The organism is Serratia sp. B501, from assembly GCF_051172315.1.
Lineage (GTDB): Bacteria > Pseudomonadota > Gammaproteobacteria > Enterobacterales > Enterobacteriaceae > Serratia > Serratia ureilytica.
The window spans coordinates 115,197-172,867 of sequence record NZ_JBPIZB010000009.1 but is presented as its reverse complement, the minus strand read 5'-3'; the positions used below and the strand labels follow the sequence as shown (position 1 = coordinate 172,867).

At 60.9% G+C, this 57,671-nt stretch carries 50 protein-coding genes (1 of these 50 only partly in view); 23 read left to right on the top strand and 27 right to left on the bottom strand.

Features of this window, described 5'->3' with window-relative positions; translation table 11 throughout:
- From aroK to pilM, 6 genes are all read right to left on the bottom strand, one after another.
- Positions 1-174, bottom strand: partial view of a shikimate kinase AroK gene (aroK, locus tag ACSBQV_RS22115; protein WP_004391482.1) — the 5' portion only. 348 nt of this gene lie to the left of the window's left edge; the window shows 174 of its 522 coding nt (coding positions 1-174); the start codon lies at positions 172-174; its stop codon lies beyond the left edge, outside the window.
- Positions 175-523: 349 nt separating this feature from the next.
- Positions 524-1,768 carry a DNA uptake porin HofQ gene (gene hofQ / locus ACSBQV_RS22110; RefSeq protein WP_099784981.1) on the bottom strand — a complete coding sequence of 415 codons (1,245 nt, stop codon included), beginning with the start codon at positions 1,766-1,768 and terminating at the stop codon, positions 524-526.
- Entirely contained in the window at positions 1,765-2,124 is a 360-nt protein-coding gene (locus tag ACSBQV_RS22105; protein ID WP_099784979.1) for a HofP DNA utilization family protein, read from the bottom strand. The genes hofQ and ACSBQV_RS22105 overlap by 4 nt, the downstream gene beginning before the upstream one ends.
- Positions 2,117-2,611, bottom strand: a complete 495-nt coding sequence (locus tag ACSBQV_RS22100; RefSeq protein WP_099784977.1) for a hypothetical protein — start codon at positions 2,609-2,611, stop codon at positions 2,117-2,119. The genes ACSBQV_RS22105 and ACSBQV_RS22100 overlap by 8 nt, the downstream gene beginning before the upstream one ends.
- A complete protein-coding gene (locus ACSBQV_RS22095; RefSeq protein ID WP_072626820.1) occupies positions 2,604-3,143 on the bottom strand; it encodes a PilN domain-containing protein in 540 nt (179 codons plus the stop codon). Before ACSBQV_RS22095 ends, ACSBQV_RS22100 begins: the two co-directional genes overlap by 8 nt.
- Entirely contained in the window at positions 3,143-3,976 is an 834-nt protein-coding gene (gene pilM, locus ACSBQV_RS22090) for a type IV pilus biogenesis protein PilM (RefSeq protein ID WP_033651740.1), read from the bottom strand. Before pilM ends, ACSBQV_RS22095 begins: the two co-directional genes overlap by 1 nt.
- A gap of 121 nt (positions 3,977-4,097) precedes the next feature.
- Here pilM and mrcA point away from each other — a divergent pair, with 121 nt between their 5' ends.
- Positions 4,098-6,656 (top strand): peptidoglycan glycosyltransferase/peptidoglycan DD-transpeptidase MrcA, encoded by a 2,559-nt coding sequence (gene mrcA, locus ACSBQV_RS22085; protein ID WP_033645280.1) that lies wholly within the window; start codon positions 4,098-4,100, stop codon positions 6,654-6,656.
- Between the two features lie 51 nt (positions 6,657-6,707).
- Here the strand turns inward: mrcA and nudE are convergent, their stop codons facing one another.
- Positions 6,708-7,262 (bottom strand): ADP compounds hydrolase NudE, encoded by a 555-nt coding sequence (nudE, locus tag ACSBQV_RS22080; RefSeq protein ID WP_033645281.1) that lies wholly within the window; start codon positions 7,260-7,262, stop codon positions 6,708-6,710.
- 445 nt (positions 7,263-7,707) lie between these two features.
- On the opposite strand from nudE, the gene ACSBQV_RS22075 reads away from it, so the two are divergent.
- The 7 genes from ACSBQV_RS22075 to ACSBQV_RS22045 all read left to right on the top strand — a co-directional run bounded on the left by ACSBQV_RS22075 (position 7,708) and on the right by ACSBQV_RS22045 (position 14,610).
- Positions 7,708-9,843: an intracellular growth attenuator family protein gene (locus ACSBQV_RS22075; protein ID WP_042785500.1), complete on the top strand. Its 2,136-nt coding sequence runs from the start codon at positions 7,708-7,710 to the stop codon at positions 9,841-9,843.
- A gap of 98 nt (positions 9,844-9,941) precedes the next feature.
- Positions 9,942-10,622, top strand: coding sequence for a GMP/IMP nucleotidase (gene yrfG, locus ACSBQV_RS22070; protein ID WP_025304546.1), 681 nt, complete (start codon positions 9,942-9,944; stop codon positions 10,620-10,622).
- The gene (gene hslR, locus ACSBQV_RS22065) at positions 10,619-11,026 is read left to right on the top strand and encodes a ribosome-associated heat shock protein Hsp15 (protein ID WP_099784975.1); all 408 of its coding nucleotides are present in this window, start codon (positions 10,619-10,621) and stop codon (positions 11,024-11,026) included. The genes yrfG and hslR overlap by 4 nt, the downstream gene beginning before the upstream one ends.
- Before the next feature lie 25 nt (positions 11,027-11,051).
- Complete coding sequence (hslO, locus tag ACSBQV_RS22060; RefSeq protein WP_099784973.1) at positions 11,052-11,930, top strand: Hsp33 family molecular chaperone HslO; 879 nt, start codon at positions 11,052-11,054, stop codon at positions 11,928-11,930.
- 194 nt (positions 11,931-12,124) lie between these two features.
- Entirely contained in the window at positions 12,125-13,744 is a 1,620-nt protein-coding gene (gene pckA / locus ACSBQV_RS22055) for a phosphoenolpyruvate carboxykinase (ATP) (RefSeq protein WP_099784971.1), read from the top strand.
- 126 nt (positions 13,745-13,870) lie between these two features.
- On the top strand, positions 13,871-14,134 hold the full coding sequence (locus ACSBQV_RS22050; RefSeq protein ID WP_004930730.1) for a FitA-like ribbon-helix-helix domain-containing protein: 264 nt from the start codon (positions 13,871-13,873) through the stop codon (positions 14,132-14,134).
- Entirely contained in the window at positions 14,131-14,610 is a 480-nt protein-coding gene (locus ACSBQV_RS22045) for a type II toxin-antitoxin system VapC family toxin (protein ID WP_016930378.1), read from the top strand. Before ACSBQV_RS22050 ends, ACSBQV_RS22045 begins: the two co-directional genes overlap by 4 nt.
- A 32-nt stretch (positions 14,611-14,642) precedes the next feature.
- On the opposite strand, the gene envZ is transcribed toward ACSBQV_RS22045, so the two are convergent.
- The 4 genes from envZ to cbpA all read right to left on the bottom strand — a co-directional run bounded on the left by envZ (position 14,643) and on the right by cbpA (position 18,259).
- Complete coding sequence (gene envZ, locus ACSBQV_RS22040; RefSeq protein WP_033645286.1) at positions 14,643-16,013, bottom strand: two-component system sensor histidine kinase EnvZ; 1,371 nt, start codon at positions 16,011-16,013, stop codon at positions 14,643-14,645.
- The gene (ompR, locus tag ACSBQV_RS22035) at positions 16,010-16,729 is read right to left on the bottom strand and encodes an osmolarity response regulator transcription factor OmpR (protein ID WP_004709363.1); all 720 of its coding nucleotides are present in this window, start codon (positions 16,727-16,729) and stop codon (positions 16,010-16,012) included. Before ompR ends, envZ begins: the two co-directional genes overlap by 4 nt.
- A 256-nt stretch (positions 16,730-16,985) precedes the next feature.
- Positions 16,986-17,291 (bottom strand): chaperone modulator CbpM, encoded by a 306-nt coding sequence (locus tag ACSBQV_RS22030; RefSeq protein WP_004930739.1) that lies wholly within the window; start codon positions 17,289-17,291, stop codon positions 16,986-16,988.
- A gap of 5 nt (positions 17,292-17,296) precedes the next feature.
- Entirely contained in the window at positions 17,297-18,259 is a 963-nt protein-coding gene (gene cbpA, locus ACSBQV_RS22025; RefSeq protein ID WP_033645288.1) for a curved DNA-binding protein, read from the bottom strand.
- A gap of 230 nt (positions 18,260-18,489) precedes the next feature.
- Between cbpA and greB the strand changes: the two genes are divergently transcribed.
- The 6 genes from greB (at position 18,490) to ACSBQV_RS21995 (ending at position 24,907) form a co-directional block, all read left to right on the top strand.
- Positions 18,490-18,963, top strand: coding sequence for a transcription elongation factor GreB (gene greB, locus ACSBQV_RS22020; RefSeq protein ID WP_033645289.1), 474 nt, complete (start codon positions 18,490-18,492; stop codon positions 18,961-18,963).
- A 157-nt stretch (positions 18,964-19,120) separates the two neighbouring features.
- Complete coding sequence (locus tag ACSBQV_RS22015; RefSeq protein WP_099784967.1) at positions 19,121-21,451, top strand: Tex family protein; 2,331 nt, start codon at positions 19,121-19,123, stop codon at positions 21,449-21,451.
- Positions 21,452-21,748: 297 nt separating this feature from the next.
- Positions 21,749-22,051, top strand: a complete 303-nt coding sequence (locus tag ACSBQV_RS22010; RefSeq protein ID WP_143557061.1) for a hypothetical protein — start codon at positions 21,749-21,751, stop codon at positions 22,049-22,051.
- Positions 22,052-22,055: 4 nt separating this feature from the next.
- On the top strand, positions 22,056-22,280 hold the full coding sequence (gene feoA, locus ACSBQV_RS22005) for a ferrous iron transporter A (protein WP_033645291.1): 225 nt from the start codon (positions 22,056-22,058) through the stop codon (positions 22,278-22,280).
- A 72-nt stretch (positions 22,281-22,352) separates the two neighbouring features.
- Complete coding sequence (gene feoB, locus ACSBQV_RS22000; RefSeq protein ID WP_099784965.1) at positions 22,353-24,668, top strand: Fe(2+) transporter permease subunit FeoB; 2,316 nt, start codon at positions 22,353-22,355, stop codon at positions 24,666-24,668.
- Positions 24,668-24,907, top strand: a complete 240-nt coding sequence (locus tag ACSBQV_RS21995) for a FeoC-like transcriptional regulator (protein WP_099784963.1) — start codon at positions 24,668-24,670, stop codon at positions 24,905-24,907. The genes feoB and ACSBQV_RS21995 overlap by 1 nt, the downstream gene beginning before the upstream one ends.
- A gap of 43 nt (positions 24,908-24,950) precedes the next feature.
- Here ACSBQV_RS21995 and ACSBQV_RS21990 read toward each other — a convergent pair whose 3' ends face one another.
- Together ACSBQV_RS21990 and bioH are read right to left on the bottom strand one after the other, a co-directional pair.
- Positions 24,951-25,235 (bottom strand): YdgH/BhsA/McbA-like domain containing protein, encoded by a 285-nt coding sequence (locus ACSBQV_RS21990; protein ID WP_033651745.1) that lies wholly within the window; start codon positions 25,233-25,235, stop codon positions 24,951-24,953.
- A gap of 270 nt (positions 25,236-25,505) precedes the next feature.
- Entirely contained in the window at positions 25,506-26,276 is a 771-nt protein-coding gene (gene bioH, locus ACSBQV_RS21985; RefSeq protein WP_042785508.1) for a pimeloyl-ACP methyl ester esterase BioH, read from the bottom strand.
- Between the two features lie 40 nt (positions 26,277-26,316).
- On the opposite strand from bioH, the gene gntX reads away from it, so the two are divergent.
- Positions 26,317-27,000, top strand: a complete 684-nt coding sequence (gene gntX / locus ACSBQV_RS21980) for a DNA utilization protein GntX (RefSeq protein WP_099784961.1) — start codon at positions 26,317-26,319, stop codon at positions 26,998-27,000.
- Between the two features lie 58 nt (positions 27,001-27,058).
- On the top strand, positions 27,059-27,634 hold the full coding sequence (gene nfuA / locus ACSBQV_RS21975) for a Fe-S biogenesis protein NfuA (RefSeq protein ID WP_004930777.1): 576 nt from the start codon (positions 27,059-27,061) through the stop codon (positions 27,632-27,634).
- Positions 27,635-27,818: 184 nt separating this feature from the next.
- Here the strand turns inward: nfuA and malQ are convergent, their stop codons facing one another.
- Both malQ and malP read right to left on the bottom strand, forming a co-directional pair.
- Entirely contained in the window at positions 27,819-29,912 is a 2,094-nt protein-coding gene (gene malQ / locus ACSBQV_RS21970) for a 4-alpha-glucanotransferase (protein ID WP_099817853.1), read from the bottom strand.
- 9 nt (positions 29,913-29,921) lie between these two features.
- Positions 29,922-32,327 carry a maltodextrin phosphorylase gene (gene malP / locus ACSBQV_RS21965; RefSeq protein WP_099784957.1) on the bottom strand — a complete coding sequence of 802 codons (2,406 nt, stop codon included), beginning with the start codon at positions 32,325-32,327 and terminating at the stop codon, positions 29,922-29,924.
- A gap of 460 nt (positions 32,328-32,787) precedes the next feature.
- Here malP and malT point away from each other — a divergent pair, with 460 nt between their 5' ends.
- On the top strand, positions 32,788-35,502 hold the full coding sequence (gene malT, locus ACSBQV_RS21960; RefSeq protein ID WP_099784955.1) for an HTH-type transcriptional regulator MalT: 2,715 nt from the start codon (positions 32,788-32,790) through the stop codon (positions 35,500-35,502).
- A gap of 3 nt (positions 35,503-35,505) precedes the next feature.
- Here the strand turns inward: malT and ACSBQV_RS21955 are convergent, their stop codons facing one another.
- From ACSBQV_RS21955 to ulaA, 6 genes are read right to left on the bottom strand one after another with little or no spacing between them, the layout of a single operon-like run.
- Entirely contained in the window at positions 35,506-36,195 is a 690-nt protein-coding gene (locus ACSBQV_RS21955) for an L-ribulose-5-phosphate 4-epimerase (protein ID WP_415640563.1), read from the bottom strand.
- Position 36,196: 1 nt separating this feature from the next.
- Entirely contained in the window at positions 36,197-37,051 is an 855-nt protein-coding gene (locus ACSBQV_RS21950) for an L-ribulose-5-phosphate 3-epimerase (RefSeq protein WP_099784953.1), read from the bottom strand.
- Positions 37,052-37,060: 9 nt separating this feature from the next.
- Entirely contained in the window at positions 37,061-37,717 is a 657-nt protein-coding gene (locus tag ACSBQV_RS21945; RefSeq protein ID WP_033645299.1) for a 3-keto-L-gulonate-6-phosphate decarboxylase UlaD, read from the bottom strand.
- Between the two features lie 12 nt (positions 37,718-37,729).
- Positions 37,730-38,200, bottom strand: coding sequence for a PTS ascorbate transporter subunit IIA (ulaC, locus tag ACSBQV_RS21940; protein ID WP_099784951.1), 471 nt, complete (start codon positions 38,198-38,200; stop codon positions 37,730-37,732).
- A gap of 10 nt (positions 38,201-38,210) precedes the next feature.
- Positions 38,211-38,519 carry a PTS ascorbate transporter subunit IIB gene (gene ulaB, locus ACSBQV_RS21935; RefSeq protein ID WP_033645301.1) on the bottom strand — a complete coding sequence of 103 codons (309 nt, stop codon included), beginning with the start codon at positions 38,517-38,519 and terminating at the stop codon, positions 38,211-38,213.
- A 14-nt stretch (positions 38,520-38,533) separates the two neighbouring features.
- A complete protein-coding gene (gene ulaA, locus ACSBQV_RS21930; protein WP_033645302.1) occupies positions 38,534-39,931 on the bottom strand; it encodes a PTS ascorbate transporter subunit IIC in 1,398 nt (465 codons plus the stop codon).
- 354 nt (positions 39,932-40,285) lie between these two features.
- Between ulaA and ulaG the strand changes: the two genes are divergently transcribed.
- The 6 genes from ulaG to glpD all read left to right on the top strand — a co-directional run bounded on the left by ulaG (position 40,286) and on the right by glpD (position 46,200).
- Complete coding sequence (ulaG, locus tag ACSBQV_RS21925) at positions 40,286-41,350, top strand: L-ascorbate 6-phosphate lactonase (RefSeq protein WP_033645303.1); 1,065 nt, start codon at positions 40,286-40,288, stop codon at positions 41,348-41,350.
- A 111-nt stretch (positions 41,351-41,461) separates the two neighbouring features.
- Positions 41,462-42,217 carry an HTH-type transcriptional regulator UlaR gene (gene ulaR / locus ACSBQV_RS21920; RefSeq protein ID WP_099784949.1) on the top strand — a complete coding sequence of 252 codons (756 nt, stop codon included), beginning with the start codon at positions 41,462-41,464 and terminating at the stop codon, positions 42,215-42,217.
- Positions 42,218-42,301: 84 nt separating this feature from the next.
- Positions 42,302-42,628 carry a thiosulfate sulfurtransferase GlpE gene (gene glpE, locus ACSBQV_RS21915; protein WP_004930790.1) on the top strand — a complete coding sequence of 109 codons (327 nt, stop codon included), beginning with the start codon at positions 42,302-42,304 and terminating at the stop codon, positions 42,626-42,628.
- Positions 42,629-42,799: 171 nt separating this feature from the next.
- Positions 42,800-43,636, top strand: coding sequence for a rhomboid family intramembrane serine protease GlpG (gene glpG, locus ACSBQV_RS21910; RefSeq protein ID WP_033651754.1), 837 nt, complete (start codon positions 42,800-42,802; stop codon positions 43,634-43,636).
- A gap of 50 nt (positions 43,637-43,686) precedes the next feature.
- On the top strand, positions 43,687-44,445 hold the full coding sequence (locus ACSBQV_RS21905; protein WP_197778302.1) for a DeoR/GlpR family transcriptional regulator: 759 nt from the start codon (positions 43,687-43,689) through the stop codon (positions 44,443-44,445).
- 246 nt (positions 44,446-44,691) lie between these two features.
- Entirely contained in the window at positions 44,692-46,200 is a 1,509-nt protein-coding gene (glpD, locus tag ACSBQV_RS21900; protein ID WP_004930801.1) for a glycerol-3-phosphate dehydrogenase, read from the top strand.
- Between the two features lie 59 nt (positions 46,201-46,259).
- Here glpD and glgP read toward each other — a convergent pair whose 3' ends face one another.
- The 6 genes from glgP to asd form a co-directional block, all read right to left on the bottom strand.
- Positions 46,260-48,707: a glycogen phosphorylase gene (gene glgP, locus ACSBQV_RS21895; RefSeq protein ID WP_099784945.1), complete on the bottom strand. Its 2,448-nt coding sequence runs from the start codon at positions 48,705-48,707 to the stop codon at positions 46,260-46,262.
- Positions 48,708-48,847: 140 nt separating this feature from the next.
- Positions 48,848-50,278 carry a glycogen synthase GlgA gene (gene glgA / locus ACSBQV_RS21890; RefSeq protein WP_033645308.1) on the bottom strand — a complete coding sequence of 477 codons (1,431 nt, stop codon included), beginning with the start codon at positions 50,276-50,278 and terminating at the stop codon, positions 48,848-48,850.
- A gap of 135 nt (positions 50,279-50,413) precedes the next feature.
- Positions 50,414-51,691, bottom strand: a complete 1,278-nt coding sequence (gene glgC, locus ACSBQV_RS21885) for a glucose-1-phosphate adenylyltransferase (RefSeq protein ID WP_004930810.1) — start codon at positions 51,689-51,691, stop codon at positions 50,414-50,416.
- 15 nt (positions 51,692-51,706) lie between these two features.
- Positions 51,707-53,689 carry a glycogen debranching protein GlgX gene (glgX, locus tag ACSBQV_RS21880; protein ID WP_099784943.1) on the bottom strand — a complete coding sequence of 661 codons (1,983 nt, stop codon included), beginning with the start codon at positions 53,687-53,689 and terminating at the stop codon, positions 51,707-51,709.
- Positions 53,686-55,872, bottom strand: coding sequence for a 1,4-alpha-glucan branching enzyme (gene glgB / locus ACSBQV_RS21875; RefSeq protein WP_099784941.1), 2,187 nt, complete (start codon positions 55,870-55,872; stop codon positions 53,686-53,688). Before glgB ends, glgX begins: the two co-directional genes overlap by 4 nt.
- Positions 55,873-56,315: 443 nt before the next feature.
- Positions 56,316-57,419, bottom strand: coding sequence for an aspartate-semialdehyde dehydrogenase (asd, locus tag ACSBQV_RS21870; protein ID WP_016930397.1), 1,104 nt, complete (start codon positions 57,417-57,419; stop codon positions 56,316-56,318).
- Between the last annotated feature and the right edge of the window lie 252 nt (positions 57,420-57,671).

Genomic DNA, 57,671 nt, shown 5'->3' with positions numbered 1-57,671 from the left:
ACCTTCTTCCCCTTCCACGTCGAATACCCAGCCCACGTCAGCTCCGGTACGTCGCTCAATTTCTTGATCGGAGTCGAAGAACTCCATATTGAGTTGCTGAGCTAACTGACGGCCAATAGTGCTTTTGCCGGCACCCATAGGCCCAACCAGAAAGATATTGCGTTTCTCTGCCATGTTTTTCGGTATTACTAAGACAATTCGTTAATGTTAACCCGCCCCGCCAATCAAATCAGCGGCGGGACCTAAACTGAAACCTCATGAGCGATAGTGCGAGATCAGACGAAAAATTATCTCAACACTCTTGGTAGTTTGGCAACCGAATAAATCGCAATCCACGCCGCGGGAGGGAAACCATATGTTTTTAACGGCGTCTTGGCGCTAACAAAAAACCTCGGTGCTCAATTCGGTAACCCTTGTAAGCTAAATCGGCCGCAGCGTCAAACGCAGATCCCCCCAAGGGGATAAAAAAGTGTATCTGCTCATCAACTTTAGGCGATTTGCCGCCCGGCCGACAGGCCGCCGCTTATCCCTTAATCAGGGTCGGCGTAATAAAGATCACCAGCTCGCGTTTTTTCTGTTGTGCGCCGCTCTGCCGGAACAAGCCCCCCAGCAGCGGCGCATCCCCCAGTCCCGGCACCTTGTCCGCCGTCTTGCCGCGATGCCGTTGAAAAATGCCGCCGAGCACCAGGGTTTCGCCGTTTTTCACCGTGATCTGCGTCTTAATCTCCTGTTTATCGATGGTCAACGCCTCTCCGGCCCCTCGGCTGATGGCGCGCCCCGGCATATTTTGGCTGATCTGCAGCGTCAGCGTGATGCGCCCGTCCGGCAACACCTTCGGCGTCACCTCCATGCCCAGCACCGCCTCTTTAAACTCGATGGCGGTCGCACCGCTGGCGCCGCTGGACACTTCATAAGGGATCTCCGTCCCTTGCTTGATGCTGGCGGTTTGCAGATGCGCCGTCAGGAGACGCGGGCTGGCGATGATCTCCACCTGATTTTCCTGCTCCAGCGCCGTGAGCTCCAGGCTCAGCAAACGCCCGCTGATGCGCGCCAGATGGAAACCGGCGTTCACCGCGCTGCGCTCCAACGGCAGGTTAACGCCGATATTGCCCGGCCGCAGCGGCCGCGCCGGCCTGTCGTCGGGCGCCAATCCCCAACGCACGCCGAGCTCACGCAGGCTTTCGCTGTTGATGGTCACGATATGCGCCGCCAGTTGCACCTGTGCCAGCGGCGCATCCATTTCCGTTATCCGCTTTTTCAACTGCGCCACAATCGGCGCGGTGTCGCGCAGCAGCAGCGTATTGGTCCGTTTATCCGCCAACACGCTGCCACGCTCGCTCAGCAACGCGCCACGTTGGGCGTTGAGGCTTTCGGCAATTTCCGCCGCATCGCCGTTTTGCACGGTCATCGTCAGGCTGTGCAAGGGTTGCCGCTGCGCTAGCGCCTCTTGCTGCTGTCTTTTTTCCCGCGCATCCGGCTCCGGGGAGATCAGCATCACGTTACCCTCCCGCGTCATCGTCAGTTTGCCCATACGCAGGGTCAGCGCCAGCGCCTGGGGCCAGGGCACATCCTCCAGCCGCAGCGTCAGGCTGCCGCTCACGCCCGGCGCGGCGATCAGGTTCATCTGCCGATAATCCGCCAAGGCCTGCAGGATGACCGTGATCGGCGCATCCTGAAACTCCAATGAGATTATCTGTTTATCCTGAGCCTGCGCGGCGCCGAGCGCCAAACACCCTAGCGCCAAGCCCAGTCCAGCGCGTCCTTTCATGATTTGTCATCCTTGTCGTCGATCATTAGCGATATGTCGTCGCGGCTCGCCGGGCACTCCGGTTCGGCCGTCAGCGCCTTCAACGTCAGGCTGCGCGCCTGCACCTGCGTCACCTGCCAGCGCTCGGCAAGCACCCGTTGTTGCGGCCGCAGGCGCAACCATTGCCCCGCCGGCGTCACCACCCAGCCATAGCGCTGCGTCGGTTGCCCGATGACGCCTTTCAGTCGCCAGTCCGCCGGGGATGTCTCTGTCTGGGCGCAAGCAGGCATCGGAGGCGGCGCAAACGGGTCGCGCGGTTCGGCGCATAAGGCCCACGGCCATAGCAGCCACCACCAACGGCCGGATCTTCTACTCATCGGCCAGCTCCTCGGCGGCATCCTGTAAAACCAACCGCGCCGTCATGCCCTGCGGCGGCGTCTCCACGCTCAATTGTTCGAGACGCAAATCGGCGGGCAGCGCCTCCAGCAGCGCCAACAAACCGGGGTAGTCAATGCGCAAGCTCAGCGTCTGCCGAGGTGGTTTTTCCTGCCGCTGCCAGCGCAACAAGGCGCCCCCCGCCCGTTGCAGCCCGTTCGTCAGATCGCCGGTGGCGGCCGGAGCGAGCGACGTCGGCGGCATCAGGGCGACCGGCGCCTCGTCCAGTTGGCGCTGCGCCACGGCGATCTGTTGCAGCAGGCGCTGTTGCCGCTCTGTCGCACTTTCCCGCTGACGCCATTCGTCTTGCAGCATCCAGCCCCCACCCAACAACGCCAACGTGCCGATGCCCAGCCATTGCGCGGCCAGCAATCGCCGGCCCGACAGGCCCAGCAAGAAGCGCAGACCAGATGGCAAACGGTTATCCATCACGCCCCCATTGCGCTACCAGATGAAAGGCGTACAGGCCGTCGTCGCGTTGCGCCACCTCCGCCAAACGCAGCCGCGGTAACGCGGGCATCCCCGCCAGCCGCCGTTCGAACTGCGAAATGGCGGCAGGAGAACGGCTCAATCCACGCAGCCGCAGGCCGTTCGCCGCATCGCTGTCCAACGCCGTGAGCCACAGCGGTGGGGGGAGGCAGGAGGAGAGTTGCTGTAGCAGTTGCAAATAACGCCGGTTATGTTGGGCATTGCGCGCCTGCCGTTCAGCGAGGGCGCTGTATCGCGCCCGTTGCGCCCGCTCTTGCTGCTGCTGACGGACGAGCAGCGTCACTGCCGCCAGCTCTTCTTCCAACAGCGCCAGCCGCTCCTGACGCTGCGCCTGTTGATGACGCAGTTGGCCGGCGACGAGGAACAGCGCCAGCAACAGCACCGTTATCTGCAACAGCAACACGCCCAGCCAGAAGCAGCCGCGCCGCCGGTCGCGACGTTGCCGCCAGGGCAAAAAGTTGACCTGGTACATCAGCGGTCCTCCTCGCGCAGCGCCAGACCGCCGGCCAACGCGAACGCTGAGGGATGCACGGGCAACGGCGGACGCAGCTGCGTGAAGGCGCTGAGCGGCGACCAGGAAAGGCAACCGACGGGCAAGGCTCCTGCCAGCACGCTGCCGGCATAGACCGGTCGATCATCGTCCGCCGGCATCTGGGCTTGCAGCGCCCGCAGCGCCTGCGCGTCATCGTCGCCCGGCGTCAGCCCGAACGCGAACGCGCCGTCGGCCGGCGCCACCCACAGCCATTCTCGCTCGAGACGATGCATCAGCCCCGCGGTGTGCGGCACGCCCGCCGCCGTCGCCATCATCCGCAGCGCGCAGGGCGTAATATCGACCGCTTGCGGATGCAGGCCCGCCTGGCGCAGACAGTGCAGCCACTGCTGTAGCTCCTGCCGCCGCGCGGCGGTCAACAGCAGCGCCGCCCCCTCCGCCGGCGCAGCGCGATAGTCGAGCGCCAGCGTCTGGCCGTCGAGTGGGAACTGCTTTACGCCGTGACCAACGATATAGTCGCTGCGTTCCGGCTCGCGCAGCCGCGCGTCCGGCTGCGCCATGCACTGTTGCAACACCCGCTGCGCCGGCAGGGCAATGCGTAAGGAAATATGTCGCGGCAGTTGGACACGCCATTGCCGCAGCGCCCGGATCAGGGCTTCGGAAGGTGCCAGGCAGCCGTCGCGTAAAACCGCCTGCGGCAGCGTCTGTTGCCACCAGTGACGCAGTTGCCAGCCGTTGCGGCGGCGTTGGACCGCCAGCGCCCGCACGCAGTCGATTTGTATATCCAGCCCCACCTGCCATGCTTGAGGGAACATGTTTCACAAGCCTCCATAACATCCGATGATAAAAGAACATATCCATGTCGCAGGCTTGCCTTTATACTACCGCGCGGTTGTTTATAAACTGCCCAAATGACTTAGAAATGGGAAATCTCAGGTGAAGTTCGTAAAGTATTTACTAATCCTTGCAGTATGTTGCATCGTGCTGGGAGCAGCCTCGATTTTCGGCTTGTACAAATATGTCGAGCCGCAGCTGCCCGACGTCGCAACGCTGAAAGACGTGCGGCTGCAGATACCGATGCAGGTTTACAGCGCCGATGGCGAACTGATCGCCCAGTACGGCGAGAAGCGCCGCATTCCGCTGAAGTTGGATCAAATTCCGCCGGTGATGGTGCACGCATTTATCGCCACCGAAGACAGCCGCTTCTATGATCACCACGGTGTCGATCCGGTCGGCATCTTCCGCGCGGCCTCCATCGCGTTGGTCTCCGGCCACGCTTCCCAGGGGGCCAGCACCATTACCCAACAGCTGGCGCGTAACTTCTTCTTAAGCCCGGAACGCACCCTGATGCGTAAAATCAAGGAAGCCTTCCTGGCGGTACGCATCGAGCAGATGCTGACCAAAGATGAAATCCTTGAGCTGTATCTGAACAAGATCTACCTGGGTTACCGCGCTTACGGCGTGGGCGCCGCCGCGCAGGTCTATTTCGGCAAGGATGTCAGCCAGCTCACCCTGAGCGAGATGGCGACCATCGCCGGCCTGCCGAAAGCGCCGTCCACCTTCAACCCGCTCTATTCGCACGATCGCGCCGTTGCCCGTCGCAACGTAGTGCTGTCGCGCATGCTGGACGAACACTACATCACGCAGGCGCAGTACGATCAGGCGCGTTCTGAAGATTTGGTCGCCAACTACCATGCGCCGGAAATCAGCTTCTCCGCCCCGTATCTCTCCGAGATGGTGCGTCAGGAGATGATCAAGCGCTACGGTGAAAACGCCTATACCGACGGTTATAAGGTTTACACCACCGTGACCAAACGGCTGCAGCTGGCGGCGCAGGAATCGGTGCGCAATAACGTGTTGGCCTATGACATGCGCCACGGCTATCGCGGCCCGTCAAACGTGCTGTGGAAAGTCGGCGAAGCGGCCTGGGATCGCAAACAGATTGTCGACTCGCTGAAAAACCTGCCGAACTACGGCCCGCTGGCGCCGGCGGTCATCACCGCCGCCAACCCGCAGGAAGCGACGGCGATGCTGGCCGACGGCAGCAGCATTGCCCTGCCGATGGCCACCATGCGCTGGGCGCGGCCATACCGTTCAGACACTCAGCAAGGCCCAACGCCGAAACGCGTCACCGACGTGGTGCAGCCAGGCCAGCAGGTCTGGGTGCGTAAAGTGAACGAGGCCTGGTGGCTGTCGCAGGTGCCGGACGTCAACTCGGCGCTGGTTTCCATCAACCCGAATGACGGCGCGGTGAAAGCGCTGGTCGGCGGCTTCGATTTCAACCAGAGCAAGTTCAACCGCGTCACGCAGGCCCTGCGTCAGGTGGGCTCGAACATCAAACCGTTCCTGTATACCGCCGCGATGGATAAAGGCCTGACGCTGGCCACCATCCTGAACGACTTGCCGATCACCCGTTGGGATGCCGGCGCCGGCACCGACTGGCGGCCGAAGAACTCGCCGCCGACCTACGATGGCCCGATTCGTCTGCGTCAAGGGCTGGGGCAGTCGAAGAACGTGGTGATGGTGCGCGCGATGCGTGCGATGGGCGTCGACTACGCGGCGGAATATCTGCAGCGCTTCGGCTTCCCGGCACAGAACATCGTGCATACCGAATCGCTGGCGCTGGGCTCCGCTTCCTTCACCCCGATGCAACTGGTGCGCGGTTACGCGGTGCTGGCGAACGGCGGTTATCTGGTCGATCCGTACTTCATCACCAAAATTGAAGACGACAACGGCAATACGGTGTTCGAAGCCAAACCTAAAGTGGTTTGCAGCAGTTGCAACCTGCCGGTGATCTACGGTGATACTCACCGTTCGGCCGTGCTGTCCGATGACAACATCGAAAACGTCGCCACCTCGCAGGAAGGCAGCAACAGCACGGTGCCGATGCCGCAGCTGGAGCAGGTAACCCCGGCTCAGGTGCAGCAGGACGGCGACCAACAGTATGCGCCGCACGTGATCAGCACGCCGCTGGCCTTCCTGATCCACGACGCGCTGAACAGCAACATCTTCGGTGAACCGGGTTGGATGGGCACCGCCTGGCGCGCCGGGCGCGATCTGAAACGTCATGATATCGGCGGCAAAACCGGTACCACCAACAGTTCCAAAGACGCCTGGTTCTCCGGCTATGGCCCGGATACCGTGACGTCGGTGTGGATCGGCTTCGACGATCACCGCCGCGATCTGGGCCGTTCGACGGTGTCCGGCGCCATCCCGGATCAGATTTCCGGCGGCGAAGGCGGTGCCAAGAGCGCCCAGCCGGCGTGGGACGACTTCATGAAGATCGCGCTGGAAGGCATTCCGGAGCAGAAAGTCACGCCGCCGCCGGGCATCATCAGCGTCACCATCGACAAGAGCAGCGGCAAGCTCTCTGGCGGCGGCGGCGGCAGCCGTTCCGAGTACTTTATCGAAGGAACGCAGCCGACGGACTACCCATCGCGCGATACCGGCACCACGCTGACCGATCCGGGCGGCGAAAGCCACGAGCTGTTCTGATCGAAAAGGGCCAGAGAAATCTGGCCCTTTTTTTATGCGGCGCGAAGCGTCTCAGCGCGAAGCGCGCAGAAACGCCTCGGAGAGGAACAGCGCGCTGACGTTGCGCGCCTCACGGAAATCCGGTTCCGCCAGCAGCGCCATCATGTTGGCGATCGGCCAGCGCACCTGCGGCAGGGGTTCCGGTTCGTCCCCCTCCAGGCTCTGCGGATAGAGATCGTGTGCCAGCACGATATTCATTTTGCTGGAAAAGTAGGATGGCGCCATCGTCAGCTTGCTGAGGAAATCAAAGCGTCTGGCGCCGAATCCCACCTCCTCCATCAGCTCGCGGTTGGCCGCCTCCAGCACCCCCTCGCCGGGATCGATCAACCCTTTCGGGAAGCCGAGCTCATAGGATTCAGTGCCCACCGCATATTCGCGGATCAGCAGCAGGTCATCGCCAATCACCGGCACAATCATCACCGCTTCGCGATCCGAAGGCCGCATGCGCTCATACACCCGCCGCACACCGTTGCTGAATTCCAAATCGACCGACTCGACGTTGAACAAACGCGAACGCGCGACCGTTTCCACTTTCAGAATTTTAGGTTTTTGCAGGTGTTTATCCATGATTGCCTCAAAGAGGTTGCCCAGGCGCGGACAGGGCAACCGAAAAAATGATTGGCGTAACGCACGGCTCGTTGGCGCTCAAACGCTGACCAAATTCGATCTTGATCACATTGTGCGTTAAGGGCAAGCTCGGCCGCAACGCGCATGAACAGTAATTTACTTTCTTTTAACAAGCGTCGCCAGCCGCGGGCGATTTTCTGCACTGATTCAGCAAACAGCGCGCATGAAAATAGGATAATGCCGATATCGACGGCAGGGGCCGGTTGCTAGTATCACGCAGGCAAGAATCAGTGATAAAATGACCTTGCTTCATGAAGGAATGAGATCCAAAGCGAAAATCTGTTTGTTCCCTCATTAGTTCTGGGTGCCTCCTGGCGGTTTACTCCGTATAATATTCAGCTTTTCATCAGGTTGGCGAAATTCACGGGTGTGAGATGGGGATTGCATGAGCACAATAGTGTTGATATTGGCCTTAGTGCTTGTCTGCCTGATTGCCGCCGGCCTGTACCTGTGGTTCAAGGCCCGCCACCCGACGGCGCTGGCGCGCACGCTGCCGTTTATCAAACCCGCCCACCGCAAGCTGACCGACGAAGAACGCGCGGCGGTCGAGTTCTACCTTAATCAACAAAACAAGCTGAGCAACAAACTGTTGCCCGGCGGCGGCGCTACGCTGCCCGCAGCCAAACTGGCGCTCACCCCGCAAAGCGATAACGTTTATCCCGTGACGCACGCCATCACCCGTTACGGGCTGGCCAGCGACGATCCCAATAAATGGCGCTATTACCTCGATGCCGAAGAGGTACATCTGCCGCCATTTTGGGAACCCTACATCACCGCCGATAACCATGTGGAAGTGATCCGAACCCAGACGCTGCCTCTGGTGATTTCGCTCAATGGGCACTCGCTGAAAGATCATATCCACGACCGGCCGCAGCCGCCGGTCGTGACCGCCGCGCCGACCAAAAACGCCTCCATCCGCAAGGAAGAGAGCGAGCATGTCGAGCTGGTGAACATTCGCAAGGAAACGCCGGAAGAGCATGCGCTGAACCGGCCGAACGGCATCCGTGAAGCCGTCATCATCTCCGCCGCGCTGCTGCTGCTGTTCTTCAGCCTGATCAGCCCGGTGTTGGTGATCCCCTGGATGATTTTCGTGGCGGTGCTGATGATCGCCTGGGGAGGGTGGAACCTGTTCCGCCGCCCGGCGTCGCGCGAGTTGAAAGAGATCCACTGCCTGCGCGGCACGCCAAAGCGCTGGGGCCTGTTCGGCGAATCCGGCCAGGGGCAGATCAGCAATATTTCGCTCGGCATTATCGATCTGATCTATCCGCCGCACTGGCAACCGTACCTGACGCAGGATCTGGGCAAAACCACCGATGTGGACGTCTATCTCAACCGTCAGGTGGTGCGGCAGGGGCGCTTCCTGTCGCTGCATGACGAAGTGAAGAATTTCCCGTTGCAGCAGTGGGGCCGCAATGCGGTGCTGGTCGCCAGCTCGGCGCTGGTTCTGCTGCTGCTGCTGATCTATATCCCGCTCAACCTGCCGTTGACCCTCAGCATGGCCTGGCTGCAAGGCGCGCAAAAAGTGGAAGTGACCAGCGTACAGGCGCTGGAGGCCACGCCGCTGCGCATCGGCGACACGCTGAAAGTGCGCGGCAGCGGCATGTGCTATGTCCCGCCGCCGGCCAACGGCGGCGGCGCCGTCAATTTTGCGCCGTTCGACTGCTCCGGCATCTATTGGAACACCGCCGCCCCGCTGCCGCAGCCGGAATCGGAAGTCATAGACAAAGCGACAGCCCTGCTGGCGACGGTCAGCGGTCAGCTGCATCCGAGCGGCGCCGATCAGAAGGTCAACCCGCAGCTGGCCAGCGCCATCGAGAAATCCGGCATGATCCTGCTGGACGATTTCTCCGATATCGTGCTGAAAACGCAGGATCTGTGCCAGACGGAAAACGACTGTGTACGGCTGAAAAACGCGCTGGTTAACCTGGGCAACGCGAAAAACTGGAGCAGCCTGGTGAAACGCGCCAAATCCGGCGCGCTGCAAGGCGTCAACGTCCTGCTTCGTCCGGTCAGCGCCGAATCGCTGGAAAGCCTGACCAAAGTGGCCACCTCGTCGTTCATCTTCAATGAGACGCGACTGGCCGCCGCTGCGCTCAACAGCCCGCCGCCAGGCGGTTTCCTGATCCGCAGCGACGAAGGCCGCCAGTGGGTCAGTCACCCCCAGCCGCAGACGCCGCAAAGCGAATACAACGCGCTCGACCAGTGGAATGAGCTGCAGCGCCAGTCCAACCTGCTGCTGCATACCCCATTCCAGGCGCAGGGCGTGATCACCAGCCTCAGCGTTGACGCCAACGGCACTCGCCACGTAGCGTTGCACAGCGAACCGGACATGATCACCCTGTGGCGCTATCTCGGCACCAGCCTGTTGTTGCTGGCCGTAGTGGTCAGCCTGGGTTATAACGCCTGGCGGCTGGTGCAGCGTCGGCGCATCAATCAGCACCGCGTCGCCGATATCCAGCGTTACTACGACAGCTGCTTCAACCCGCAGCTCAATCCGATGTCGATGCGGCCGATGGCCTGAACCTGACGCCGGGGCTTCGGCCCTGTCATCCGCTTATGCTACGCTAACGCTATTATTCTCATCTGCGGACTGCCCGTCGGTCCGCCCGTGGAGTTTTTATGGTTCCCGAGTTTGATTGGCCGCAGATCGATACCGTGCTGCTGGACATGGACGGCACATTGCTGGATCTGGAGTTCGACAGCCACTTTTGGCTCAGCCTGGTGCCGCAGGCGCTGAGCGAAAGGCGCGCCATTCCGTTCGACGAAGCCCGCCACATCATCGAGCGGGAATACCAGGCGGTGCAGCACACCATGAACTGGTATTGCTTCGATTACTGGAGCGAGCGGCTGGATCTGGACATTTACCGCATGACCAGCGAAGTGGGCAGCCGCGCCCGGCTGCGCGAAGACACCGAGCCTTTTTTACGGGCGCTGCGCGACGCCGGCCTGCAAACCATTTTGCTGACCAACGCCCATCCGCACAGCCTGGCGGTGAAAATCGAGCATACCGGCCTCGATCGGCACCTTGATTTATTGTTTTCCACCCACACATTTGGTTATCCGAAAGAAGATCAGCGTCTGTGGCAGGCAGTGCAACAGCACACCGGATTCAACCCGCAGCGCACGCTGTTTGTCGACGACGGCGAGCCGATCCTCGACGCGGCGCGCACTTTCGGCATTCGTTACTGCCTGGGCGTGCAAAACCCGGACTCCAGCACGGCGGAGAAAAGCTTCCAGCGCCATCCGTCGATGCGCGACTACCGCCTGCTGATACCGGCGCTGGCCAAGGGGGAAGCATGAAGGAAAAAGCGACGCGCGACGACGCGGTCCGACTGGATAAGTGGCTGTGGGCCGCACGCTTCTACAAGACCCGCGCGCTGGCGCGCGAAATGATCGACGGCGGCAAGGTGCATTACAACGGCCAGCGCGGCAAGCCGAGCAAGATTGTCGAGCTCAACGCCGAGCTCAAACTGCGGCAGGGCAACGAAGAACGTACGGTGATCGTGCTGGCGCTGACCGGCCAACGCCGCGGCGCCAACGAGGCGCAGCAAATGTATCAGGAAACCGAAGCCAGCATCGCCAACCGCGAAAAAATGGCGCTGGCGCGCAAGATGAACGCGTTGACCATGCCGCATCCGGACCGACGTCCGGACAAAAAGGAGCGGCGCGACCTGATGAAATTTAAATTTGGTGAGCAGGAATAACCCCTCACCGCAATGAGAGAAGATTATGTCCAACCATGACCAATTGCACCGTTACCTGTTTGAAAACTACGCGGTGCGCGGCGAGCTGGTTACCGTCAGCGAAACCTATCAGCAGATCCTGAACAACCACGACTACCCGGCGCCGGTGCAAAAACTGCTGGGCGAGCTGCTGGTCGCCACCAGTCTGCTGACCGCAACCCTGAAGTTCGACGGCGACATCACCGTTCAGCTGCAAGGCGACGGCCCGCTGAAACTGGCGGTGATCAACGGCAACAACCGCCAGGAGATGCGCGGCGTTGCGCGCACCCAGGCGCCTATCGCCGACGACAGCACCCTGCATCAGATGATCGGCAACGGCGTCATGGTCATCACCATTTCCCCAACGGAAGGCGAACGCTATCAGGGCGTGGTCGGTCTGGAAGGGGAAACGCTGGCCGAATGCCTGGAAGCTTACTTCCGCCAGTCTGAACAGTTGCCGACCCGCCTGTTCATCCGCACCGGCGAAGCGGAAAGCAATGCCGCGGCGGCCGGCATGCTGCTGCAGGTGCTGCCGGCGCAAGACGGCAACCTCGATGATTTCGATCACCTGGTGCAACTGACCAACACGGTCAAAAGCGAAGAGCTGTTCGGCCTGCCGGCCAACGAGGTGCTGTACCGTCTGTATCATCAGGAAGAAGTCACCCTGTATGAACCGCAGGACGTGCAATTCCGTTGTACCTGTTCACGCCAGCGTTGCGCCGACGCGCTGCTGACGCTGCCGACCGACGAAGTGGCGGACATGCTGGAGCAGGACGGCAATATCGACATGCACTGCGACTACTGCGGCAGCCACTATGTCTTTGACCCGGTTGATGTTGCCGCGTTGTATGCGGGCAACGCCGGCGAAAGCGACCGGTTGCACTAAGTCACACCCTCTCGGCGGGCGCGCCCGGCGCCCGCCAAGCCCCGCCGTTTGCACGTTTGCTTTTTTCCGTGTGCTATCTCTCAGATCGTAACGAAATACCGCCTAAAACGTTAAATATTTGATACCCATCGCGGTTACGCACCGCTAGATCCCTACAATTGCCGCCAGAAATTCTGTGACCAAGGAGTAGTAACATGCGCGTTAAAGGTATAACCCCTCAGGATCTGGCCGCTTACGGCATTCACGACGTCAGCGAAATCGTTCACAACCCGAGCTATGAACTGCTGTTTAAGGAAGAAACAGACCCATCTCTGGAAGGTTTTGAGCGTGGGGTAGTCACCAAGCTGGGTGCCGTCTCCGTCGATACCGGCATCTTCACCGGCCGTTCGCCGAAAGACAAATACATCGTCCGCGACGACATCACCCGCGATACCGTGTGGTGGGCCGATCAGGGCAAAGGCAAAAACGACAACAAACCTCTCAGCCCGGAAGTCTGGGCCGATCTGAAACACCTGGTCACCGAGCAACTGTCCGGCAAGCGCCTGTTCGTGGTGGATACCTTCTGCGGCGCCAACGCCGACTCGCGCCTGAAAGTGCGTTTCATCACCGAGGTGGCCTGGCAGGCGCACTTCGTGAAAAACATGTTCATCCGCCCGAGCGACGAAGAGCTGGCTCACTTCGAGCCGGACTTCGTGGTGATGAACGGCGCCAAATGCACCAACCCGAACTGGCAGCAGCAAGGCCTGAACTCGGAGAACTTCGTCGCCTTCAACCTGACCGAGCGCATGCAGCTGATCGGCGGCACCTGGTACGGCGGCGAAATGAAGAAAGGCATGTTCTCGATGATGAACTACCTGCTGCCGCTGAAAGGCATCGCCTCGATGCACTGCTCGGCCAACGTGGGCGAGAAAGGCGACGTGGCGGTGTTCTTCGGCCTGTCCGGCACCGGCAAGACCACCCTCTCCACCGATCCGAAGCGTCAGCTGATCGGCGATGACGAGCACGGCTGGGACGACGACGGCGTGTTCAACTTCGAAGGCGGTTGCTACGCCAAGACCATCAAGCTGTCTGAAGAAGCCGAGCCGGACATCTACCACGCCATCAAACGCGATGCGCTGCTGGAAAACGTCACCGTGTTGGCCGACGGCAGCATCGACTTCAACGACGGTTCGAAAACCGAGAATACCCGCGTTTCTTACCCAATCTACCATATCCAGAACATCGTCAAGCCGGTGTCCAAGGCGGGTCACGCCACCAAGGTGATCTTCCTGACCGCCGACGCCTTCGGCGTGCTGCCGCCGGTATCGCGCCTGACCGCCAACCAGACTCAGTACCACTTCCTGTCCGGCTTCACCGCCAAGCTGGCAGGCACCGAGCGCGGCGTGACCGAGCCGACGCCAACCTTCTCCGCCTGCTTCGGTGCCGCATTCCTGTCGCTGCACCCGACGCAGTACGCCGAAGTGCTGGTGAAACGCATGCAGGCCGCCGGCGCCCAGGCTTACCTGGTCAACACCGGCTGGAACGGCACCGGCAAACGCATCTCGATCAAAGATACGCGCGGCATCATCGACGCCATCCTGAGCGGTGAAATCGACAAGGCGGAAACCGTTACCCTGCCTATCTTCGATCTGGCGATGCCGACCGCGCTGCCTGGCGTGAACCCGGAGATCCTCGATCCACGCAACACCTACGCCAGCCTCGAGCAGTGGCAGGAAAAAGCGCAGGATCTGGCCGAGCGCTTCATCACCAACTTCGACAAATACACCGACACGCCTGCGGGCGCCGCGCTGGTCAGCGCCGGCCCGAAGCTGTAATTCGGTAGCGTTACCTCTTCAGCTAAGGCGCGGATCCCGCGCCTTTTTTTATTTCAATTGATTGCTTTTTAATCGGCAAGACGAGAAAATAAGTCAATGCAATCATTGATAGCAAAGGAGGTTTCAATGGCTACTATCACCGTCAGAAATCTGGACGACGAAATCAAAGAGCTGCTGCGTATCTCAGCGGCGAAAAACGGCCATTCCATGGAAGAGGAAGCGCGCATGATCCTGAAACAGGCGCTGGTGAAAAAGCCGCCGCGCTATGGATTGGGTACCTGGATGCATCAGCACTTCGCCGAATTCGGCGGCGTTGAGCTGGAGATCCCACCGCGTGACGCCGTGCCGCCACGCATCGTCACCTTTGATGATGAAGATGACAACGCATGATCATTATCGACACCAACGTCATTTCAGAAACGCTGCGTCCCAGCCCGTACTACAACGTCATTAACTGGTTAAATGAAAAGGACAATGACGAGCTCTATCTCAGCGCCATTGTCCTCGCCGAACTGTTCAGCGGCGTGGCCTGCATGCCTGACGGCAAACGCCAGCGGGATCTCAAGCTGAAATTGGCGGACGCCATTGAATTGAAGTTCGAGGGGCAGATATTGCCGTTTGATGGGCTGTGCGCGATGCAATACGCGGAATTGACGGCAAGGAATCGGCTGTTGGGTAAAGCGATGAGCGTGCCCGATACCCAAATCGCCGCCACCTGCCTGCATTACGGCGCCGCCCTGGCCACCCGCAATACCAAAGACTTCCTCCACTGCGGCATCGAATTAATCGATCCGTGGCAGGCGCCGACCGGCCGCCGGTTGCATGAGGATGCGGCGGAATACTACGTGATGAGCAGAAAGTCCTGACGGGGCCGCAGCGGCGCGGCCCACATCAGAGGTCAGGCGGTTTCCCTGGCCGTTTGATGGCCGTTGGTCGACTCTTTTTTCTCCATCGGCAACGGAATATAAGCGCGGATCAATAGCCCGCCGCGCTCGCTGGTGCCGATATCCAGTTCGCCGTCATGCGCGTCGATAATACGCTGCACGATCGCCAGCCCCAGGCCAGTGCCGCTGGTGCTGCGCGCGCTGTCACCGCGTACGAACGGCTGCAGCAGGTGCTTCAACTCGTCCGGCTTGATGCCCGGGCCGTCATCTTCCACCTGGAACCAGCCGCGCTGCAGCTCACGGCCGCTGCTGACCTTGATCCAGCCGTTGCCGTAACGCGCCGCGTTCACCACCATATTCACCGCCGCCCGTTTAATCGACAGCGGATGCACGTTCATCATCAGCTCGCCCGGCGACAGCGCGGTTTCAATCACCCGCTCATAGCCGCTCTCGGCCGCGACCACTTCGCCTAAAATGGCGTTCAGATCGCTGCTTTCGGTCGGCATTTCCTGCCCGGTGCGCAGATAATCGATGAACTGCTCGATGATGGCGTTGCACTCTTCGATGTCTTTATTGATCGACTCGGCCAGATAGCCGTCTTCGGCGCTCATCATCTCCGTCGCCAGGCGGATGCGCGTCAACGGCGTGCGCAGGTCGTGGCTGACTCCGGCCATCAGCAAAGTGCGGTCATCCGCCAGCTGTTTGACGCCCGACGCCATCTGATTGAATGCGCGAGTCACCGACCGCACTTCGGAAGCGCCATACTCGCGCAGCGGCGGCGGAATAATGCCCTTGCCCACCTGCAGCGCCGCATGTTCCAGCTCCACCAGCGGGCGGTTTTGAATACGAATAAACAGCCAGGCGCCGCCGATCGCGAGCAGCATAATCGCCAGCGTATAGCGGAACAGCGGCGAGAAATCGCCCTGGTGGATTTCCGTCAGCGGCACGCGCACCCAGATATCGGGCTGCAGCCAGGTTTTCAGCCACACCACCGGGGAGTTCTTGTTCACCTCCACCCGCACATCGGTCGGCCCGCCGAGCTGCTGCGCCATCTGCTGGCTGAGGAACTGGTAGTGTTGCGCCCAGCGCAGGCCGCTCTCCTCCGCCGCCGAGTTGGTGTAGAGAGAGATGCCCAGTTCGCGGTAGATCTCACGGCGGAACGCCGGCGGCACCTCCAGCAGCGTGCCGTCCTCCAGCTGCAGCCGATCGGTCATCAGCATACGCACTTCGTAGGCCAATACCTTGTTGAACTGCTGCAGGCTGGGCAGGATGGCGAAGTTCAGCACCACCAGATAGGTCGTCACCAGGCTGACGAACAGCAAGGTGACGATCAACAACAGGGTTCGGGCAAACGAGCTACGCGGTGAAAAGCGCAATCGCCTCATGCCTTACTGCCGTCCGGGACGAAGACGTAGCCGAGACCCCACACGGTCTGGATATAACGCGGATGCGCCGGATCTTCTTCAACCATACGGCGCAGACGAGAGATCTGCACGTCGATGGAGCGTTCCATGGCGCTGTATTCGCGGCCACGCGCCAGGTTCATCAGCTTATCGCGCGACAGCGGTTCACGCGGGTGGCTGACCAGCGCCTTCAGTACCGCGAACTCGCCGCTGGTCAACGGCATCGGCTCGTCTTCGCGGAACATCTCACGGGTGCCGAGGTTCAGTTTGAATTTGCCGAAAGCGATCACCGCTTCTTCCTGCGAAGGCGCGCCCGGCAGTTCGTTCGCCTGACGGCGCAGCACCGCGCGGATACGAGCCAACAGCTCACGCGGGTTGAACGGTTTAGGAATGTAGTCGTCGGCGCCGATTTCCAGGCCCACGATGCGATCGACCTCTTCGCCTTTCGCGGTGACCATAATGATCGGCATCGGGTTGCTCTGGCTGCGCAGGCGGCGGCAGATGGACAGGCCGTCTTCGCCCGGCAACATCAGATCGAGCACCATCAAATGGAAGGATTCACGAGTCAGCAAGCGATCCATTTGCTCAGCGTTGGCAACGCTGCGAACCTGGAAGCCCTGCTCGGTTAAATAACGTTCTAAAAGCGCGCGCAGGCGCATGTCATCATCGACAACCAGGATCTTATGATTCTCTTGCATGGTATTACTCCCAAAGGCTTTATTGCCTGACTCGAATATTGTTAGAAAACCTTGCCATTTGAGACAGCGTTTAATGGTATGTATTCTAGACGAAATTGTTACAAAGCTTATTCTTTTCCCCATTTATCAACAATTTTCAGTGAATGTCGACGGGGGTTCGTCAAAATTTCGCCCTTTATCGGCGCAATGTGGGGCGACGGCCCAATTTTGTGCAATTTCGCCACCGGGAAGCGCCCGGTGGCGTTCAGCTGTCGGGTCAGGAAGTTTGCAGGAAACGCGCCAGCTGCCTGCGCAGCTGCCGGTTCTCTTGCTGTAGCGCATCAACCCGGTCGAGCAGCGTCAGCGCCATGGCGATCCCCGGCCAGTCCAGATCCAGCTCCGCCCGCAGCCTGCGTGCGCGCTGCAGATGGCTCAGCGCCGGATAATCAAACTCCCAGCGTGGCTGCGCCGGCTCCAGCGGCACGATAACGCCCAGGCCGACGATCTCGACCAGCTCGTCCTCTGAAATCTCCACCCTCTGACACAATTCCACCACGGTGAAAGTGATCTCTTTTTTCATCATCTGCTTTACTCCCATTCCGCGCGCGGGTTGAACGCCGCCTGTTCAGCCAGTTCCCGCCACAGGGCGCTGGCCTTCTCGTTCGGCTTCGGCGGCATCACCACCTTGAGAATAACGTACAGGTCACCGGGCTCTTTCTTGCCCGCCAGCCCTTTGCCTTTGACCCGCAGCCGTTTGCCGCTCTGGCTGCCGGCCGGCACGGTCAGCGCGATTTTGCCGGTCAGCGTCGGCACCTCAATGCTGGCGCCGAGCGCCGCTTCCCACGGAGCGAGCGGCGCCACGATGCTCAGGTTGTGGCCGTCTATCTCAAACAGCGGGTGCGGCGCGAGGCGGATAACCAGATACAGGTCGCCGTTCTGGCCGCCGCCCACGCCGGCAACGCCCTGCCCCTTGAGGCGAATGCGCTCGCCGTCGCCCACGCCGGCCGGAATTTTCACGTTCAGCGTCTTGCTGGCTTCGCTTACCTGCCGCCCCAGTTCGTCATACACCGGCAGCTTGTAGGAAATCTCGCGGCTTTGACCATGCAGCGTTTCCTCGAGGAACAGCGGCACCTCCATCTCCAGATCCTGGCCGCGGAAGCCATGCCCGCCATGCGAGTGCGAAGCGGAACGGTGCCCGCCCGCCGCCCGCCCGCCGAACATGCTCTCGAAGAAGTCGGAGAAGTCTTGCGCGTCGGCGCCGCCACCGTGCCATGAGGCGCTCTGCTGATAGCCGCCGTGATCGCCGCGCGCCTGGCGGCCAAAGTTGGGATCGTTGCGATGCAGCCGGATCTGATCGTACTCGGCGCGGCGCTCGTCGTCCTTCAGTACCTCATAGGCTTCGGCCAGTTCCTTGAACTTGCTCTCAGCGTCGTCTTCGGTGCTCACGTCAGGGTGATATTTACGCGCCAGCCGGCGGTAGGCCGTTTTGATGGTTTTCAGATCGGCGTTGGGCTCAACGCCCATCGTGGCGTAGTAATCTTTAAATTCCATGCGGTAATACCTTCAATGTGTTGGGTTGTGCGCCAAAATTCCTTGTCTCTCTCGCCAGATATCCTCCTTTCGTCACATTCTTTTTCCGCTATCGCTAAGCATACTCCCGATTGTTAAAAGCTGCGCAAACTGAATAAAAACCGTGCGACAAGGCGCAGGCCCGCGCGCCATTTTTAAAGCCCTCCGCATTCACGTACACTGTGGCGGTGGCCCCATAAAGATAAATCACGATGAGAACTCAACTGATAACCCGTGAAGGGTATGACAAGCTCAAACAAGAGCTGGATTACCTCTGGCGCGAAGAACGCCCCGAGGTGACCAAGAAAGTGACCTGGGCCGCCAGCCTGGGCGACAGAAGCGAAAACGCCGATTACCAATACAACAAGAAGCGGCTGCGCGAGATCGATCGCCGCGTCCGCTATCTGACCAAATGCCTGGAGCAGTTGAAGATCGTCGATTACTCCCCGCAGCAGGAAGGCAAAGTGTTCTTCGGGGCCTGGGTGGAGGTGGAGAATGACGACGGCGAGATCAAACGTTTTCGCATCGTCGGCTACGACGAGATTTTCGGCCGCAAGGATTACATCTCCATCGATGCGCCGATGGCGCGCGCCCTGCTGAAAAAAGAGGTCGGGGACGTCGCCACCGTCAATACCCCGCTGGGCGAGGCGCAGTGGTACGTTAACGAGATAAACTACCCGAAGTAAGCTTTCAGCTTTTTCCGAACCGCCGCCAACGCCGCCGCCTGAGCTGTTCTCCACGCCGCGGCCGCGCGGCGGCGGCCCGCTCCGCTGGCATTTTCCGCGATCAATCCGTATAACTGTCCCCTGTTTATTCACCGTTCTCAATACAGATACCAGACCTATGAATGACCCACTGAGCCGCATTATTGCAACAGAACTGCAGGCCCGGCCGGAGCAAGTCGACTCCGCCATCCGTCTGCTGGATGAAGGTAATACCGTGCCCTTTATTGCACGCTATCGTAAGGAAGTCACCGGGGGCCTGGACGACACCCAACTGCGCCAGCTGGAAACCCGCCTGGGTTATCTGCGTGAACTGGAAGATCGTCGTCAGACCATCCTGAAGTCGATCGATGAACAGGGCAAACTGACCGAACAACTGGCGGGGGCGATCAACGCCACGCTGAGCAAGACCGAACTCGAAGACCTCTACCTGCCGTACAAACCCAAGCGCCGCACCCGTGGCCAGATCGCCATCGAAGCCGGTCTGGAACCGCTGGCGGACACGCTGTGGCAGGATCCGCAACAGCAGCCGGAACAGCTGGCTGAACGCTACGTCGACGCCGAGAAGGGCGTGGCGGACGTGAAAGCCGCCCTCGACGGCGCGCGCTATATCCTGATGGAGCGCTTCGCCGAAGACGCCGCGCTGCTGGCCAAGGTGCGCGACTACCTGTGGAAAAACGCCCATCTGGTCTCCAAAGTGGTCGAGGGCAAGGAAGACGAAGGCGCCAAGTTCCGCGACTATTTCGATCACCACGAACCGATTTCCCAGGTGCCTTCGCACCGCGCGCTGGCGATGTTCCGCGGCCGCAACGAAGGCGTGCTGCAGCTGGCGCTGAACGCCGATCCGCAGTTTGAGGAAGCGCCGCGCGAAAGCCAGGCGGAGCTGATCATCATCAATCACCTCAATCTGCGCCTGAACAACGCTCCGGCCGACGCCTGGCGCAAGGCGGTGGTCAACTGGACCTGGCGCATCAAGGTGTTGCTGCACCTGGAAACCGAACTGATGGGCACGGTGCGCGAACGCGCGGAGGATGAAGCGATCAACGTCTTCGCCCGCAACATGCATGATCTGTTGATGGCCGCGCCGGCCGGCATGCGTGCCACCATGGGCCTCGATCCGGGCCTGCGCACCGGGGTGAAAGTCGCCGTGGTCGACGCGACCGGCAAACTGGTGGCCACCGACACCGTCTATCCGCACACCGGGCAAGCGGCCAAAGCCGCCGCCATCGTCGCGGCGCTGTGCATCAAACACAACGTGGAGCTGGTGGCGATCGGCAACGGCACCGCTTCGCGTGAAACCGAGCGTTTCTATCTCGACCTGCAAAAGCAGTTCAGCGACGTCCGGGCGCAAAAAGTGATCGTCAGCGAAGCGGGCGCGTCGGTGTACTCCGCGTCCGAACTGGCGGCGCAGGAGTTCCCGGATCTCGACGTGTCGCTGCGCGGCGCGGTGTCCATCGCCCGTCGTCTGCAGGATCCGCTGGCGGAGCTGGTGAAGATCGACCCGAAATCCATCGGCGTCGGCCAGTATCAGCACGACGTCAGCCAGAGCCAGCTGGCGAAAAAGCTGGACTCGGTGGTGGAAGACTGCGTGAACGCCGTCGGCGTCGATCTGAACACCGCTTCGGTGCCGTTGCTGACCCGCGTGGCCGGCCTGACGTGCATGATGGCGCAGAATATCGTCAACTGGCGCGACGAGAACGGCCGCTTCAGCAACCGTGAACAGTTGCTGAAAGTCAGCCGTCTGGGGCCGAAAGCGTTCGAACAGTGCGCCGGCTTCCTGCGCATCAACCACGGCGACAACCCGCTGGATGCCTCTACCGTCCACCCGGAAGCCTACCCGGTGGTGCAGCGCATTCTGGCCGCCACCGAGCAGGCGCTGCAGGATCTGATGGGCAACGCCTCGGCGGTACGCAGCCTGAAAGCGGTCGATTTCACCGACGACAAGTTCGGCGTGCCGACGGTCACCGACATCCTGAAAGAGCTGGAGAAGCCGGGCCGCGACCCGCGTCCTGAGTTCAAAACCGCCACCTTTGCCGAAGGCGTAGAAACCCTCAACGATCTGCAGCCGGGCATGATCCTGGAAGGGTCGGTGACCAACGTCACCAACTTCGGCGCCTTCGTGGATATCGGCGTGCATCAGGATGGCCTGGTGCACATCTCCTCGCTGGCGGACAAGTTCGTCGAAGATCCGCACACCGTGGTGAAGGCCGGCGACATCGTCAAAGTGAAGGTGATGGAAGTCGATCTGCAACGCAAACGCATCGCGCTGAGCATGCGTCTGGATGAGCAACCGGGCGAAGGCTCGCCGCGCCGCGGCGGCAACGCGCCGGCACAGCGCGACAACGCCAACCGTTCGGCGCCCGCCAACAAGGCTAAACCGCGCAATGCGGCGCCGGCCGGCAACAGCGCCATGGGCGACGCGCTGGCGGCGGCTTTCGGCAAGAAACGCTAAGTCAGACCAACAGGGCGGAGCCTGCTCCGCCCTTTCCAATGAAGAAAACTTGCGGCATTTTTGACCCGCCTCAATAAACCATCATCTTTTTATTTCCCGTTCTTGTGTGACCGTCCTCCCATTATTCAGCCAGCAAAAATCCCTTCTGCAGCCGTTTATTAACAACTCCGTTAACACGTATTTTTCATTTTGCGAATTGTGAGCGAAACACAAATGGTTACCGCTCGCATTACGGCGGAATAATGTTATTGAATTGCCTTTCACCAGAAATAAAAAAGGAAAAAACGCCATCGCCATTTGCAAACGAGAAACCCTGGCTACAAATACGTAACTGATTTAACTCGCCATTCTCATTTGCCGCTGCGTAAAAGCGGTGGTAAAACGGGGATTATCAAGGGGGCCAGCCAAAAAGCGGCCGCCGCCAAAATAATTGGTTACAATACCCTTACTTTTTGTATTGAACGCGATAATGATAATTACTATTATTTTCGCTCACTTTATTGCATGACCTTATGGATGAATACCGCCGACGGCGTGGCATTTTCGCCGGCAACGTCCAATTATCATCAGCCCGATGCTCATCGGCACCCGGAAGGTTAATGACATGCAGCTTCAACCTAAACGCACATATAAGATTGTCGGCTTTTCCAGCGAGATTGCGCCGGCCTACCGCCAAAAATTGTTATCGCTCGGCATGCTGCCCGGCTCTTCGTTCGACGTGGTGCGCGTCGCGCCGCTGGGCGATCCGATAGAAATTAAAACCCGCCGCGTCAGCCTGGTGCTGCGCAGGAAGGATTTGGCGCTGCTGCAGCTCGACGGCCAGCCCTGAGCCGGCGCGTCCTCCGTTTGCCGGTGCGCCTTTGCGCCGGCGCTGTTCTCCTTGAAGACGACACGCAGAACTATGAAAAAACTCACCATCGGCTTAATCGGCAACCCGAACTCCGGCAAAACCACGCTGTTCAACCAACTGACCGGCGCGCGCCAGCGGGTCGGCAACTGGGCGGGCGTGACGGTCGAACGCAAGGAAGGCCATTTCACCACCCCGCAGTCCGACGTGCGGCTGGTCGATTTGCCCGGCACCTACTCCCTGACCACCATTTCGGAGCAGACGTCGCTCGATGAGCAGATCGCCTGCCACTACATTTTGAGCGGCGACGCCGATCTGCTGATCAACGTGGTGGATGCCTCCAACCTGGAACGCAACCTCTACCTGACGCTGCAGCTGCTGGAGCTGGGCATTCCCTGCATCGTGGCGCTCAACATGCTCGACATCGCCAAAAGCCAGCATATCGATATCGACGTCGCCGCTCTGTCGGCGCGCCTCGGTTGCCCGGTAGTGCCGATGGTCTCCACCCGCGCCGATGGCATCGGCGTGCTGAAACAAATGATCGACAATCATCGCATCAACGAACAGCAGGCGCTGGTGAACTACCCGCCGCTGCTGCTGAAAGAGGTCGCCACGCTGAGCGACGCCATGCCGCAAACGCTGCCGGCGGCGCAGCGCCGCTGGCTGGCGTTGCAGATGCTGGAGGGCGACATCTACAGCCATCGTCTGGCCGGCCCCGCCGTGGCGCGGCTGCCAGCGGCCATTCAGGCGCTGCAACAGCAGCAGCAGGAGGACCCGGCGCTGGTGATCGCCGACGCGCGCTACCAGTCCATCGCCGCCCTGTGCGACGCGGTCAGCAACTCGCAGCAGGCGATGCCCAACCGCCTGACCGACATGCTGGATAAAGTGATCCTCAACCGCTGGCTGGGCGTACCGATCTTCCTGCTGGTGATGTACCTGATGTTCCTGCTGGCGATCAATATCGGCGGCGCGCTGCAGCCGATCTTCGATATCGGCTCGGCGGCGATCTTCATTCAGGGCATTCAGTGGCTCGGTTACACCCTGCACTTCCCCGACTGGCTGACCGTCTTCCTGGCGCAGGGCGTCGGCGGCGGCATCAACACCGTGCTACCGCTGGTGCCGCAGATCGGCATGATGTACCTGTTCCTGTCGTTCCTGGAAGACTCCGGCTACATGGCGCGCGCGGCGTTCGTGATGGATCGCCTGATGCAGGCGCTCGGGCTGCCGGGCAAATCCTTCGTGCCGCTGATCGTCGGCTTCGGCTGCAACGTGCCGTCCATCATGGGCGCCCGTACGCTGGACGCCCAGCGCGAACGCCTGATCACCATCATGATGGCGCCGTTCATGTCCTGCGGCGCCCGTCTGGCGATCTTCGCGGTGTTCGCCGCCGCGTTCTTCGGCCAGGACGGCGCCGGCGTGGTGTTCTCGCTGTATATGCTCGGCATCGCGGTGGCGATCCTGACCGGCCTGGTGCTGAAATACACCCTCATGCGCGGCGAAGCCTCGCCGTTCGTCATGGAGCTGCCGGTCTACCACGTGCCGCACCTGAAAAGCCTGTTGCTGCAAACCTGGCAGCGGCTGAAAGGCTTCGTGTTGCGCGCCGGCAAGGTGATCGTGGTCGCCAGCATGTTCATCGGCGGCCTGAACAGCTTCTCGTTCAGCGGCAAGACGGTCGACAACATCAACGACTCCGCGCTGGCCTCGGTCTCCAAGGTGCTGACGCCGCTGCTGCAGCCGATGGGCGTCCACAGCGATAACTGGCAGGCCACCGTCGGGCTGGTGACCGGCGCGATGGCGAAAGAAGTGGTGGTCGGCACGCTGAACACGCTGTATACCGCCGAGCACATCAACAAAGAGGCGTTCGACGCCGCCAACTTCAACCTGCTCGACGAGCTGGGCGGGGCGCTGCAGGAAACCTGGGACGGGCTGAAAAACACCTTCAGCCTGAGCGTGCTCTCCAACCCGATCGAAGCCAGCAAGGGCGACGGCGAGATGGGCGTCGGTTCGATGGGCGTGATGAGCAGCAAATTCGGCTCCGGCATTTCCGCCTACAGCTACCTGATCTTCGTGTTGCTGTACGTGCCTTGCGTCTCGGTGATGGGCGCTATCGCCCGTGAATCAAGCCGCGGCTGGATGACCTTCTCAATCCTGTGGGGGCTGAACGTCGCCTACTCGCTGGCGACGCTGTTCTATCAGGTGGCCACCTTCAACCAACATCCGCAGTACAGTCTGACGGCGATTCTGGCGGTGGTGCTGGTAAACCTGCTGGTGCTGTTTGGCCTGCGCCGGGCGCGCAGCCGCGTCACGGTTCGCCTGGGCAACGCCACGCCGGCGGCCTGCTGTCAGGGCGCCAAAGGGAGCTGCCACTGATGGCCGGGCTGCTGCAGGTGCGCGATGCGTTGGCGCTGCGCGGCAGCGCCCAGGCGCAGCAGCTCAGCCAATCGCTGGCGACGCCGCTGCCGCTGGTGCAGGCGATGCTGGACCGTTTGACGGCGATGGGGAAAGTGGAACGCATCGAACAGGATGACGGCGCCTGTCTGAGCGGCGGCTGCAAAAGCTGCCCGCAGGGCCAGGGGTGCAGCACGGTGTTCTACCGGATGAAGGCCTGACGATCAGGGGCGCCGCTGCGGGCGCCCCTTTGCCGTTCAAGGCTTATTGCTTGTCTTTGTAAACTTCGGCGATGGCGCTGAATTTACCGTGCTCACGGCCCGCCAGGATCACGTAGTATTGACCGCCCTTTTCGTCCGCCAGTTTGGACAGCTCTTCCTTGGCATCCATCGGCGACGTGGTCTGCGCCGTGGTGGTCACGGTGCCGATCTTCTCGTATTTACCCGGATTCTTATCCAGATCTTCCTTGGTCAGCAGGGTTGCCGCCATGGAGCCGAAAGACACCGAACCCAGCACTGCCGCTGCAATAATCATCTTCAATGATTTCATGACACTAACCTCTCAATGGATAATTTATCTGTTATGAAAGCCGTCCAGGATCCATGCGTAGTACTGCAGGCTGCCGCGACATCCTCAGGCCTCGTTGCTTTCCCTGACGGGGCCTGTTTCCCAGAGACGAAACGCCAAAATGAAAATCGCCGCACGCGGTCTTTTCATTTTGCAGCCAACGCATTGACTCACTAAGTATTGAACAGCTTTGTCTTTTATCCACCCGGCAGCGTTTTTTTTCGCGCTCTATCGTGCGTTTTCACGCTGCATTCAATGTGCTGCAATAAACGCTTCGATCATCGTCACAAATTCATCGGGATGAGAGATAAACGGCGCATGGGCGGCTTTAGCCACGATCTGCGACGTGGAGTTCGGCCAGGCGGCGTCGAGCAGCTCGGCGACCTTGCGCGGCACCAGCCCGTCCAGATAGCCGTAGATCCGCAGCAGCGGCAGATTCAACTCCGCCAGCGGCGCGCGCAGATCGGCGGTGCGCAGGATCTCCAACCCGCCGTTCAGTACTTCGACGCTCGGCGTCGGTTGGTTGAGCACCACCGCTTTCAGCTGGCGCGCATCCTGACGCGCGCTCTCGGTGCCCAGCGTCTGCAGCGCCAGAAAACGCTCGACGGTGCGCTGGAAATCCAGGCTTAGCTGGTGCTGGAAACCGCTCAGCACGTCCGGACGGATCCCCGGCCACTCATCGCGGGCGGCAAAGCACGGCGAGGAGGCTACGGTGATAAGCCCGCTGACCCGCTGCGGCTGCATCAGCGCCGCCTGGCTGGCCACCAGCCCGCCGAGCGACCAGCCGAGCCACCAGGCCTGCGGCGGGGCGGCCGCCAGCACGATTTCCGTCATCTGCGCCAGCGACAGGGCGCCGAACCCCTGGCTACGGCCGTACCCCGGCAGATCGACCAGGTGCAGGCGAAAATGCGGCGTCAGCCGCGCCTGAATGCAACTCCACACTTCGGCGTTCAATCCCCAGCCGTGCAGCAGCACAAGATCGCGTTCACCTTCACCTATTGTTTGCCAGTACAGCGCTGTCATTGGTTATTGTCCTTTCATGCTTACCCGTCTCGGAGACACTATGCTATCAATCCGCAGCCGCTGTTGGCTATGCCGACAGCCATTGAGCCTGATGCGTCATGGCCTCTGCAGCTGCTGCCTGCGTCACCTGCCGGCCAGACCGCCGTGTTGCCCGCGCTGCGGGCTGCCCGCCGGGGAGACGCGCACGCCCTGCGGCCGCTGCCTGCAACGGCCACCGCCCTGGCAACGGCTGGTGTTCGTCGGCGACTACGTGACGCCGCTCAGCGGCTTGGTAAAAAGGTTCAAGTTCCACCGCGCACCCGAGCTGGCGCCGGCGCTGGCGCGCCTGATGCTGTTGCGCTGGCTGCAGGCGCGCAGAGAGCAGTATCTGAACAGACCCGACCTGATTTTGGCGGTACCCTTGCATGCAACACGCTGCTGGCGCCGTGGCTATAACCAGAGCGATCTGCTGGCCCGGCCGCTGGCGCACTGGCTGGGCTGCGCCTACCGGCCCGCCGCCTTGCGCCGGGTGCGCAAAACCGCTCTGCAACAGCGGCTGAGCGCCTCTGCCCGCAGACGCAATCTGCAGCGCGCGTTCGCCTGTACCGTGCCGGTCGCCGGCCGGCATATCGCCCTGGTGGATGACGTGGTGACCACCGGCAGCACCGTCTCGGAGATCGCGGCGCTGCTGCGGCGGCAAGGCGCCGCCTCGGTGCAGATATGGTGCGTTTGCCGCACGTTGTAGTGCCACGGCAATGGGCGTATTATAACCGACTATAGAAGTCAACTATTGAGCTAATGCTATGATCCGTATAACAGATGCTGCACAGGAACACTTTGCCAAACTGCTGGCAAATCAAGAAGAAGGCACCCAAATCCGCGTATTCGTGATCAACCCGGGCACGCCGACGGCCGAATGCGGTGTCTCTTATTGCCCGCCGGACGCGGTAGAAGCGACGGATACCGAACTGAAGTTCGACAAACTGTCCGCCTATGTCGATGAACTGAGCGCGCCGTATCTGGAAGACGCCGAAATCGACTTCGTGACCGACCAGTTGGGTTCTCAGCTGACGCTGAAGGCGCCGAACGCCAAGATGCGCAAGGTCGATGACGACGCGCCGCTGATGGAACGCGTGGAATACGTGCTGCAGTCGCAGATCAACCCACAGCTGGCGGGCCACGGCGGACGCGTAACGCTGATGGAGATCACCGACGACAACATGGCTATTCTGCAGTTCGGCGGCGGTTGCAACGGCTGTTCGATGGTCGACGTCACGCTGAAAGAAGGCATCGAGAAAGAGCTGCTGCAGAAGTTCCCGGAGCTGAAGGGCGTGCGTGATTTGACCGAGCACCAGCGCGGCGAGCACTCCTACTACTGATACCCTTCTTACTTGAAGTTGCAGCGTTGTTGGCCGCATGCGCGCACCCCAGTCACTTACTTAAGTAAGCTCCTGGGGTTTTACGCACTTGCCGCCTAGCTGCAACGCCAATTAATTCGGGTATCCGTCATTTGGATGGGACTAAAGTTCTCATCCTTTGACCTAATACAACGACACCTCATCGTCACCCCACCGACACCTTGCGTCGGCGCTTGTCCAAATCCTTCAGCAGCCGGTTTATCCGCGGGTCGGCGAACATCTCCTCCAACGTCCGGGTCAGCTTGCGCCGCCAGTTAGGGTACTGATCGCTGGTGCCGGGGATGTTGACCGGATCGGCCATGTCCAGCCAGTCTTCCGGCTGCAGGCCAAGCAAGGCGCTGGCGCTGTCGGCGACATAACGCTGCAGGCCGCGGTTGAGCAGCGGGCTCATGCCGAGCAGCGCCGCCTTCTTGCCCACCTTCTGCGGCACGCAGCCATAACGATGCAATCCATCCAGCAGCCCCTGCTTGGCGCGTTCCCGATCGGCGAACAGCGCCCGCAGGATTTCCGCGTCCGGGTAGAGACCCAGCCGGTTGCCGAGCGTCAGATCGTCGCTTTGCCAGTAGCCGCGCAGCGTCGGCAGATCGTGAGTGGTGATGGTCGCCATCGCCTGTACCGGATAGGCCTGCGGCGCGCGGAAATGGTGTTCGCCGTCGCTTTCGAAATAGAGCACTTTGTAGGAATAGACGCCGCTGTCGCGCAGCTTGCCGACGATTTCCACCGGCACCGTACCGAGATCCTCGCCGATCACCATGCAGCGATGGCGCTGGCTTTCCAGCGCCAGCACCGCCAGCAGATCGTCCACCGGGTATTTGACGTAGGCGCCGCGATCGGCGGTTTCACCATACGGGATCCACCATAGCCGCAGCAGCGCCATGACGTGATCGATACGCAGCGCGCCGCAGCTGGTCATGTTGGCGCGCAAAAGATCGATGAACGGCTGATACCCGCGCGCCGCCATCACGTGCGGATCCATCGGCGGCAGGCCCCAGTTTTGCCCCAGCGGGCCCAGAATATCCGGCGGCGCCCCGACCGACGCTTTCAGGCAGTACAGCTCGCGGTCACACCAGGTTTCCGCCCCGCCTTCCGCCACCCCGACCGCCAGATCACGATACAGGCCGATCGGCATCTGCTGCTGCCTGCTCTGGTCAAAACACTGCGCGAACTGGGTGGCCGCCAGCCACTGCAGCCACAGGTAAAAACGAACCGTTTCCTGGTGTTCAGCGCAGAACTGCCGCACCGCTTCGCTATCCCCCTGCCGATAACGCTCGGGCCAGGCCGGCCAGCCCCACTGGCTGATGTCATCCGCCGCCAAATGGGCATGCAGCGCGTCGAAGGCCGCCTGCTGATACAGGCTGTCGCCGCCGTCCGTCACGAATTGCTCGAACGCCTGACGCTGCGCGTCGTTTGGCTTGCGCGCCTGAAATACCGGAAACGCCAGCTTCAGCGCCGCCAGTTTCAGCTGCATCACGGCGGTGTAATCCACCCACTCCGCAGCGCGCGCTTTGGCGAGCTGTTTCTGCGTCGCCGGCTTCTGCCACCAGCGCTGCGCCGCGTCGCTGCGCTGGAAATCCTCCACCGCGTTGACGTCGATATACGCCAGGTTCAGCCAGCGGCGCGACGAGGGGCTGTAAGGGCTGGCGCTCTCCGGGTTGGCGGGGTACAGCGCATGGATCGGGTTGAGGCCGACGAAAGCGCCGCCGCGTTCCCCCACCTCTTCCACCATCAGGCGCAGATCGCCGAAATCGCCGATGCCCCAGTTGCGATCGGAGCGCAGCGTGTACAGCTGAACGCAGGCGCCCCACAGCTTTTTGCCGGTCAACAAGGCGTCCGGCTCGAAGCAGCGCCTCGGCGCGACGATCACTCGGCATGACCACTGCCGTGCGCCCTGGCTCAACGTCAATTGGTGGTAACCCGCCGGCAGCTCGCCGGGCAGCGTCAGGGTCTTGCGCGCGCCGACGCGCCCCTGCAGGCATTCGCCGTCTTCACGCTGCAGCGCCCACAGGTATTCGCCTTCGCCCGTCGGCGTCAGCGCCAACGGCGCGCCCTGATAGAACACCTTGACCGCCGGTAACGGCGGCGGCGCGGTATCCTGCACCGCATCATCGGCCCACTTCATGGCCGCCAGCAGCTTGCGCTTGGTCTGCGGCTCAATCGCCTGCCGTTTGCCGTGAGCATTGATGAAATCGGCAGCGATCCCCGCCTGCGCTGCCGCCTGATCGATACGCTTGCGATCCATTCGCTCTCCTTAACGTTTGGCTTGCCAGATGCGCTGCTGGTAATCGCGGATCGAGCGATCCGAGCTGAACATGCCGACGCGCGCGGTGTTAAGGATAGTCCGCCGCGTCCACTCGTCCCGATCGCGATACAGCTCATCGACCCGGCGCTGCGCCTGGCAGTACGAGGCAAAGTCCGCCAGCACCAGATAGGGATCGCCGCCTTCCAGCAGGCTGTGCAGCATCATGTCGAACGCGTGCTTGTCGCCGTGACTGAACGCGCCGCTCGCCAGTTCATCCAAAATCGCCTTCAGGTGCTTGTCCTTCTTGCGGTAGCTGAGCGGATCGTAGCCCTTCGCCACTATCGCCTTCACCTGCTCCACGGTATTGCCGAAGATAAAGATATTGTCTTCGCCCACCTGCTCGGCGATTTCGACGTTGGCGCCGTCCAGCGTGCCGACCGTCAGCGCGCCGTTCAGCGCCAGTTTCATGTTGCCGGTGCCGGAGGCCTCTTTACCGGCGGTGGAGATCTGCTCGGAGATATCCGCCGCCGGGATCATCAGTTCGGCCACCGAGACGCGGTAGTCCGGAATAAACGCCACTTTCAGGCGATCTTTCACCAACGGATCGTTATTGATCTTCTCGGCCGCCTGATTGATGGCGTAGATGATGTTCTTCGCCAGGTAGTAGCCCGGCGCCGCCTTGGCGCCGAACAGGAAGACGCGCGGCACGATGTCCAGGTTGGGGTTGTCGCGCAGCTGGCGATACAGCGACAGGATGTGCAGCAGGTTCAGGTGCTGACGTTTGTATTCATGCAGGCGTTTGATCTGCACGTCGAAGATCGCGTCCGGGTCGAGCGTCAACCCCATCACGCCGTGCACGTAATGGGCCAGCGCCACCTTGTTGTCGCGTTTGATCTGCTGATAACGCTGGCGGAACGCCGCGTCGTCGGCGAATTTCTCCAGCCCGCGCAGTGTGTCGAGATCGCTCGCCCACTCCACCTTCAGCGTCTCGTCGATCAAGCCTGACAGCGCCGGGTTGCACTGTTTCAGCCAGCGCCGCGGCGTGATGCCGTTGGTAACGTTATGGAATTTGTTCGGCCACAGCTGGTGATATTCCGGGAACAGATCCTTCACCACCAGATCCGAATGCAGCTGCGCCACGCCGTTAACCGCAAAGCCGCTGACCACGCACAGGTTGGCCATGCGCACCTGCTTGTCGTGGTGCACCGCCAGCTTGGCCCACACTGCCTCGTCGCCCGGCCAGTGCTTATCCACCAATTTTTTAAATCTGGCGTTGATCTGTTTGATGATGGAGAAATGGCGCGGCAGTAGGCTGCGCACCAATTTTTCATCCCAGCGCTCCAGCGCTTCCGGCATCAGGGTGTGGTTGGTATAGGCGAAGGTGTTGCTGGTGATCGCCCAGGCCGCCTCCCACTCCAGCTGGTGTTCGTCCAGCAGAATGCGCAGCATTTCCGGAATGGCGATGGTCGGGTGGGTGTCGTTCAGCTGGATCACTTCGTACTTCGGCAGCTCTTCAATCTTGCGGCCGGCCTGATGGTGCTTGCGCAAAATGTCCGCCACCGAGCAGGCGCACTGGAAATACTGCTGCATCAGGCGCAGGCGCTTGCCGGCCTGATGGTTGTCGTTCGGGTAGAGCACCTTGGTCAGCTTGTCGGCTTCTACGCCCTGCTTCTCCGCCTGCAGGAATTTGCCGTCGTTGAAATCGCTCAGGTTGAACGGATGCTGATGGGTCGCCTGCCACAGACGCAGCGGCTGCGCCACGCCGTTGCGATACCCCAGCACCGGCAGATCCCAGGCTTCGCCGCGCAGGGTGAAGGCCGGGCGCCACAGTTCGCGGCCGTCGGCCTGCTTCTCCAGCTTGCCGCCGATGCCCACGTCCACCGCCAACGCGGCGTTGTGGCGGAACCACGGATAGCTCTCGCGTTGCCAGTTATCCGGCGCCTCTTGCTGTTGCCCATCCTGGAACGACTGGCGGAACAGCCCGTACTGGTAGTTCAGCCCATAGCCGGTGGCCGGTTGTTCCACCGTCGCCATCGAGTCGAGGAAACAGGCCGCCAAACGCCCCAGCCCGCCGTTGCCCAACGCCGGATCGGTTTCCTGCTCCAGCAGATCCGCCAGCTTGACGTTCTGCTCGGCCAGCGCCTGCTCGACGGTGTCGTACCAGCCCAGGTTGATCAGGTTGTTCGCCGTCAACCGGCCAATCAAAAACTCCATCGAGATGTAGTTCACGTGACGCAGCGGTTTGGCGCTTTTGCGCGGCGCCGGCTGTGCGGCCAGTTGCTCGGCCAGCGCCGCACTGACGGCTTCCCACCATTGATGTTGCGTCATTTGCTGCGCGGAACTGAGGCCGAACCGTTGCCACTGACGGGCGAGCGCCGCCAGAAAAGCATCCTTCTTGAGCGTAGGCTGTGACATAAGGAAAACTCTCTATCCAGTAAGTGGGTCAAATTGCCGCTATCGTGCCGGTGAGAAAGCCTGACGGCATCATCCCGCCTGGGGATTAGCTGGGGAGGAGGATTGGGGCGTAGCTGGAATTGTGATCTCAGGCACTTTTTGACTCCCTTGCAACGATGCAAAAAAGCCCGCCAACGCGTGCGGCGAGCACTGAGAACGTTAACCATGACGTTAGCACAAGTATTCGCGCTGCTGAAGTTTTGTCCATGGCCGGAAATGCGATCCGCAACCGCATCGCCGTACTCCGACACCAAACGTAAAAAAGTGTGATCGATAGCAACTTAACTCCAAGCCGATGCGGAAGCTTGTTGCAATACGTTTAGGGTTGGCAGAAGTTAGGGGGAGCTATTAATTACGAACCATAAAATAATTAGCGCCACTCCAATCCCGGCGGGAACCGCGATTTATATCCTGGAATACTATGCTGATCCCATCAAAACTGAGCCGCCCGGTACGGCTGCAAAATACCGTGATCCGCGATCGCCTGCTGGCCAAACTGGCCAGCGCGGGCAACTATCGTCTGACACTGGTCAATTGCCCGGCGGGATACGGGAAAACCACGCTGATCGCCCAATGGGCGGCCGGCAAGGCCGATCTGGGCTGGTATTCCCTGGATGAGAGCGACAACCAGCCGGAGCGTTTCGCCAGTTACCTGATCGCGGCGCTGCAGCAGGCCAGCGGCGGCCGCTGCGTCAAGAGCGAGGCGCTGAGCCAGAAGCACCAGTACGCCAGCCTGTCGGCGCTGTTCGCCCAGCTGTTTATCGAGCTGGCCGACTGGCATCAGCCACTGTACCTGGTGATCGACGACTATCACCTGATCACCAACGACGCCATTCACGAAGCCATGCGCTTTTTCCTGCGCCATCAGCCGGAAAACCTGACGCTGATCCTGCTCTCGCGCACCCTGCCGCCGCTCGGCATCGCCAACCTGCGGGTGCGCGATCAGCTGCTGGAAATGGGCACGCAGCAGCTGGCATTCACCCATCAGGAAGCCAAACAGTTCTTCGATTGCCGCCTGGCGGCACCGATGGAACAGCAGGACAGCAGCCGCCTGTGCGACGAAGTCGAAGGCTGGGCCACCGCGCTGCAGCTGATCGCGCTGTCGGCCCGCCAATCCGCCTCCTCGGCCCAACTGTCGGCCAAGCGGCTGGCGGGGCTGAACGCCAGCCATCTGTCCGACTATCTGGTGGACGAAGTGCTGGATCACGTCGATGCCGATGCGCGCGCCTTCCTGCTGCGCTGTTCGGTGCTGCGCTCAATGAACGATGCGCTGATCGTGCGGCTGACCGGCGAAGACAACGGCCAGCAGCGGCTGGAGGAGCTGGAGCGCCAGGGGCTGTTTATCCACCGCATGGACGACACCGGCGAATGGTTCAACTTCCACCCGCTGTTCGCCTCTTTCCTGCGCCAGCGTTGCCAGTGGGAACTGGCGCTGGAACTGCCGGGGTTGCACCGCGCCGCCGCCGAAGGCTGGCTGGCGCTGGGGTATCCGGCGGAGGCCATTCACCACGCGCTGGCGGCCAGCGACGTCAGCATGCTGCGCGATATCCTGCTGCAACACGCCTGGTCGCTGTTCCACCACAGCGAACTGGCCTTGCTGGAGGAGTGCCTCAACGCGCTGCCGTATGAGCGCCTGATCCAAAACCCCGAGCTGGCGCTGCTGCAGGCCTGGCTGGCGCAGAGCCAGCACCGCTACAGCGAGGTCAACACCCTGCTGGAGCGCGCCGAGCGCACCATGCGCGAACAGAAAATCGAGATAGACCAAACGCTGCACGCCGAGTTCGACGCCTTGCGCGCCCAGGTGGCGATCAACGCCGGCAAACCGGAAGAAGCCGAGCGGCTGGCGACCGAAGCGTTGAAGTTCCTGCCGCTGTCCAGCTACTACAGCCGCATCGTCGCCACCTCGGTGACCGGCGAAGTGCACCACTGCAAGGGCGAACTGGCGCGCGCGCTGCCGATGATGCAGCAGACCGAGCAGATGGCGCGTCGTCATCAGGCCAACCATTACGCGCTCTGGGCGCTGCTGCAGCAGAGCGAAATCCTTATCGCCCAAGGCTTCCTGCAGGCCGCTTACGAAACCCAGGATAAGGCGTTCGAACTGATCCGCGAGCAGCACCTGGAACAGTTGCCGATGCACGAATTCCTGCTGCGCATCCGCGCCCAGATCCTGTGGTCGTGGTCGCGGTTGGACGAAGCGGAAGACGCGGCGCGCGCCGGGCTGAAAATTCTGGCCAACTACCAACCGCAGCAGCAGCTGCAGTGCATCGCCATGTTGGCCAAATGCTCGCTGGCGCGCGGCGATCTGGACAACGCCAATACCCATCTGCAGCGCTGCGAAACCCTGCTGCACGGCGCCCACTATCATCGCGACTGGCTGACCAACACCGACAAGTCGCGGGTGATCCACTGGCAGATGACCGGCGACACCGCCGCCGCCACCCAGTGGCTGCGCCACACCGAAAAGCCCGGCATGGCTGACAACCACTTCACGCAGGGCCAATGGCGCAACATCGCGCGAGTGCAGATCCTGCTCGGCCAGTATGAAGAGGCCGGCGTGGTGCTGGATGAACTGAACGAAAATGCCCGCCGCCTGCGGCTGGTGAGCGATCTCAACCGCAATCTGCTGCTCAGCAACCAGCTCTACTGGCTGCAAGAGCGCAAGGGCGAAGCGCAGCAGGCGCTGATCGAAGCGCTGTCGCTGGCCAACCGCACCGGCTTTATCAGCCACTTCGTCATCGAAGGCGAAGCGATGGCGCAGCAGCTGCGCCAGCTGATCCAGCTCAACACGCTGCCGGAGCTGGAACAGCATCGCGCCCAGCGCATCCTGCGCGACATCAACCAGCATCATCGGCACAAGTTCGCGCATTTCGACGAGAACTTCGTCGATAAGCTGCTGACCCATCCGCAGGTGCCGGAACTGATCCGCACCAGTCCGTTGACCCAACGCGAATGGCAGGTGCTGGGGCTGATCTATTCCGGTTACAGCAACGACCAGATCGCCGGTGAGTTGGATGTAGCGGCCACCACCATCAAGACCCATATCCGCAATCTATACCAGAAGCTGGGCGTGGCCCATCGCCAGGAAGCGGTGCAGCAAGCGCAGCAGCTGCTGAAGATGATGGGGTACGGCGCCTGATAGTCAGCGCTGGCCGTAATAAGCGCCGGCGCCATGTTTGCGGCTGAAATGTTTCGCCGACAGGTGTTCATCGATCCGGCGCAGGCCGGGGTTAATGCCCCGGCTAATCCAAGCCATCTTAGCCACCTCCTCGAGCACCACCGCGTTATGCACCGCCTCATCCGGCGAGCAGCCCCAACTAAACGGACCATGCTGATACGCCAGAATGCCGGGAATGTGCAACGGCTCGCGCCCGCACAGGGTTTCGATAATCACCCGGCCGGTGTTCAATTCATATTCCCGCGCCACCTCTTCCGCCGTCAGCGCGCGGGTGCAAGGAATGTCGCCGGAAAAATAGTCGGCATGGGTGGTGCCAAACGCCGGTATCGCCTCACCCGCCTGGGCCCAGGCGGTGGCGTGAGTGGAGTGCGTATGCACGACGCCGCCGAGTTGTGGGAATGCCCGGTACAGCGCCAGATGCGTCGGCGTATCAGATGAAGGCCGCAGTTGCCCCTCAACAACCTCCCCTCGCGCATTCACCACCACCATATCTTCCGCCCGCATCGTTTCATAAGGTACGCCGCTGGGTTTTATCACCATCAGATCGCTGGCCCGATCGATGCCGCTGACATTGCCCCAGGTATAGGTCACCAGCCCGTGCTCAGGCAGCGCCATATTGGCTTTGTAGACCCGCCATTTCAGTTGTTCCAGCATGTTAGCTCCCTATTTCCAACCCGGCCTCTGCCATGCGTTCAACCACCCAGGCACGCGCCTCCCGCACCGCCTGCAGCGGGTCGGGCGCCTTCTCGCTCCACATTTCGAGCAGATAGGGGCCGCGATAGCCGCTCGCAAGCAGCGTTTCGAAGCAGCGGGTGAAATCGACCACGCCCTCGCCGAACGGCACGTTCTTAAACTCTCCCGGCCGCGTATCCTTAACGTGCACCGCCACGATATGCCCGCGTCCGGCTACGAGCTCCATCTGCACATCGTTGTCCCAGGCAGACAAATTGCCGATGTCCGGGTACAGCTGAAACCATGGGTTATTCAGGTAGTGGACATAACCCAGCGCCTTACTGATCGAATTCATCAGCGCATAATCCATGATTTCCATCGCCAGCATGACCTGCGCACGGCTGGCCATCTCCACCGCCTGCGCCAAGCCGGCGCGGAACCGGGCGCGGGTCTGCGTAGTAGCCTGTTGGTAATAAACGTCATATCCGGCTAGTTGGATCACCCGTATGCCGGTATCCTGCGCCAGCCGGATGGCCTTGCGCATGATCTCCAGCCCCCGCTCGCGCGTCCTGTCGTCTTCACTGCCCAACGGAAAACGCCGATGGGCGCTAAGGCACAAAGAAGGGACGCGCACACCGCTGGCCGCAACGGCGCCGATCAGCGCCAGTCGCTGCTCGCTGTTCCAATCCAGCCGCGCCAGACGGCCGTCGCTTTCATCGATCGACATTTCAACGAAATCGAATCCCAACTCCCCCGCCAGTTGCAAGCGCGTCAGCCAGTCCTCGCCCGGCGGCAACGCCTTCTCGTAGATGCCCAACGGTACGGATTTTTGCAACATAACCGCTCCTCAGCCCCACAGTTGGGCGATGACGCGTTTAAATTCCCGCGCCGCCGCGACCGGATCGGCGGCATCGCGAATGCTGCGCCCGGCGATAAAAACATGGATGGGAATGCCCCGGAACAGAGGCAAATCCGCCAATGACAATCCGCCGGTAACCGTCACCTTGAAACCCATCTCGCTCAGGCGATGAACCGCGCGGATATCGTCATCGCTCCAGGCGACGCCCGCCGCCTGCGCGTCACGGCTGCGGTGATACACCACCTGACCAATACCCGCCTCACGCCACGCCTGCGCCTGTTCCCAGGTCCAAAACCCCGTCAGTTCGATCTGCACGTCGCCACCGAACTCATGCGCCACCTGCAGCGCGCCCTTGGCCGTATTGATGTCAGCGCAGCAGATCACCGTGATCCAGTCGGCGTGCGCCTCGAAGCACATCCGCGCCAAAATTTGCCCCGCATCGGCGATTTTCGCGTCCGCCAACACGATGCGATCCGGATACAGCGCTTTCAGATCGCGCACGGCCCGTACGCCTTCCGCCACGCACAAAATAGTTCCGACCTCAATGATGTCGACTTCGGCCGCGATCAGGCGCGTCGTATTGTAAGCCGCGGCCATGGACAGGTTATCCAGCGCCACTTGCAGCATCGGTAAATGCGTTTTCATTGCATGTCTCCTTCAATTCGCCGCCGCCGCGGACGTTTTGTCGATCAACGCCAGTACCTCACCCGCCCGGCGACAGGCCCGCAAGCGATCGAAGTTCGCCTCATCTTCGAACAGGTTAACCACTTGCATGATGCCCACCTCCTGATGCGTTTTGGCGTCCACCGCCGCCATGGTGATCAAGATATCTATCGGATCGTTGTCCTCATCGCCGAAGCACACCGGCGTTTTCAAGGTGACCAAGGCGAAGCCGGTTTTCAGCACCCCTTCCTCCGGCCGACCATGCGGCATCGCCAGGCCGGGCGCCAACACGAAGTAAGGGCCGTGCCGTTCGACGCCGGCCAGAATGGCGTCGAAATAGCGAGGCTCCACCACGCCGGCGGCCACCAGCAGATCGACCCCCAGCCGCACCGCCTGACGCCAGTCGGCAGCCTCCGCCTGCAGGTGAATAGCGTTGTTCTGCGCCAACGAATCGCTCAGCTTCATGGCTCGCTCCTCACTGCTTCAAATCTTGCGGAAAATGCGCGCCGATGACTTCCATCAGCTTCGGACCAAAGTCGGCCGCCGAGAGCATATTGCGCACCCCGACCACGTATTTGTTGCCGCTGACGACGATCTCATCCGCGACATGGGTGGAAGCGATGATGATGTCAGCCCCGCTCAACTCGGATTTGTATTCCCCCACCGCACAGCTGTTGACCGAATGATCCACGCCTTGCTGCGTTAAAAATTGGTCGACTTTCATTTTCATGATCATGGAACTGCCTTGTCCGCAACCGCACACCGCCAGGATTCGTACCGTCATAATCTGCACTCCTATTAACGTGACGCTGGTTCAACCGATTGTTTTTCAGCATCTTCCTCCGCGCGCAGGGTGCGCCCGGCGAAGAACATGTACAGCAGCGCGATGGCGATCACCACGCCCATAAACCACAGGCCGAAGCTCAGCCCTTGCATCAGCGGCGGTGCCAGAATCGACCAGTCCGCCATTCCCATCCAGGCGCTCAGCCCGGTCAGCTTGATGGCCCACACGCAGCCCAAGATCTCTATCATCCCCATCACCAGGCAGATCTTCATCGCCGCGCGCCAGCCGCCAAAGTGGTTAGCGAACACGCCGATGGTGGCGTTAGAGAAGAACATGGGAATGAAACCGGGGATGATCATGATGGAAGCGCCGCACGCCAGGAGGATGCCGACGGCGATCAATTGGCCGATGGTGCCCCACATAAAGCCCCACACCACGGCGTTGGGCGCGAAGCTATAGATGGCGGCGCAGTCGATGGCCAGTACCGCACCGGGGATCAGGCGTTGGGAAATCCCATTGAAGGCCTCGGTCAATTCGGCGACGAACATGCGCACGCCCTGCACGATGATGAAAATCGCCACCGCGAACATCAGCCCGGTTTGCAGGATATAGATGCTCCAGTGGGTTTTACCGGCCATCGCCTGCAGGGTATCCAAGCCGAACGAGCAAAGAATGATGCCGAAGAACAGCGTCATCACGATGGCGGTGGAAACGATGTTGTCATGGAAAATGTTCAGCCACCCGGGCAGCTTCAGATCTTCCACGCTGTCCTCTTTTTTACCGAGATACGGCGCTGCCTTATACGCCAGCCACGAAGCGAACTGCTGTTGGTGCCCGATGGAGAAACCGCTGTTTTCCGTCACCGCCTGCGTCGGTTTGAACATCATGTTGGACGTGATGCCCCAATACAGTGAAGCCAACAGCGCGCTGCACAATACCGTTGTCCACATGCCGTAGCCCAGAATGTAGAAAAATACCGCGATCAACCCCACCTGCTGAAACATGATATGGCCGGTAAGCATGATGGTGCGGATGCCGGTAATGCGCCTCAACAACACGTAGAGTATGTTCAGCGCCAGCGCCAGCAAGACCGCGTAGCCGACCCAGCTATAGGCCTCCCCCATCCGATCGATGGTGGCCATCATCGAGGCATAGGTATCTGAAATCGCCCCGTTGATGCCGTACACCTCGGACAGCTTCGCCACCACCGGTTTGAACGTGCCAGTCAGGATGCCGGAACCGGCTTGCAGCAACATGAAACCGATAATGGTTTTGATCGTGCCTTTGATAATGACCGCCGCGCTTTTGCGCAGCAACGTGTAACCCAGCAGCGTAACCAGCCCCAACAGCAGCGGCGCATTGGTCATCACCTGGTTAAAAAAGACGGTGAAGATGGTGTAAAGAGTTTCCATACGGCTCTCCCGAAAAGGTTGGCATGCAGGTAACGCCTTCACCATACCAATCACAATAAATCACAAAAAGATCACAAATGATTATTTGTGAACAACCTCGCAAGTTAAAAATCAATTCCACTAACATTCAATGAATTAGACGGCTTACATTTTATTACTCATTGAATTTAATAGCAGTTAATCAAACAAAAAGGAGATAAAAGGACGGCGCAGCACGTAAATCCGGCGGTGTTAACGTGTATTTCGATCGTTGTCAGTTGAAAAAAACGGTGCTAGATTCGATCAAAACAAATCACATAAAATCTTTAAATGATTATTTGTGATTGCATTATCACCGCCAACGAGGAACGACCCATGAGTAAAGTCAACGACATCACCCGCGAATCCTGGATATTGAACACCTTTCCCGAATGGGGCACCTGGCTGAACGAAGAGATAGAGCAGGAGAAAGTTGCGCCCGGCACCTTCGCCATGTGGTGGCTGGGCTGTACCGGTATCTGGCTCAAATCCGAAGAAAGCGCCAATCTGTGCGTCGACTTTTGGTGCGGTACCGGCAAGCAAAGCCACGGCAACCCACTGATGAAAACCGGCCACCAAATGCAGCGAATGGCGGGGGTGCGCAAGCTGCAGCCTAACCTGCGCACTACCCCATTCGTACTGGATCCCTTCGCGATTACCCAGCTCGACGCCGTCTTGGCCACGCACGACCACAACGATCACATCGATGTGAACGTCGCCGCGGCGGTGTTGCAAAATTGCGCCGCCACCGTTCCGTTTATCGGGCCGCAAAGCTGCGTGGATATCTGGATTGGTTGGGGTGTGCCGCCTGAGCGCTGCATCACCGTCAAACCTGGCGACGTGATAAAAATCAAAGACATTGAAATTCATGCGCTGGACGCCTTCGATCGCACGGCGCTCATCACACTGCCGGTGGAACAAAAAGCGGCGGGCGTTCTGCCGGACGGCATGGACCTGCGGGCGGTCAACTACCTGTTCAAAACGCCGGGCGGCAACCTTTATCACAGCGGCGATTCCCACTACTCCAACTATTACGCCAAGCACGGCAACGATCATCAGATCGATGTCGCCCTCGGTTCCTACGGCGAGAACCCGCGCGGCATTACCGACAAGATGACCAGCGCCGACATCTTGCGCATGGCGGAATCGCTGAACGCCAAGGTCGTTATCCCCTTCCACCATGACATATGGTCGAATTTCCAGGCGGATCCGCAGGAAATTCGCGTGCTGTGGGAAATGAAGAAAGACCGGCTCAAATACGGTTTTAAACCGTTTATCTGGCAGGTTGGCGGCAAGTTCATCTGGCCGCAGGATAAAGACAATCTGGAGTACCACTACCCGCGCGGTTTCGATGATTGCTTCACCCTCGAACCCGATCTGCCCTTCAAGTCTTTCTTGTAATCAACCGGTGTTGCATACGGATGCGCGCTTTTGAACGGGAATGATTCAAATCGTCAAACGGCGCGCATATAATCATAGGCAACGACGTTTTCTCTCTCCGACGGAGCCCGCATGACAGAGTCCCAACGCCACAACGCCATTCTCGATCTCTTGCAGCGCAAGGGGCAAATCTCCGTGGCGGACGTCATCGCGGCGTTTGACATCTCTCCAGCCACCGCGCGCCGGGACATCAACAAACTGAATGAAATCGGCAAATTGCGCAAAGTGCGCAACGGCGCCGAAGCCACACAAACTCCGCGCCCGGCCTGGACGCCGCTCAATATCCACCAAACTCAGCACCTGGACGAAAAAATGCGTATTGCGGCGGCCGCGGCACAGCTCTGTCAGCCGGGTGAAAGCGTGGTGATCAATTGCGGCTCCACCGCATTTCTGTTGGGCCGTGAAATTTGCGGCAAGCCGGTTCAGGTGATCACCAATTATCTACCGCTGGCCAATTACCTGATCGAGCAGGAACACGACAGCGTGGTGATCATGGGAGGCCAGTACAACAAAACCCAGTCGATTACTCTGGCGCCCCAGGACGGCGACGCCACCCTGTACGCCGGGCACTGGATGTTCACCAGCGGTATCGGCCTCACCGCTGACGGCCTGTATAAAACCGATATGCTGACCGCGATGGCGGAACAGAAGATGCTCAATTACGTCGGTAAACTGGTGGTGCTGGTCGACAGCAGCAAAGTCGGCCAACGCGCCGGCATGCTGTTCAGCCGTACCGAGCAAATCGCCATAGTGATCACCGGCCGCGCCGCCGATTCGGCGATCGTTGAGCAACTGCGTCAACAAGGGGTAGAAGTGCTGCTGGTGTGAGAAAACCACAAGCTTGCTCTGGTCTTAAACGCCGCAGAGTTGGTTACAATAGCGGCGTCCCCCAATAATGAGGCAGTCAGCAGTATGGAACAGTTCGAAGCGATCAACGTTGAACAGGCTTACACCCGCTGGAAAGAGGGCAGCGCCGCCCTGGTCGACATCCGCGATCCGCAAAGTTTTGAAGCCGGGCATACGCCGGGCGCCTTTCACCTCACCAACGCCACCCTGTCGGCCTTTATGCAACAAAACGACTTCGAGCGGCCGGTGATGGTGATGTGCTACCACGGCAACAGCAGCCGCAGCGCGGCGCAATACCTGCTGCACCAGGGGTTCGACGCGGTTTACAGCATCGACGGCGGCTTCGAGGCCTGGGCCCGTCAGTATCCGCAAGACGTGGAAACCTCAGCCTGATCCCCGCCGCCCGCCCTGCGTCGGCGGGCTTCCCCTTCGTTTTTATGCGCGTTTTCGCGGGTTTTTCGCAGATCCGTTTGCCAGCGCTCAGGATTTCGACGTTATAATCGGCCGTCAGGGTTGCCGGCGCGCAAGCGGCGGCCAAAATCATTCACTTACGACGGAAGAGCAATGGTTAGAGTAATCGCCGTATCCAACCCGCGCCTGGCGCTGGCCTTTGTCGACTATATGGCGACCCAGGGCATCCGGCTTGAGCTGCGCAACAGCGGCGAGGCGGCGGAAATCTGGCTGGCCGACGAAGGTCACCTCGAGCAGGTGCAACACGAGCTGCAGCAGTTTCTGGTCGATCCGCTCAACCGCCGTTATCAGGCCGCCAGCTGGCAGACCGGCCATACCGACGCCGGCCTGCACTATCAGAGCGAGTCCTACCTGCACACCCTGCGCAGCAAAGCCGGGCCGCTGACGCTCGGCGTGATGGTGCTGTGCATCGCAGTCTATATTCTGATGCAGGCGCTCGGCGACGATACCGTGATGTACTGGCTCTCCTGGCCGCAGGACAGCAGCCAATACACCCAGCTGTGGCGCTGGATCAGCCATGCGTTCCTGCATTTCTCCCTGCTGCATATCCTGTTTAACCTGATGTGGTGGTGGTATCTCGGCGGCCAGATGGAAAAACGCCTCGGCGCCGGCAAGCTGTTCGTGCTGGCGGTGGTGTCGGCGTTCTTCAGCGGCTGGGCACAATCGCTGTTCAGCGGCGCGCTGTTCGGCGGGCTGTCGGGCGTGGTCTATGCGCTGATGGGCTATGTCTGGCTGTCGGGCGAACGGGCGCCGGAGCGCGGCCTGATGCTGCCGCGCGGCCTGATGGTGTTCTCGGTGCTGTGGCTGGTGGCCGGATATTTCGATATTTTAGGAATGTCGATCGCCAACGCGGCACACGTAGCCGGTTTAGTGTTAGGGTTATTGATGGCATTTTGGGATACGCGTCATCGCGCACACAACGAACAATAACAGCCGGGAGCTATGCCCAGCGGGCATAGCGGGCGTTTTAGGGGATTATCGTGAAGCAAACACAGCGTCATGACGCAATTATCGAGCTGGTGCGCCTGCAGGGTTACGTCAGCACGGAAGAGCTGGTCGAGCATTTTGACGTCAGCCCGCAAACGATTCGCCGCGATTTGAATGACCTGGCCGACCAGAACAAGATCCAGCGTCACCACGGCGGCGCGGCGCTGCCTTCCAGCTCGGTCAACGCTGCCTATAACGATCGCAAGGTGATGTGGTCGGAAGAGAAAGCCCGCATCGCGCAGCGCGTCGCCAGCCAGATCCCGGACGGCGCCACGCTGTTCATCGATATCGGCACCACGCCGGAGGCGGTGGCCCATGCGCTGATGAACCACAAGAACCTGCGCGTGGTCACCAACAACCTTAACGTCGCCACCCTGCTGACCGCCAAGGAAGACTTCCGCCTGATCCTGGCCGGCGGCGAAGTGCGCACCCGCGACGGCGGCATCATGGGCGAAGCCACCCTGGACTTCATCTCCCAATTCCGCCTCGATTTCGGCATTCTCGGCATCAGCGGCATCGATATGGACGGCTCGCTGCTCGAATTCGATTATCACGAAGTGCGCACCAAACGCGCGATTATCGAAAATTCCCGCTGCGTGATGCTGGTGACCGACCACTCCAAATTCGGCCGCAACGCCATGGTCAACCTGGGCAACATGAACCTGATCGACTACCTGTTTACCGACCAGCTGCCGCCGCCGAGCGTGATGAAAATCATCGAACAGTACGACGTGCAGCTGGAGCTGTGCTGATTCGGCCTTAACCTGCGGGGCGCGCCGCCGCCCCGTTTCATCCCTTTAGCCTCCCTCACCGACAGCCGTTTGCGCGCCCGCGCCATATCCATGCTACTTGTGTGACTATCATCACCAAACTGTTACCTCTATCACGCCTAAATGTTTTTGTTTGGTTAAGTCTTGGCTTGCTTGTTGGTTTTTGATTACAATCATGAGCGAAAACGAACATGAAAGAGCTATTTCGAACATCTGGAGGAAGATGACGTGGAAACCAAAGACTTGATCGTTATCGGTGGCGGCATCAACGGTGCCGGCATCGCGGCGGATGCTGCCGGGCGCGGGCTGTCGGTACTGCTACTGGAAGCGCAAGACTTGGCCTGTGCTACGTCTTCCGCCAGTTCCAAACTGATCCACGGTGGCCTGCGCTACCTGGAACACTACGAATTCCGTCTGGTGAGCGAAGCGCTGGCCGAACGTGAAGTGCTGCTGAAACTGGCGCCGCACATCGCGTTCCCGATGCGTTTCCGCCTGCCGCACCAGCCGCATCTGCGTCCGGCCTGGATGATCCGTATCGGCCTGTTCCTGTACGATCACCTGGGCAAACGCACCAGCCTGCCGGGCAGCAAGGGGTTGCGCTTTGGACCAGAATCGGTGCTGAAGCCTGAACTGAAGCGCGGTTTCGAATATTCCGACTGCTGGGTCGACGATGCTCGCCTGGTGGTGCTGAACGCGCAGGAAGTGGAAAAACGCGGCGGCGAAGTACGCACCCGCACCAAAGTGACCCGCGCATGGCGCGAAAACGGCCTGTGGATGGTGGAAGCGGTCGATATCGACAGCGGCAAAACCTTCACCTGGCGCGCCAAAGGCCTGGTGAACGCCACCGGCCCGTGGGTGAAAAACTTCTTCGACGACGGCCTGAAGCTGAAATCGCCTTACGGCATCCGTCTGATCAAAGGCAGCCACATCGTGGTGCCGCGCGTGCACGATCAGCCGCAGTCTTACATTCTGCAGAACGAAGACCACCGCATCGTGTTCGTGATCCCGTGGAATGACGAGTTCTCCATCATCGGCACCACCGACGTGGAGTACAAAGGCGATCCGAAAGACGTGAAGATCGACGAGAACGAAATCGCTTATCTGCTGAAAGTGTACAACGATCACTTCAAGAAGCAGTTGGGCCGCGACGACATCGTCTGGACTTACTCCGGCGTGCGTCCGCTGTGCGACGACGAGTCCGATTCACCGCAGGCGATCACCCGCGATTACACGCTGGACGTGCACGACGAGCAAGGCAAGGCGCCGCTGCTGTCGGTCTTCGGCGGCAAGCTGACCACCTACCGCAAGCTGGCCGAACATGCGATGGAAAAACTGGCCCACTACTACCCAGGCTGCGGCCCGGCGTGGACCAAAAACGCCACGCTGCCGGGCGGTGACATCGACGGCGACCGCGACGGTTACGCGGCCAAACTGCGCCGCGCGCACGGCTGGCTGCCGGAAGCCCTGGCGCGCCGCTATGCCCGCACCTACGGCAGCCAGAGCGAGCTGATCCTGGCCGGTGCCAACGGCCTCGCCGATCTGGGCGAAGATTTCGGCCACGGTCTGTATGAAGCCGAACTGCGCTACCTGACCGAGAAAGAGTGGGTCGTAGAGCTGGACGACGCTATCTGGCGCCGCACCAAGCTGGGCATGTGGCTGGACGAGGCGCAGCAGGCGCGCGTGAAAGCCTGGCTGGCAGAACACGCGAAAACGAAAGCTCTGTCGCTGGCTTCCTGAGCCGCAGCGTGACGAAAAAGGGCCGGTTATCCGGCCCTTTGCTTTTTTCCTGTCCCGCTTTACAGCTTCACCGGCTTAATGTGCCAAATTTCATCCGCATATTCCTGAATGGTGCGATCGGATGAGAAGTAACCCATATTGGCGATATTCAGCACCGCGCGCCGCGTCCACTCGTCCTGATTGAGATACACCTCGTCCACCTTGTCCTGCGTGTCCACATAGCTGCGGTAATCCGCCAACAGCTGATAGTGGTCGCCGAGGTTCACCAGCGAGTCGAACAAATTGCCATAGCGCTTCGGCTCCTCAGGGCTGAACATGCCGGTGGCGATCTGCGTCAGCGCCTGATGCAGCTCTGGGTCTTGCTCGTAGAACTGGCGCGGGTTGTAACCGTTGCGGCGCAGTTCCTCGACCTGCTCGGCGGTATTGCCGAAGATAAAGATGTTCTCCTCCCCCACGTGCTCGCGCATCTCGACGTTGGCGCCGTCCAGCGTGCCGATGGTCAGCGCGCCGTTCAGCGCGAACTTCATATTGCTGGTGCCCGAGGCTTCGGTGCCCGCCAGCGAGATCTGTTCCGACAGATCCGCCGCCGGGATGATGATCTGCGCCAGGCTGACGCCGTAGTTCGGAATGAACACCACCTTCAACTGGGTATGCACGCGCGGATCGTTGTTGATCACTTTGGCCACGTCGTTGATCAGGCGGATGATCTGCTTGGCGGCATAGTAGGCCGAGGCCGCCTTGCCGGCGAAGATCACCACCCGCGGCACGCGCTCGATATCAGGGTCGGCCAGTAAACGGTTATACAGCGTGATGACGTGCAACACGTTGAGCAACTGCCGTTTGTACTCGTGAATGCGTTTGATCTGCACGTCGAACAGCGCATCCGGGTTAACCACCACGTTGAGCGTTTTGGCGATGTACAGCGCCAGCCGCTCCTTGTTCTGCCGCTTGGCGCGCTGCACCGCCTGCAGGAAGCTCGGGTAATCGATGTTGGCCTTGATCTCGCTCAGCTGGCTGAGATCGGTGCGCCAGGTTTGGCCGATGCAGTCGTCCAGCACCGCCGCCAACGGCGGGTTGGCCAGCGCCAGCCAACGACGCGGCGTCACCCCGTTGGTTTTGTTGCAGAAACGAGTCGGGAACAGCCGGGCGAAGTCGGCGAACAGCGACTGCACCATCAGTTCGGAATGCAGGGCGGAAACGCCGTTGACCTTGTGGCTGGCCACCACCGCCAGCCACGCCATGCGCACCCGACGGCCGTTGGTTTCGTCGATGATCGAGACCCGCGCCAGCAGATCGTTGTCGCCCGGCGCCACCTCCTGCACCATTTTGAGGAAGTGATCGTTGATCTCGAAAATCAGCTGCAGATGGCGCGGCAAGATGCGGCCGAGCATGTCCACCGGCCAGGTCTCCAGCGCCTCGCTCATCAGCGTGTGGTTAGTGTAGGAGAATACCTGCTCCACCACTTCCCAGGCGTCGAGCCACTTGAACTTGTGCTCGTCGATCAGCCGGTGCATCAGCTCCGGAATCGACAACACCGGGTGAGTGTCGTTGAGGTGAATGGCGATCTTGTCCGCCAGGTTGTCGAAGGTTTTGTGCATCAGCCAATGGCGATTGAGAATATCCTGCACCGTGGCCGACACCAGGAAATACTCTTGTCGCAAGCGCAATTCACGCCCGGAGGAGGTCGAATCGTCCGGATAGAGCACGCGCGACACGTTCTCCGAATGGTTTTTATCTTCCACCGCCGCGAAGTAATCGCCCTGATTGAACTTGCCGAGGTTGATCTCGTTACTGGCCTGCGCGCCCCACAACCGCAGCGTGTTGGTGGCGTCGGTGTCGAAACCGGGGATCACCTGATCGTAGGCGATGGCCACGATCTCTTCGGTCTCCAGCCAGCGGGCCTTGGCCCCCTCCTGCTGCACCCGGCCGCCGAAGCGTACCTTGTAGCGGGTGTTGTGGCGCGGAAACTCCCACGGATTGCCATACTCCAGCCAGTAGTCCGGCGATTCCATCTGTTGGCCGTTGACGATGTTCTGCTTGAACATGCCGTACTCATAGCGAATGCCGTAGCCGCGCCCCGGCAGCGCCAGCGTCGCCAGCGAATCGAGGAAGCAGGCCGCCAGCCGGCCCAGACCGCCGTTACCGAGCCCGGGGTCGTTCTCTTCCTCCAGCAGCTCCGCCAGGTTCAGCCCCATCTCGTTCAACGCGTTGTCGATGTCCTGATAAATGCCCATCGACAGCAGCGCGTTCGACAACGTGCGGCCGATCAGGAACTCCATCGACAGGTAATACACCTGCCGCACGTCTTGAGACAGCTGGGCGCGGTTGGAGCGCAGCCAGCGCTCCACCATGCGATCGCGCACCGCGAACAGGACGGCGTTGAGCCAGTCGTGGCGGTTGGCGATCGCCGGATCCTTGCCGACGATAAACATCAGCTTATAGGCAATGGAATGTTTCAGCGCTTCCACACTGACCGTAGGTGAGGTGTAACTAAACGGTGAAGTCATGGCTTTTAATCCCTAATGGGGAGCCCAGCCATCCGCCGCGGAATAGCGGGCCCCGCTGAACATGGGCGCGGTACGCTGCGCCCCGACAATCTACCCTTACGGTTGCCCGCCGCGCGTCAACCCGCGACGCGAAGCGCGGGCTACAAGCGTTGATAAAGCGATAAATACTCTTTCGCCGCCACCGGCCAGCCGAAGTCCACGCTCATGGCGTGGCGCTGAACGTGGCGCCAGTGTTTCGGCCGGCTCCACAGCACCATGGCGCGGCGGATGGCGTTGCCCAGCGCGACGGCGTCGCAATCGTCGAACACGAAGCCGCTGGCGGTGCCGTCGGCCAGGTTCTCCAGCGCGCAGTCCACGACCGTGTCCGCCAGTCCGCCGGTGCGGCGCACCAGCGGCAGCGTGCCGTATTTCAGGCCGTAGAGCTGCGTCAGGCCGCAGGGCTCGAAGCGGCTCGGCACCAGAATGACGTCGGCGCCGCCGATGATGCGGTGGGAGAAGGATTCGTGATAACCGATCTGCACGCCGACCTGCTCAGGGTAGTCGGCGGCGGCGGCCAGAAACGCCTGCTGCAGCACCGCGTCGCCGGCGCCCAGCAGCGCCAACTGCCCGCCCTGCGCCAGCAATTCGGGCAACGCCTGCAGCACCAGATCGAGGCCTTTCTGGCTGGTCAATCGGCTCACCACCGCGAATACCGGCAGCGATTCGTCCACCTTCAGCCCCATGGCCTTTTGCAGATGCAGCTTGTTTTTGACCTTGCTTTTCAGATCGTCGGCGTCGTAGCGGGCGCTCAGCCGCGGGTCGTGGGCCGGATCCCAAATCTTGTCGTCCACGCCGTTGAGGATGCCGCTCAACCTGCCTTGCCGCTGCCTCTCCTGCAGCAGCCCCTCCATGCCGTAGCCAAACTCCGGCCGGGTGATCTCGCGCGCATAGGTCGGGCTGACGGCGGTCACGTGGTCGGCATAAAACAACCCGGCCTTGAGGAACGACATCTGGCCGTAGAACTCCAGGCCATAAACATCGTAAAACGACGCCGGCAGCCACAGCTCGGTCACGTGATGGGCGGAGAACAGGCCCTGATAGGCCAGGTTGTGCACGGTGAACACCGAACGCGCCGGGTGGCCGTTGGCGGCCAGATAGGCGCAGCTCAGGCCGGCATGCCAGTCGTGGGCGTGCACCAGCTGCGGACGCCAGTAGCGATCCAGCCCCTTGGCCAGCTCGCAGGCCATCCAGCCCAGCAGCGCAAAGCGCCGGTGGTTGTCGGGGTAGGCGTACATGGACTGATCGTGGTATGGGCTGCCCGGCCGGTCATACAGCCAGGGCGCATCGATCAGGTAAATGCCCACGCCATGGTAGGTGCCGTAACGCAGGCCGACACGGCCGGCGAACGAGTCTATCTCCGCCACCAGCACGGTGTCGGGTATGCCGTTGCGTACGTCAGGGAAAGCGGGCAATAGCACCCGAACATCGGCGCCTTCGGCGATTTGCGCCGCCGGCAGCGCGCCAACCACGTCTGCGAGTCCGCCCGTTTTCAGCAGGGGGAACATTTCAGAACATACGTGTAAGACCTGCATTATCACTCCTGAAAGTCGGCCGAAGGCCTCTGGATAAGAAATAAAGCAGGCTTGCCGCTGTTATGTGTGCCGCGTTGCGCAAGCCATCGAACCGTTCATCGGGCGGCAGGCTATCGTTCTGCCCCCCACGTTAACTCACAATTTTGACAACATTTCGCGCGTCACCAGCACGATGCCGCCTTCCGAGCGATAGAAACGCTTGCTGTCCTCATCGGCGTTTTCCCCGATCACCATGCCCTCCGGAATGTGGCAGGCGCGGTCGATGATGCAGCGCCGCAGGCGGCAGGAACGGCCGACGTTCACGTCCGGCAACAATACGGTAGAGTCGATGGTGCAAAACGAGTTCACTCGCACCCGCGGGAACAGCACCGAATGCACCACCACCGACCCGGACACGATGCAACCGCCGGACACCAGCGAATTCATGGTCATGCCATGGCTACCGGAACGATCCTGCACGAACTTGGCCGGCGGCAGCGGTTCCATGTGGGTGCGAATCGGCCAGGCGCGGTCGTACATGTCCAGCTCCGGCGTCACCGACGCCAGATCGAGGTTGGCGCGCCAGTAGGCGTCCAGCGTGCCCACGTCGCGCCAGTACGGCGGCAGATCGGGGTTGGATGTCACGCAGGACAAGGTAAACGGATGCGCCCACGCCGCCTGCTGCGCGGTGATTTTCGGGATCAGATCCTTGCCGAAATCGTGGCTGGAGCCAGGGGTCGACATATCCTCTTCCAGCAGTTGGAACAGGTAGGCGGCATTAAAAATATAGATGCCCATGCTGGCCAGCGACATATCCGGGTTGCCCGGCATCGCCGGCGGATCGGCGGGCTTTTCCAGAAACTCGATGATGCGGTCGCTTTCATCCACCTTCATCACGCCGAATTCGCCGGCTTCGCTGCGCGGCACCGGCAGGCAGGCCACGGTGCACTGAGCGCCCTTCTCGACGTGATCGATCAGCATGCGCGAATAATCCATCTTGTAGATGTGATCGCCCGCCAGGATCACCACGTATTCGGCCTCGTAGCGGCGGATGATATCCAGGTTCTGGTACACCGCATCGGCGGTGCCCTTGTACCAATGCTCGGTGCTGAGGCGCTGCTGGGCCGGCAGCAGATCGACGAACTCATTCATCTCCTCGTTGAGGAACGACCAGCCGCGCTGAATGTGCTGCACCAGCGTGTGCGACTGGTATTGGGTGATCACGCCGATGCGGCGGATGCCGGAGTTCAGGCAGTTCGACAAGGCGAAGTCGATGATGCGGAATTTGCCGCCAAAGTGGACGGCGGGCTTGGCGCGGGTGGAGGTCAAATCTTTCAGACGTGAGCCGCGGCCGCCGGCCAGGATCAGCGCTACGGATTTAATCGGCAGCTGGCGCGCCAACATCAGGGGGTCTTTATTTTCAAACCTAACCATAGCGGACTCCTTTTATTATTTCCGTACCAGTACGCAAAGCGAGCGCGCGGCCTGGTGCCAGGCGGGCAATACCGCCCGTGAGTCTTCCTGAGTGAACGGGGCGACAACCTGCCAATCGCCTTCCGGCAACCTCATCTCCGTCGTTTGCGGCGTGGCGTTGATCAGCAGCAGCCAGCGCTGCGACAGCAGGATCTGCATGAGCGGCTCGCCCTGCTCCCACTGCTGCGCGTCGAGCGCCTGCCCTTGCGCGTTCAGCCACTGCACGCTGCCGTCGTCCTGCTGCCACCAGCGATCCTGCTGCAGCGCGGGGATCTGGTGGCGCAGCGCGATCAGCGCCGCGACGTAATCGGTCAGCGCGTCGTCCGCCGTGGCCCAATCGAGCCAGGTGGTGGCGTTGTCCTGACAATAGGCATTGTTGTTCCCCTGCTGGCTGTGTCCCTGTTCATCGCCGGCCAGCAGCATCGGCGTTCCCTGGGACAGCAACAGCGTGGCGAGCATCGCCCGCTGGCTGGCCCTGCGGCGTTGCACAATGGCGTCGTCGGCGACCAGGCCTTCCACGCCGTGGTTGTTGCTGAAATTGCGATCGCTGCCGTCGCGGTTGCCTTCGCCGTTCGGCTGGTTGTGTTTCTCGTTGAAGCTGACCACGTCTTGCAGGGTAAAACCGTCATGCGCGGTCAGCATGTTGACGGTGGCGTAAGGCGCCCGCCCGCGCTGGTTGTACAGATCGCTGGAGGCGGCAAAACGCCGGGCGAACTGGCCGAGCGACACGCCGCTCTGCAGCCAGAAACGACGCATGTCGTCGCGGTAATGGTCGTTCCATTCGGCGAAGCGGCCGGGAAACGCCCCCACCTGATAGCCGCCGGGGCCAACGTCCCAGGGTTCGGCGATCAGCTTGCAGCGCGACAGCACATCGTCCGCCAGCATCGCCTGGAACAGCGGCGCATCGCGATCGAACCCCGGCGTGCGGCCGAGCACGCTGCCCAGATCGAAGCGGAAGCCGTCGACGTGGCACTCCCGCACCCAAAAACGCAGGCAATCCATCACCCAGGCCACGCCCTGCGGCTGATCCAATCGCAGCGTGTTGCCGCAGCCGGTGTCGTTGACATAGTCCCCTTCGGGCGTCAGCCAGTAGTAGCTCAGATTATCGATGCCGCTCAGCGACAGCATCGGCCCGTCCCTATCCAGCTCGGCGCTGTGGTTGAACACCACGTCGAGGATCACCTCGATGCCGGCTTTGTGCAGCGCCTTGACCGCATCGCGGAATTCGTTCAGCGGCGTGGCGTCGGTGCTCAGGCTGGCGTAACGGTTGTCCGGCGCATAGGGCGCCAGCACGTTATAGCCCCAATAGTTGATCAGCCCCAACCGCTGCAGGCGCGGTTCGGAGGTATGTTGCTGCACCGGCAGCAGTTCCAGCGCGGTGATGCCGAGGCGTTTGAAGTGGGCGATCATCGCCGGGTGCCCCAGTGCGGCGAAACTGCCGCGCAGCGTCGGCGGGATCTGCGGGTGCAGCAGCGTCAGGCCGCGCACGTGCGCTTCGTAAATCACCGTCTGCCCCCAGGGCGTGGCGGGCGGGCGATCGTCCTGCCAATCATATTGTCCGTCCACCACCACACACTTCGGCATCAGCTCCGCACTGTCGTGCGGGTCAGGCTGATCGTAACCGCCGTGCAGATGCGGGTGGTCCGCCACCGGCCCTTCCACCGCGCGCGCGGCCGGATCGAGCGCCAGCTTGTTGGGGTTGAAACGCTGTCCGTTCGCCGGGTCAAACGGGCCGTAGACCCGGTAGCCGTAACGTTGCCCCGGCCTGCCGCCCGGCAAATAGCCATGCCAGATATCGCCGCTGCGCGCCGGCAACGGCAGGCGCACTTCGCGCTGTTGGCCGTCGAACAGGCACAGCTCCACCCGCTCGGCGTGCGCCGAGTACAGGGTAAAGTTGATGCCTTCACCGTCGTAATGCGCACCCAGCGGCGCGGCGAGGCCGGCTATCAGCTCCGTCATGGCGCCTCCCGCAGCAGATAAATGGTCGCCAGCGGCGGCAGCGTTACGCAGATGGAGAAGTCACGGCCGTGGCTGCCGACCGCTTCGGAAGAGACCCGCCCCTGATTGCCGGCGTTGCTGCCGTGATAGTGGTGCGAATCGGTATTGAGGATCTCGCGGTAGTCACCGGCGCGCGAGAGGCCGATGCGGTAGCGGTAGCGCGGCACCGGGGTAAAGTTGCTGATGGCGATCAGCTCATTGCCCTGCGAATCGTAGCGCGCGAAGGCGAACACCGAGTTGTCGTGATCGTCGACCACCAGCCACTCGAAGCCGTCCGGCCGGTAGTCGCGCTCGTACAGCGGCGCCTGCTGCCGGTAGCAGTGGTTCAGATCGCGCACCAGCCGCTGCACGCCGTTATGCCAGTTATCCAACCCTTCCAATAAATGCCAGTCGAGGCTGGTATCGAAATTCCACTCGCGCCCCTGTGCGAATTCGCAGCCCATAAACAGCAGCTTCTTGCCCGGATGCGCCCACATAAAGCCGTAATAGGCGCGCAGGTTGGCGAATTTTTGCCAGGCGTCGCCCGGCATACGGTCGAGGACCGATTTTTTGCCGTGCACCACTTCATCGTGCGAGATAGGCAACACGAAGTTCTCGGTATAGGCGTACAGCATGCCGAAGGTCATCTGGTTGTGGTGATACTTGCGGTGCACCGGATCGCACTTCATATAATTGAGCGTGTCGTGCATCCAGCCGAGATTCCATTTGTAGTGGAACCCAAGGCCGTTGGCGTCCGGCGGCAGGGTGACGCCTGGATAGTCGGTGGACTCCTCCGCCAGCGTCACCGCGCCCGGCTGCGCCTGGCCGATAGTCTGGTTGGTATAACGCAGGAAGGCGATGGCCTCCAGATTCTCATTGCCGCCGTAGTAATTCGGCACCCACTCGCCGTCGGCGCGGCTGTAGTCGCGATAGATCATCGACGCCACCGCATCCACCCGCAGCGCATCGATGCCGAAGCGCTCCAGCCAATACAGCGCGTTGCCCGCCAGGTAGTTGCGCACCTCGTGGCGACCGTAGTTGTAGATCAGCGTATTCCAGTCCTGATGGTAGCCCTCGCGCGGATCGGCGTATTCGTACAGCGCAGTGCCGTCGAAATTCGCCAGGCCGTAGGCGTCGCTGGGGAAGTGCCCAGGCACCCAGTCGAGGATCATGTTGATGCCCGCCTCATGCGCCGCCGCCACAAACGCCCTGAAGTCGGCCGGCGTGCCGAAGCGCCGGGTCGGTGCATACAGCCCCAGCGGCTGGTAGCCCCAGCTGCCGTCGAACGGGTGCTCGTTGACCGGCAGCAGCTCGATATGGGTGAATCCCATGTCCTTCACATAGTCGATCAGCTGCACCGCCAGTTCACCGTAGCTGAGCCAAAAGTGGTTATCGGTGTGGCGGCGCCATGAGCCGAGATGCACCTCGTAAATGGCGATCGGCTGGTCAAAATCGTTGGCGCGGCGGCGCGCCGGCGTCGACGGCACCACCTCCGGCAGCGGCGCCACCAGCGAGGCGGTATCCGGGCGCATCTGCGCCTCAAAGGCGTAAGGATCGGCTTTCAGTTGGGTATTGCCATAGCAATCGACGATTTCATATTTGTACAGCTGCCCGGCCCGCACGCCGGGCAAGAACAGCTCCCAGATGCCGTTCTCACGCCGCAGACGCATCGGATGACGGCGGCCGTCCCAGAAGTTGAATTCCCCCACCACCGAGACGCGCTGCGCGTTGGGCGCCCAGACCGCAAAGCTGACGCCGTCGACGCCATCCAGCGTGACGAGGTGAGCGCCCAGCCGTTCATAGGGGCGCAGGTGCGTGCCTTCGGCCAATAACCAGCTGTCGATATCCTGCAGCAGCGGGCCGAACCGGTAGGGATCGTCGACGATCTGTTGATGATCGCGCCAGCTGACCTGCAGCTGATAGCGGAAAGGATTTTTTCGCCGCGGCACCACGGCGCTGAAGAAACCGCGCGGATCGTCGCAGTTCAGCTGCACCAGTCGCCGGCCGGTTTGCTGTTCCACCAGCCAGACTGCGCCGGCGTCCGGCAGCAGCGCGCGCACTTGCAGACCGTTATCGGTCGCATGCATGCCAAGCAGAGCAAAGGGATCGGCGTAATGGCCGGAGATGATCTGATCAATCACGTCACGATCGGGAAGTACAGGCATAGTCTTCTTCCTTAGATTAACAGCATGATCTAAGCACGGCTTGTTGGTTATTCCTTGGCCGTTTTGGTCATCATGCAATGCATTCGGACTCTAAAGCGTGATTGCGGTCGGTTATTGACCAATCTTTACTCTGCCGACCTGAATTTCGCTCTTTATGCTTATTTTTTGAAATATTTCAGTCATGGTGAAAAAGTGTTCACCCCTGCGTTAAGCATAGCCAATGTCTGTTAAAAACTGCTCGGCATTGGTGAGGAAAATTCTTCATTAAGAAAACTGCCAGCCTGACGGCATCTGCATGCGGCGGCCGACGAGAAGAGATGCGGGATACAGCCCAATGAAACGAGGCTTGCGATAACGCTGCCCGACGCGGCGCGCAGCGAACAAAAAATCGGAAAATAAGGCGTTAGGGGGCTGAAAGCGCTCAGCCCCCAGGAAGTATGGGTTTACAGCAGGATGCGCAGCATGCGGCGCAGCGGCTCGGCCGCGCCCCACAGCAGTTGGTCGCCCACGGTGAACGCCGACAGGTACTCCGGCCCCATATTCAGCTTGCGCAGACGGCCGACCGGCGTATTCAGCGTGCCGGTCACCGCCGCTGGCGTCAGTTCGCGCATGGTCAGCTCGCGGTCGTTCGGGATCACGCGCACCCAGTCGTTGTGCGTCGCCAGCATCTGCTCGATTTCCGGCAGCGACACGTCTTTTTTCAGCTTCAGGGTGAACGCCTGGCTGTGGCAGCGCAGCGCGCCCACGCGCACGCACAGACCGTCGACCGGGATCACGCTGCCGGTGTTGAGGATCTTGTTGGTCTCCGCCTGGCCTTTCCACTCTTCGCGGCTCTGGCCGTTGTCGAGCTGCTTGTCGATCCACGGGATCAGGCTGCCGGCCAGCGGCACGCCGAAGTTGTCGGTCGGCAGTTTGCCGCTGCGGGTCGCCTCGGTCACCTTGCGCTCGATATCCAGAATGGCGGAAGCCGGATCCTGCAGCTCTTTCGCCACGTCGGCGTGCAGCATGCCCATTTGGGTCAGCAGTTCGCGCATGTGGCGCGCGCCGCCGCCGGAGGCCGCCTGGTAGGTGGCAACCGACGCCCACTCAACCAGATCGTTGGCGAACAGGCCGCCGAGGGACATCAGCATCAGGCTGACGGTGCAGTTGCCGCCGACGAAGGTTTTGATGCCTTTGTCCAGGCCCTGCTGAATCACCGCGTGGTTGACCGGATCCAGGATGATGATGGCGTCATCCTGCATGCGCAGCGACGAGGCCGCGTCGATCCAGTAACCCTGCCAACCGCTGGCGCGCAGCTTAGGATAAACTTCGTTGGTATAATCGCCGCCCTGACAGGTAATAATGATATCGAGCGCGCTCAGGGCGTCGATGTCATAGGCATCCTGCAGCGTGCCCTGCTGGCCGCCGAAGGCCGGCGCGGCAGAACCGTGCTGCGAGGTGGAGAAAAAGACCGGGCGAATGGCGTCGAAATCGCGCTCTTCCGTCATGCGTTGCATGAGAACTGAGCCGACCATTCCGCGCCAACCGATGAAACCAACGTTTTTCATAATATCTGTGTCCCGCCCGGATAAGGGCTTATTAGGTGATAACGAGTTGTGTGCAATATCTCCTCACCTTACAAAATGTCGGCGCGGGCGCAAAGTGAATTTATTCGATGGCTGGGGATTTCTCAGCAATCCTTCTTATGTACCCGTCGTCTTTCAAACTGCAGCGTTGTTACCTGCACGTAGTTACGTGGCCCATCCGTGGGCCACGCCCCAAGGGGCCGCTGCGAGCAGCGTTCAAATCTGCTCCCGGCA

Coding starts and splice junctions, on each gene's coding strand:
- hofQ (WP_099784981.1), bottom strand. CDS start 1,768: ATGAAAGGACGCGCTGGACTGGGCTTGGCGCTAGGGTGTTTGGCGCTC.
- ACSBQV_RS22105 (WP_099784979.1), bottom strand. CDS start 2,124: ATGAGTAGAAGATCCGGCCGTTGGTGGTGGCTGCTATGGCCGTGGGCC.
- ACSBQV_RS22100 (WP_099784977.1), bottom strand. CDS start 2,611: ATGGATAACCGTTTGCCATCTGGTCTGCGCTTCTTGCTGGGCCTGTCG.
- ACSBQV_RS22095 (WP_072626820.1), bottom strand. CDS start 3,143: ATGTACCAGGTCAACTTTTTGCCCTGGCGGCAACGTCGCGACCGGCGG.
- pilM (WP_033651740.1), bottom strand. CDS start 3,976: ATGTTCCCTCAAGCATGGCAGGTGGGGCTGGATATACAAATCGACTGC.
- nudE (WP_033645281.1), bottom strand. CDS start 7,262: ATGGATAAACACCTGCAAAAACCTAAAATTCTGAAAGTGGAAACGGTC.
- ACSBQV_RS22075 (WP_042785500.1), top strand. CDS start 7,708: ATGAGCACAATAGTGTTGATATTGGCCTTAGTGCTTGTCTGCCTGATT.
- yrfG (WP_025304546.1), top strand. CDS start 9,942: ATGGTTCCCGAGTTTGATTGGCCGCAGATCGATACCGTGCTGCTGGAC.
- hslR (WP_099784975.1), top strand. CDS start 10,619: ATGAAGGAAAAAGCGACGCGCGACGACGCGGTCCGACTGGATAAGTGG.
- hslO (WP_099784973.1), top strand. CDS start 11,052: ATGTCCAACCATGACCAATTGCACCGTTACCTGTTTGAAAACTACGCG.
- pckA (WP_099784971.1), top strand. CDS start 12,125: ATGCGCGTTAAAGGTATAACCCCTCAGGATCTGGCCGCTTACGGCATT.
- ACSBQV_RS22050 (WP_004930730.1), top strand. CDS start 13,871: ATGGCTACTATCACCGTCAGAAATCTGGACGACGAAATCAAAGAGCTG.
- ACSBQV_RS22045 (WP_016930378.1), top strand. CDS start 14,131: ATGATCATTATCGACACCAACGTCATTTCAGAAACGCTGCGTCCCAGC.
- envZ (WP_033645286.1), bottom strand. CDS start 16,013: ATGAGGCGATTGCGCTTTTCACCGCGTAGCTCGTTTGCCCGAACCCTG.
- ompR (WP_004709363.1), bottom strand. CDS start 16,729: ATGCAAGAGAATCATAAGATCCTGGTTGTCGATGATGACATGCGCCTG.
- ACSBQV_RS22030 (WP_004930739.1), bottom strand. CDS start 17,291: ATGATGAAAAAAGAGATCACTTTCACCGTGGTGGAATTGTGTCAGAGG.
- cbpA (WP_033645288.1), bottom strand. CDS start 18,259: ATGGAATTTAAAGATTACTACGCCACGATGGGCGTTGAGCCCAACGCC.
- greB (WP_033645289.1), top strand. CDS start 18,490: ATGAGAACTCAACTGATAACCCGTGAAGGGTATGACAAGCTCAAACAA.
- ACSBQV_RS22015 (WP_099784967.1), top strand. CDS start 19,121: ATGAATGACCCACTGAGCCGCATTATTGCAACAGAACTGCAGGCCCGG.
- feoA (WP_033645291.1), top strand. CDS start 22,056: ATGCAGCTTCAACCTAAACGCACATATAAGATTGTCGGCTTTTCCAGC.
- feoB (WP_099784965.1), top strand. CDS start 22,353: ATGAAAAAACTCACCATCGGCTTAATCGGCAACCCGAACTCCGGCAAA.
- ACSBQV_RS21995 (WP_099784963.1), top strand. CDS start 24,668: ATGGCCGGGCTGCTGCAGGTGCGCGATGCGTTGGCGCTGCGCGGCAGC.
- ACSBQV_RS21990 (WP_033651745.1), bottom strand. CDS start 25,235: ATGAAATCATTGAAGATGATTATTGCAGCGGCAGTGCTGGGTTCGGTG.
- bioH (WP_042785508.1), bottom strand. CDS start 26,276: ATGACAGCGCTGTACTGGCAAACAATAGGTGAAGGTGAACGCGATCTT.
- gntX (WP_099784961.1), top strand. CDS start 26,317: ATGCTATCAATCCGCAGCCGCTGTTGGCTATGCCGACAGCCATTGAGC.
- nfuA (WP_004930777.1), top strand. CDS start 27,059: ATGATCCGTATAACAGATGCTGCACAGGAACACTTTGCCAAACTGCTG.
- malQ (WP_099817853.1), bottom strand. CDS start 29,912: ATGGATCGCAAGCGTATCGATCAGGCGGCAGCGCAGGCGGGGATCGCT.
- malP (WP_099784957.1), bottom strand. CDS start 32,327: ATGTCACAGCCTACGCTCAAGAAGGATGCTTTTCTGGCGGCGCTCGCC.
- malT (WP_099784955.1), top strand. CDS start 32,788: ATGCTGATCCCATCAAAACTGAGCCGCCCGGTACGGCTGCAAAATACC.
- ACSBQV_RS21955 (WP_415640563.1), bottom strand. CDS start 36,195: ATGCTGGAACAACTGAAATGGCGGGTCTACAAAGCCAATATGGCGCTG.
- ACSBQV_RS21950 (WP_099784953.1), bottom strand. CDS start 37,051: ATGTTGCAAAAATCCGTACCGTTGGGCATCTACGAGAAGGCGTTGCCG.
- ACSBQV_RS21945 (WP_033645299.1), bottom strand. CDS start 37,717: ATGAAAACGCATTTACCGATGCTGCAAGTGGCGCTGGATAACCTGTCC.
- ulaC (WP_099784951.1), bottom strand. CDS start 38,200: ATGAAGCTGAGCGATTCGTTGGCGCAGAACAACGCTATTCACCTGCAG.
- ulaB (WP_033645301.1), bottom strand. CDS start 38,519: ATGACGGTACGAATCCTGGCGGTGTGCGGTTGCGGACAAGGCAGTTCC.
- ulaA (WP_033645302.1), bottom strand. CDS start 39,931: ATGGAAACTCTTTACACCATCTTCACCGTCTTTTTTAACCAGGTGATG.
- ulaG (WP_033645303.1), top strand. CDS start 40,286: ATGAGTAAAGTCAACGACATCACCCGCGAATCCTGGATATTGAACACC.
- ulaR (WP_099784949.1), top strand. CDS start 41,462: ATGACAGAGTCCCAACGCCACAACGCCATTCTCGATCTCTTGCAGCGC.
- glpE (WP_004930790.1), top strand. CDS start 42,302: ATGGAACAGTTCGAAGCGATCAACGTTGAACAGGCTTACACCCGCTGG.
- glpG (WP_033651754.1), top strand. CDS start 42,800: ATGGTTAGAGTAATCGCCGTATCCAACCCGCGCCTGGCGCTGGCCTTT.
- glgP (WP_099784945.1), bottom strand. CDS start 48,707: ATGACTTCACCGTTTAGTTACACCTCACCTACGGTCAGTGTGGAAGCG.
- glgA (WP_033645308.1), bottom strand. CDS start 50,278: ATGCAGGTCTTACACGTATGTTCTGAAATGTTCCCCCTGCTGAAAACG.
- glgC (WP_004930810.1), bottom strand. CDS start 51,691: ATGGTTAGGTTTGAAAATAAAGACCCCCTGATGTTGGCGCGCCAGCTG.
- glgX (WP_099784943.1), bottom strand. CDS start 53,689: ATGACGGAGCTGATAGCCGGCCTCGCCGCGCCGCTGGGTGCGCATTAC.
- glgB (WP_099784941.1), bottom strand. CDS start 55,872: ATGCCTGTACTTCCCGATCGTGACGTGATTGATCAGATCATCTCCGGC.
- asd (WP_016930397.1), bottom strand. CDS start 57,419: ATGAAAAACGTTGGTTTCATCGGTTGGCGCGGAATGGTCGGCTCAGTT.